This window comes from Oligoflexus sp., assembly GCF_035638955.1.
In the GTDB taxonomy this organism is placed as follows: domain Bacteria; phylum Bdellovibrionota_B; class Oligoflexia; order Oligoflexales; family Oligoflexaceae; genus Oligoflexus.
Window position 1 is genome coordinate 1 of record NZ_DASQYZ010000520.1, and the last position, 50,721, is coordinate 50,721.

Annotated in this window: 73 protein-coding genes; 49 read left to right on the forward strand and 24 right to left on the reverse strand. The window is 50.9% G+C overall.

The genetic code is table 11. The annotated features are described in order from the left end of the window. The 18 genes from VE954_RS43085 to VE954_RS43170 form a co-directional block, all read left to right on the forward strand. Positions 1 to 1,389, forward strand: a 1,389-nt coding sequence (locus VE954_RS43085; protein ID WP_324964929.1) for a hypothetical protein, incomplete at its 5' end; no start/stop codon positions are given. Positions 1,390 to 1,408: 19 nt separating this feature from the next. Further along, positions 1,409 to 2,368, forward strand: a complete 960-nt coding sequence (locus VE954_RS43090) for a hypothetical protein (protein ID WP_324964931.1) — start codon at positions 1,409 to 1,411, stop codon at positions 2,366 to 2,368. 3 nt (positions 2,369 to 2,371) lie between these two features. Beyond that, positions 2,372 to 3,661 carry a hypothetical protein gene (locus tag VE954_RS43095; RefSeq protein ID WP_324964933.1) on the forward strand — a complete coding sequence of 430 codons (1,290 nt, stop codon included), beginning with the start codon at positions 2,372 to 2,374 and terminating at the stop codon, positions 3,659 to 3,661. A gap of 73 nt (positions 3,662 to 3,734) precedes the next feature. Next, positions 3,735 to 7,049 (forward strand): hypothetical protein, encoded by a 3,315-nt coding sequence (locus VE954_RS43100; protein ID WP_324964935.1) that lies wholly within the window; start codon positions 3,735 to 3,737, stop codon positions 7,047 to 7,049. Between the two features lie 11 nt (positions 7,050 to 7,060). Beyond that, entirely contained in the window at positions 7,061 to 7,543 is a 483-nt protein-coding gene (locus tag VE954_RS43105; RefSeq protein ID WP_324964937.1) for a tail fiber domain-containing protein, read from the forward strand. Beyond that, the gene (locus VE954_RS43110) at positions 7,527 to 8,033 is read left to right on the forward strand and encodes a lysozyme (RefSeq protein ID WP_324964939.1); all 507 of its coding nucleotides are present in this window, start codon (positions 7,527 to 7,529) and stop codon (positions 8,031 to 8,033) included. Before VE954_RS43105 ends, VE954_RS43110 begins: the two co-directional genes overlap by 17 nt. Then, the gene (locus VE954_RS43115) at positions 8,008 to 8,391 is read left to right on the forward strand and encodes a hypothetical protein (RefSeq protein ID WP_324964941.1); all 384 of its coding nucleotides are present in this window, start codon (positions 8,008 to 8,010) and stop codon (positions 8,389 to 8,391) included. Before VE954_RS43110 ends, VE954_RS43115 begins: the two co-directional genes overlap by 26 nt. After that, complete coding sequence (locus VE954_RS43120; protein ID WP_324964943.1) at positions 8,391 to 12,008, forward strand: hypothetical protein; 3,618 nt, start codon at positions 8,391 to 8,393, stop codon at positions 12,006 to 12,008. The genes VE954_RS43115 and VE954_RS43120 overlap by 1 nt, the downstream gene beginning before the upstream one ends. After that, positions 12,001 to 12,189 (forward strand): hypothetical protein, encoded by a 189-nt coding sequence (locus VE954_RS43125; RefSeq protein ID WP_324964945.1) that lies wholly within the window; start codon positions 12,001 to 12,003, stop codon positions 12,187 to 12,189. Before VE954_RS43120 ends, VE954_RS43125 begins: the two co-directional genes overlap by 8 nt. 202 nt (positions 12,190 to 12,391) lie before the next feature. After that, complete coding sequence (locus tag VE954_RS43130) at positions 12,392 to 12,529, forward strand: hypothetical protein (RefSeq protein WP_324964947.1); 138 nt, start codon at positions 12,392 to 12,394, stop codon at positions 12,527 to 12,529. A 638-nt stretch (positions 12,530 to 13,167) separates the two neighbouring features. Beyond that, positions 13,168 to 13,863 carry a hypothetical protein gene (locus VE954_RS43135; protein ID WP_324964948.1) on the forward strand — a complete coding sequence of 232 codons (696 nt, stop codon included), beginning with the start codon at positions 13,168 to 13,170 and terminating at the stop codon, positions 13,861 to 13,863. Positions 13,864 to 13,878: 15 nt separating this feature from the next. Next, positions 13,879 to 14,658: a hypothetical protein gene (locus tag VE954_RS43140; protein ID WP_324964949.1), complete on the forward strand. Its 780-nt coding sequence runs from the start codon at positions 13,879 to 13,881 to the stop codon at positions 14,656 to 14,658. Positions 14,659 to 14,661: 3 nt separating this feature from the next. Further along, positions 14,662 to 15,186, forward strand: a complete 525-nt coding sequence (locus VE954_RS43145) for a hypothetical protein (protein ID WP_324964950.1) — start codon at positions 14,662 to 14,664, stop codon at positions 15,184 to 15,186. A gap of 12 nt (positions 15,187 to 15,198) precedes the next feature. Continuing rightward, the gene (locus VE954_RS43150) at positions 15,199 to 15,588 is read left to right on the forward strand and encodes a hypothetical protein (protein ID WP_324964952.1); all 390 of its coding nucleotides are present in this window, start codon (positions 15,199 to 15,201) and stop codon (positions 15,586 to 15,588) included. Between the two features lie 12 nt (positions 15,589 to 15,600). Then, on the forward strand, positions 15,601 to 15,927 hold the full coding sequence (locus tag VE954_RS43155) for a hypothetical protein (RefSeq protein WP_324964954.1): 327 nt from the start codon (positions 15,601 to 15,603) through the stop codon (positions 15,925 to 15,927). 2 nt (positions 15,928 to 15,929) lie between these two features. Then, positions 15,930 to 17,240, forward strand: a complete 1,311-nt coding sequence (locus tag VE954_RS43160; protein ID WP_324964956.1) for a hypothetical protein — start codon at positions 15,930 to 15,932, stop codon at positions 17,238 to 17,240. Beyond that, positions 17,240 to 18,910: a hypothetical protein gene (locus VE954_RS43165; protein WP_324964959.1), complete on the forward strand. Its 1,671-nt coding sequence runs from the start codon at positions 17,240 to 17,242 to the stop codon at positions 18,908 to 18,910. Before VE954_RS43160 ends, VE954_RS43165 begins: the two co-directional genes overlap by 1 nt. A 132-nt stretch (positions 18,911 to 19,042) precedes the next feature. Further along, the gene (locus tag VE954_RS43170) at positions 19,043 to 19,546 is read left to right on the forward strand and encodes a DUF7694 domain-containing protein (protein ID WP_324964961.1); all 504 of its coding nucleotides are present in this window, start codon (positions 19,043 to 19,045) and stop codon (positions 19,544 to 19,546) included. A gap of 216 nt (positions 19,547 to 19,762) precedes the next feature. Here VE954_RS43170 and VE954_RS43175 read toward each other — a convergent pair whose 3' ends face one another. Further along, positions 19,763 to 20,572: a hypothetical protein gene (locus VE954_RS43175; RefSeq protein WP_324964963.1), complete on the reverse strand. Its 810-nt coding sequence runs from the start codon at positions 20,570 to 20,572 to the stop codon at positions 19,763 to 19,765. Between the two features lie 373 nt (positions 20,573 to 20,945). On the opposite strand from VE954_RS43175, the gene VE954_RS43180 reads away from it, so the two are divergent. Beyond that, a complete protein-coding gene (locus VE954_RS43180; RefSeq protein WP_324964964.1) occupies positions 20,946 to 21,176 on the forward strand; it encodes a hypothetical protein in 231 nt (76 codons plus the stop codon). A 406-nt stretch (positions 21,177 to 21,582) separates the two neighbouring features. Here the strand turns inward: VE954_RS43180 and VE954_RS43185 are convergent, their stop codons facing one another. The 9 genes from VE954_RS43185 to VE954_RS43225 all read right to left on the reverse strand — a co-directional run bounded on the left by VE954_RS43185 (position 21,583) and on the right by VE954_RS43225 (position 27,300). Next, a complete protein-coding gene (locus VE954_RS43185; RefSeq protein ID WP_324964966.1) occupies positions 21,583 to 22,446 on the reverse strand; it encodes a hypothetical protein in 864 nt (287 codons plus the stop codon). Positions 22,447 to 23,096: 650 nt separating this feature from the next. Beyond that, positions 23,097 to 23,246: a hypothetical protein gene (locus tag VE954_RS43190; protein WP_324964968.1), complete on the reverse strand. Its 150-nt coding sequence runs from the start codon at positions 23,244 to 23,246 to the stop codon at positions 23,097 to 23,099. Continuing rightward, positions 23,243 to 24,817 carry a DEAD/DEAH box helicase gene (locus tag VE954_RS43195; RefSeq protein ID WP_324964970.1) on the reverse strand — a complete coding sequence of 525 codons (1,575 nt, stop codon included), beginning with the start codon at positions 24,815 to 24,817 and terminating at the stop codon, positions 23,243 to 23,245. The genes VE954_RS43190 and VE954_RS43195 overlap by 4 nt, the downstream gene beginning before the upstream one ends. Next, a complete protein-coding gene (locus tag VE954_RS43200; protein ID WP_324964972.1) occupies positions 24,783 to 25,187 on the reverse strand; it encodes a RusA family crossover junction endodeoxyribonuclease in 405 nt (134 codons plus the stop codon). Before VE954_RS43200 ends, VE954_RS43195 begins: the two co-directional genes overlap by 35 nt. Then, positions 25,184 to 25,522 carry a DUF7681 family protein gene (locus VE954_RS43205; protein WP_324964974.1) on the reverse strand — a complete coding sequence of 113 codons (339 nt, stop codon included), beginning with the start codon at positions 25,520 to 25,522 and terminating at the stop codon, positions 25,184 to 25,186. The genes VE954_RS43200 and VE954_RS43205 overlap by 4 nt, the downstream gene beginning before the upstream one ends. Continuing rightward, positions 25,519 to 25,734: a hypothetical protein gene (locus VE954_RS43210; protein WP_324964976.1), complete on the reverse strand. Its 216-nt coding sequence runs from the start codon at positions 25,732 to 25,734 to the stop codon at positions 25,519 to 25,521. Before VE954_RS43210 ends, VE954_RS43205 begins: the two co-directional genes overlap by 4 nt. A 216-nt stretch (positions 25,735 to 25,950) precedes the next feature. Continuing rightward, the gene (locus VE954_RS43215; protein WP_324964978.1) at positions 25,951 to 26,343 is read right to left on the reverse strand and encodes a hypothetical protein; all 393 of its coding nucleotides are present in this window, start codon (positions 26,341 to 26,343) and stop codon (positions 25,951 to 25,953) included. Continuing rightward, the gene (locus VE954_RS43220; protein WP_324964980.1) at positions 26,330 to 26,698 is read right to left on the reverse strand and encodes a hypothetical protein; all 369 of its coding nucleotides are present in this window, start codon (positions 26,696 to 26,698) and stop codon (positions 26,330 to 26,332) included. Before VE954_RS43220 ends, VE954_RS43215 begins: the two co-directional genes overlap by 14 nt. Next, on the reverse strand, positions 26,695 to 27,300 hold the full coding sequence (locus VE954_RS43225) for an ERF family protein (RefSeq protein WP_324964982.1): 606 nt from the start codon (positions 27,298 to 27,300) through the stop codon (positions 26,695 to 26,697). Before VE954_RS43225 ends, VE954_RS43220 begins: the two co-directional genes overlap by 4 nt. Positions 27,301 to 27,336: 36 nt before the next feature. Here VE954_RS43225 and VE954_RS43230 point away from each other — a divergent pair, with 36 nt between their 5' ends. From VE954_RS43230 to VE954_RS43255, 6 genes are all read left to right on the forward strand, one after another. Beyond that, positions 27,337 to 28,257 (forward strand): PD-(D/E)XK nuclease-like domain-containing protein, encoded by a 921-nt coding sequence (locus tag VE954_RS43230; RefSeq protein ID WP_324964984.1) that lies wholly within the window; start codon positions 27,337 to 27,339, stop codon positions 28,255 to 28,257. A gap of 160 nt (positions 28,258 to 28,417) precedes the next feature. Beyond that, positions 28,418 to 28,612 carry a helix-turn-helix domain-containing protein gene (locus VE954_RS43235; protein WP_324964986.1) on the forward strand — a complete coding sequence of 65 codons (195 nt, stop codon included), beginning with the start codon at positions 28,418 to 28,420 and terminating at the stop codon, positions 28,610 to 28,612. A 129-nt stretch (positions 28,613 to 28,741) separates the two neighbouring features. Next, a complete protein-coding gene (locus VE954_RS43240; protein WP_324964988.1) occupies positions 28,742 to 29,119 on the forward strand; it encodes a hypothetical protein in 378 nt (125 codons plus the stop codon). Then, positions 29,106 to 29,351 (forward strand): hypothetical protein, encoded by a 246-nt coding sequence (locus tag VE954_RS43245; RefSeq protein WP_324964990.1) that lies wholly within the window; start codon positions 29,106 to 29,108, stop codon positions 29,349 to 29,351. The genes VE954_RS43240 and VE954_RS43245 overlap by 14 nt, the downstream gene beginning before the upstream one ends. Further along, positions 29,338 to 29,667: a helix-turn-helix domain-containing protein gene (locus VE954_RS43250; RefSeq protein ID WP_324964992.1), complete on the forward strand. Its 330-nt coding sequence runs from the start codon at positions 29,338 to 29,340 to the stop codon at positions 29,665 to 29,667. Before VE954_RS43245 ends, VE954_RS43250 begins: the two co-directional genes overlap by 14 nt. Before the next feature lie 22 nt (positions 29,668 to 29,689). Continuing rightward, positions 29,690 to 29,938, forward strand: a complete 249-nt coding sequence (locus VE954_RS43255) for a hypothetical protein (RefSeq protein WP_324964994.1) — start codon at positions 29,690 to 29,692, stop codon at positions 29,936 to 29,938. 67 nt (positions 29,939 to 30,005) lie between these two features. Here VE954_RS43255 and VE954_RS43260 read toward each other — a convergent pair whose 3' ends face one another. The 11 genes from VE954_RS43260 to VE954_RS43310 form a co-directional block, all read right to left on the reverse strand. Further along, positions 30,006 to 30,281, reverse strand: a complete 276-nt coding sequence (locus VE954_RS43260) for a hypothetical protein (protein WP_324964996.1) — start codon at positions 30,279 to 30,281, stop codon at positions 30,006 to 30,008. Then, a complete protein-coding gene (locus VE954_RS43265; RefSeq protein WP_324964998.1) occupies positions 30,266 to 31,042 on the reverse strand; it encodes a hypothetical protein in 777 nt (258 codons plus the stop codon). Before VE954_RS43265 ends, VE954_RS43260 begins: the two co-directional genes overlap by 16 nt. Before the next feature lie 83 nt (positions 31,043 to 31,125). Continuing rightward, positions 31,126 to 31,863, reverse strand: coding sequence for a recombinase family protein (locus VE954_RS43270; protein WP_324965070.1), 738 nt, complete (start codon positions 31,861 to 31,863; stop codon positions 31,126 to 31,128). Next, positions 31,820 to 32,245: a hypothetical protein gene (locus VE954_RS43275; RefSeq protein WP_324965000.1), complete on the reverse strand. Its 426-nt coding sequence runs from the start codon at positions 32,243 to 32,245 to the stop codon at positions 31,820 to 31,822. Before VE954_RS43275 ends, VE954_RS43270 begins: the two co-directional genes overlap by 44 nt. 16 nt (positions 32,246 to 32,261) lie before the next feature. Next, positions 32,262 to 32,573: a hypothetical protein gene (locus VE954_RS43280; protein ID WP_324965002.1), complete on the reverse strand. Its 312-nt coding sequence runs from the start codon at positions 32,571 to 32,573 to the stop codon at positions 32,262 to 32,264. A gap of 205 nt (positions 32,574 to 32,778) precedes the next feature. Beyond that, entirely contained in the window at positions 32,779 to 33,000 is a 222-nt protein-coding gene (locus tag VE954_RS43285; protein ID WP_324965004.1) for a hypothetical protein, read from the reverse strand. A 335-nt stretch (positions 33,001 to 33,335) separates the two neighbouring features. Then, positions 33,336 to 33,578: a hypothetical protein gene (locus VE954_RS43290; RefSeq protein WP_324965006.1), complete on the reverse strand. Its 243-nt coding sequence runs from the start codon at positions 33,576 to 33,578 to the stop codon at positions 33,336 to 33,338. A gap of 97 nt (positions 33,579 to 33,675) precedes the next feature. Then, entirely contained in the window at positions 33,676 to 33,963 is a 288-nt protein-coding gene (locus tag VE954_RS43295) for a hypothetical protein (protein ID WP_324965008.1), read from the reverse strand. 4 nt (positions 33,964 to 33,967) lie between these two features. Then, entirely contained in the window at positions 33,968 to 34,339 is a 372-nt protein-coding gene (locus tag VE954_RS43300) for a hypothetical protein (RefSeq protein WP_324965009.1), read from the reverse strand. Position 34,340: 1 nt separating this feature from the next. After that, complete coding sequence (locus tag VE954_RS43305) at positions 34,341 to 34,619, reverse strand: hypothetical protein (RefSeq protein WP_324965011.1); 279 nt, start codon at positions 34,617 to 34,619, stop codon at positions 34,341 to 34,343. A 9-nt stretch (positions 34,620 to 34,628) separates the two neighbouring features. After that, positions 34,629 to 35,243, reverse strand: coding sequence for a hypothetical protein (locus VE954_RS43310; RefSeq protein ID WP_324965013.1), 615 nt, complete (start codon positions 35,241 to 35,243; stop codon positions 34,629 to 34,631). A 900-nt stretch (positions 35,244 to 36,143) separates the two neighbouring features. Between VE954_RS43310 and VE954_RS43315 the strand changes: the two genes are divergently transcribed. The 17 genes from VE954_RS43315 to VE954_RS43395 all read left to right on the forward strand — a co-directional run bounded on the left by VE954_RS43315 (position 36,144) and on the right by VE954_RS43395 (position 43,078). After that, positions 36,144 to 36,389 (forward strand): hypothetical protein, encoded by a 246-nt coding sequence (locus VE954_RS43315; protein ID WP_324965015.1) that lies wholly within the window; start codon positions 36,144 to 36,146, stop codon positions 36,387 to 36,389. Positions 36,390 to 36,640: 251 nt separating this feature from the next. Beyond that, positions 36,641 to 36,886 carry a hypothetical protein gene (locus VE954_RS43320; RefSeq protein WP_324965017.1) on the forward strand — a complete coding sequence of 82 codons (246 nt, stop codon included), beginning with the start codon at positions 36,641 to 36,643 and terminating at the stop codon, positions 36,884 to 36,886. A 151-nt stretch (positions 36,887 to 37,037) separates the two neighbouring features. Next, positions 37,038 to 37,319: a hypothetical protein gene (locus tag VE954_RS43325; RefSeq protein ID WP_324965019.1), complete on the forward strand. Its 282-nt coding sequence runs from the start codon at positions 37,038 to 37,040 to the stop codon at positions 37,317 to 37,319. Continuing rightward, positions 37,316 to 37,639: a hypothetical protein gene (locus tag VE954_RS43330; RefSeq protein ID WP_324965021.1), complete on the forward strand. Its 324-nt coding sequence runs from the start codon at positions 37,316 to 37,318 to the stop codon at positions 37,637 to 37,639. Before VE954_RS43325 ends, VE954_RS43330 begins: the two co-directional genes overlap by 4 nt. Next, positions 37,636 to 37,890: a hypothetical protein gene (locus VE954_RS43335; RefSeq protein WP_324965023.1), complete on the forward strand. Its 255-nt coding sequence runs from the start codon at positions 37,636 to 37,638 to the stop codon at positions 37,888 to 37,890. Before VE954_RS43330 ends, VE954_RS43335 begins: the two co-directional genes overlap by 4 nt. Then, a complete protein-coding gene (locus tag VE954_RS43340) occupies positions 37,887 to 38,171 on the forward strand; it encodes a hypothetical protein (RefSeq protein ID WP_324965025.1) in 285 nt (94 codons plus the stop codon). The genes VE954_RS43335 and VE954_RS43340 overlap by 4 nt, the downstream gene beginning before the upstream one ends. Before the next feature lie 199 nt (positions 38,172 to 38,370). Beyond that, positions 38,371 to 38,688 carry a hypothetical protein gene (locus tag VE954_RS43345; RefSeq protein WP_324965027.1) on the forward strand — a complete coding sequence of 106 codons (318 nt, stop codon included), beginning with the start codon at positions 38,371 to 38,373 and terminating at the stop codon, positions 38,686 to 38,688. A gap of 5 nt (positions 38,689 to 38,693) precedes the next feature. Then, positions 38,694 to 38,912, forward strand: a complete 219-nt coding sequence (locus tag VE954_RS43350; RefSeq protein ID WP_324965029.1) for a hypothetical protein — start codon at positions 38,694 to 38,696, stop codon at positions 38,910 to 38,912. Continuing rightward, positions 38,909 to 39,157, forward strand: coding sequence for a hypothetical protein (locus VE954_RS43355; RefSeq protein ID WP_324965031.1), 249 nt, complete (start codon positions 38,909 to 38,911; stop codon positions 39,155 to 39,157). The genes VE954_RS43350 and VE954_RS43355 overlap by 4 nt, the downstream gene beginning before the upstream one ends. Beyond that, positions 39,154 to 39,462 carry a hypothetical protein gene (locus VE954_RS43360; protein WP_324965033.1) on the forward strand — a complete coding sequence of 103 codons (309 nt, stop codon included), beginning with the start codon at positions 39,154 to 39,156 and terminating at the stop codon, positions 39,460 to 39,462. Before VE954_RS43355 ends, VE954_RS43360 begins: the two co-directional genes overlap by 4 nt. Before the next feature lie 52 nt (positions 39,463 to 39,514). Next, on the forward strand, positions 39,515 to 39,820 hold the full coding sequence (locus VE954_RS43365; RefSeq protein WP_324965036.1) for a hypothetical protein: 306 nt from the start codon (positions 39,515 to 39,517) through the stop codon (positions 39,818 to 39,820). 380 nt (positions 39,821 to 40,200) lie between these two features. Beyond that, positions 40,201 to 40,446, forward strand: a complete 246-nt coding sequence (locus tag VE954_RS43370; protein WP_324965038.1) for a hypothetical protein — start codon at positions 40,201 to 40,203, stop codon at positions 40,444 to 40,446. A 279-nt stretch (positions 40,447 to 40,725) separates the two neighbouring features. Then, positions 40,726 to 40,902: a hypothetical protein gene (locus VE954_RS43375; RefSeq protein WP_324965040.1), complete on the forward strand. Its 177-nt coding sequence runs from the start codon at positions 40,726 to 40,728 to the stop codon at positions 40,900 to 40,902. 21 nt (positions 40,903 to 40,923) lie between these two features. Further along, positions 40,924 to 41,439, forward strand: a complete 516-nt coding sequence (locus tag VE954_RS43380) for a hypothetical protein (RefSeq protein ID WP_324965042.1) — start codon at positions 40,924 to 40,926, stop codon at positions 41,437 to 41,439. Positions 41,440 to 41,676: 237 nt separating this feature from the next. After that, positions 41,677 to 41,883 (forward strand): hypothetical protein, encoded by a 207-nt coding sequence (locus VE954_RS43385; RefSeq protein WP_324965044.1) that lies wholly within the window; start codon positions 41,677 to 41,679, stop codon positions 41,881 to 41,883. Positions 41,884 to 42,569: 686 nt separating this feature from the next. Further along, positions 42,570 to 42,851 carry a hypothetical protein gene (locus tag VE954_RS43390; RefSeq protein ID WP_324965046.1) on the forward strand — a complete coding sequence of 94 codons (282 nt, stop codon included), beginning with the start codon at positions 42,570 to 42,572 and terminating at the stop codon, positions 42,849 to 42,851. Beyond that, on the forward strand, positions 42,848 to 43,078 hold the full coding sequence (locus VE954_RS43395; protein WP_324965048.1) for a hypothetical protein: 231 nt from the start codon (positions 42,848 to 42,850) through the stop codon (positions 43,076 to 43,078). Before VE954_RS43390 ends, VE954_RS43395 begins: the two co-directional genes overlap by 4 nt. A gap of 484 nt (positions 43,079 to 43,562) precedes the next feature. Here the strand turns inward: VE954_RS43395 and VE954_RS43400 are convergent, their stop codons facing one another. The 3 genes from VE954_RS43400 to VE954_RS43410 are packed head-to-tail and all read right to left on the reverse strand — an operon-like array spanning position 43,563 to position 44,441. Then, on the reverse strand, positions 43,563 to 43,808 hold the full coding sequence (locus tag VE954_RS43400; RefSeq protein WP_324965050.1) for a hypothetical protein: 246 nt from the start codon (positions 43,806 to 43,808) through the stop codon (positions 43,563 to 43,565). Further along, on the reverse strand, positions 43,780 to 44,193 hold the full coding sequence (locus tag VE954_RS43405) for a thermonuclease family protein (protein ID WP_324965052.1): 414 nt from the start codon (positions 44,191 to 44,193) through the stop codon (positions 43,780 to 43,782). Before VE954_RS43405 ends, VE954_RS43400 begins: the two co-directional genes overlap by 29 nt. Then, entirely contained in the window at positions 44,190 to 44,441 is a 252-nt protein-coding gene (locus tag VE954_RS43410; RefSeq protein WP_324965054.1) for a hypothetical protein, read from the reverse strand. The genes VE954_RS43405 and VE954_RS43410 overlap by 4 nt, the downstream gene beginning before the upstream one ends. A 191-nt stretch (positions 44,442 to 44,632) precedes the next feature. On the opposite strand from VE954_RS43410, the gene VE954_RS43415 reads away from it, so the two are divergent. The 7 genes from VE954_RS43415 to VE954_RS43445 form a co-directional block, all read left to right on the forward strand. Further along, positions 44,633 to 44,983, forward strand: a complete 351-nt coding sequence (locus VE954_RS43415; RefSeq protein WP_324965056.1) for a hypothetical protein — start codon at positions 44,633 to 44,635, stop codon at positions 44,981 to 44,983. Positions 44,984 to 45,046: 63 nt separating this feature from the next. Then, on the forward strand, positions 45,047 to 45,340 hold the full coding sequence (locus VE954_RS43420) for a hypothetical protein (RefSeq protein WP_324965058.1): 294 nt from the start codon (positions 45,047 to 45,049) through the stop codon (positions 45,338 to 45,340). A gap of 274 nt (positions 45,341 to 45,614) precedes the next feature. Next, positions 45,615 to 46,376 carry a site-specific DNA-methyltransferase gene (locus tag VE954_RS43425; protein ID WP_324965060.1) on the forward strand — a complete coding sequence of 254 codons (762 nt, stop codon included), beginning with the start codon at positions 45,615 to 45,617 and terminating at the stop codon, positions 46,374 to 46,376. Continuing rightward, positions 46,373 to 46,963: a hypothetical protein gene (locus tag VE954_RS43430; protein ID WP_324965062.1), complete on the forward strand. Its 591-nt coding sequence runs from the start codon at positions 46,373 to 46,375 to the stop codon at positions 46,961 to 46,963. Before VE954_RS43425 ends, VE954_RS43430 begins: the two co-directional genes overlap by 4 nt. Next, complete coding sequence (locus VE954_RS43435) at positions 46,947 to 49,571, forward strand: LAGLIDADG family homing endonuclease (protein WP_324965064.1); 2,625 nt, start codon at positions 46,947 to 46,949, stop codon at positions 49,569 to 49,571. The genes VE954_RS43430 and VE954_RS43435 overlap by 17 nt, the downstream gene beginning before the upstream one ends. After that, positions 49,568 to 49,822: a hypothetical protein gene (locus tag VE954_RS43440; protein ID WP_324965066.1), complete on the forward strand. Its 255-nt coding sequence runs from the start codon at positions 49,568 to 49,570 to the stop codon at positions 49,820 to 49,822. The genes VE954_RS43435 and VE954_RS43440 overlap by 4 nt, the downstream gene beginning before the upstream one ends. After that, positions 49,822 to 50,721: portal protein (locus VE954_RS43445; protein WP_324965068.1), on the forward strand; the 900-nt coding region annotated here is incomplete at its 3' end. The genes VE954_RS43440 and VE954_RS43445, both read left to right, overlap by 1 nt.

Consider the following 50,721-nt stretch of genomic DNA (forward strand, 5'->3'; position numbering starts at 1 on the left):
AGCTATAAGAACGAGTCAGCGACTGAGATTGAGGTTCGCGAATTCTATTTTAAGAGCTGCGAAACTTATGCAGAGGGCTACTTCTTCTTTACGGTCGGCGATCACAAGCATGGAATCCTTGAGCAAGGTGAACTGCCGGATGGCTTTCCCATCTTCAGCGCAGTCTACGATGAGTCCCCCGAGAATCCTCGCGGTTACTCTCCCATTAAGAATCTGCGCAGCTTCCAATCGGAAATCAATCGGTGTGCCGCGGCAGCGATCACTGAGAGCATAATCCTAGGACACAGCACGATCCTTTATCCAGCTGGCGAGAAGCCTCAGACGACTGGGATCGGCAACGGCATCAAAGGGATCAGCTACCATTCAGTGAACCCGCCCACGGTCATTCCAGGCAGGACCGGCGATCAATTCGTCACCTATATGGAAAAGATCATCGATGAGATGTACCGGGTCGCGATGGTCCCGCAGCACGATGAAGACAAGGCGCAGTCTGGGGCGAACGATGCTCAGGCCATGCTCGGCCGTGCGATGAAAGACAAGATGCGGTTCTCTCTCTACGCAGAGAAGATCGAATCCATGATCTGTAAAATCATCGGCTATTCCCTGAAGCTCGCAAGGCGTTATTTGCCCGATGACGAGATTATTCCTATCGTTGGCAAGACCGAAGCCGTGAACCTCGCGGAATTTAGAAACACTCAGCCTTCGCAGTTTCAAATCAAGATCCTGCCTAGGAGTGATGACTTCACATCCGTCTACGGCAAATCCCTTCAGATCATCCAGGCGCTTCAGTACGTAGGGAATCAGCTTCCCCCAGACGCCATTGCAGCGATGATCGATGAATTGCCATTCCTCAATAAGTCGAATCTCATGCGCGATATGAGGATCATGAAAGACCAGGCTGATGCTGCCATCATGCAGCTCGACCGGGGCGTTATTCCCTTCCAGTTCCCCAACTCTGATCACGCTTACATGATGCAGCGCCTTGGCCTGCGCATGAATGAAAATGACTTCCAGATGCTTTCCCAGGAAACGCAGCTTGCCTACCAGGATCGCTACGATTGGCACTCGGACATGGAAGCTCAGCGTCAGCAGGAAGCTCAGGCTGCGACTGCCGGCTATCTGCCTACGGGCGGCGGTTTGGTCAGCGTTGACTACTACGTTTCCGGGGAAAATGGATCGCAGAAGAGAGCCCGCCTTCCTTATGAGTCTGTCGACTGGCTTGTCAAAAAGCTCGCTCAGCAAGGATCAGACGTTTCCAAAATTACGAACATGCCCCAGGCCGACCAGGCTGCTATCGGAAGAAGCAACATGGAAAGCGGAATGGGTCAGTATCAACTGCAGCCGTCAGCGCCTACGCCAGGGCCTGGGGGCATGCCTATGACAGGCTGAGGCCTGAAAGGTTTTGTCCATGGATATCGAGAATCCTAGTGTCGAGTCAATCGAGAATACCCAGGAACCCGAGATTCAGCAGGACACGCCTCAAGGGGAAGCAGCCGCAGAAATCGAAGCGTATTCGCCAGATTTCAAATTCAAGGTTGGCGAATCAGAGCATGAGTTCGATGAGCGAGTTCGCGGTGTTTTGAAATCAAAGGAAGATGAAGAATACTTCCGCGACTTATACACCAAGGCTTACGGCCTCGACGTTGTAAAGAAGCGTCATGAGGAAAAGTGGAACGCAAAAGAGCAGGAATGGCAAACGAAGGAAAGCGAATATTCGGGCTTGCGTTCTCAGTTCGACAGAGTACAGAATACGATACAGAAGTTGAACACTCTGAAAGGTCAAGACTTCGGTGTGTTTCAAAAAGCCTGGGACATTCCAAACCAAGCGATTTTGCAACGCGCCTCAGAGATATTGCAAGTCCACGGAGATCCTGAAGCTCAAGCCCGAGCCGATAAGGTCTATGCAGACCGACTCCAAATGTTGCAATACGAAGATCGAGTCAATCAAGAAAGTCAGACACAACAAGCGATGACCAGGCAGCTTCACGAAATGAAGCTTCATCAAGCGCTTATGTCACCTGACATCATACAGTTCGCAGCCGAATACGATAAGCGCATGGGCCAGGGAGCTTTCCTAGAGGAAGTGAACATGGTCGGCACCATCGATCACGCTGCAGGCAAAGGGTACACAGATCCGAAAGATGCTGTAACTCGCGCCCAACAAAAACTTGCGAAATTGATTGGCCCACTGGGATCTTCGCCCGCCAGCGTTAGTCCGCCAGCAGCAAGCCAACAGCAGCAAAAGCCAGTTCAACGTCCCGCTCTACCGAACCTGGGGTCAGGACGCACAGGAACTGCCGTCTCCAAGAAACCAAAAACAATGGCTGATCTCAAAAAACTTGCTGAGCAACTCTCTGAAAGGGATTGATAGATGGCGGTTACAAAAACCGGATACGGTTATAATGATATGCTTAACGAATATCTCACCTATGATTTGCTCATAGATGAGTTCAAGTCTTCGGACAGCTGGATTCTGAAGAATGCGACCTGGGATAAATCCTGGCGCAATGAGACGATTCCCATCCCAGTGCAGGTAGGTATCGCGAACTCTGTTCGTATGGGTGCCTTGACTGCTGAATCCGATGTGGCTGCAGCACAATACGTTCGCGGAAATTTAACGACTCAAAAAGAAGCGTGGGGAACTCTGAAGTTCTTCGAACGCGATCTTTTCGAACACGGCAAGGTCAGCGAGCGCAACTTTCTGAAGCTCTTGCCCGATCAGCTGACTCAATTGATTGACTACTTCAAGCAGACCATCTCCAATCAGGTTCTTGGCGGAAACGTTCTCGATCTTCCCGCTACTGCCTGGGATTCGGCGACTGATGTTGTTGTTGTGCAGCATCCTGAGCGTTTCTATTTGAACCAGAAGATCACGCTTGCTGATGCTGACACGACCATCTCTGGTTATGTTAAGGCGATCAACAAGAACACTGGAGCCATCTCTGTCGTCACCACTCGCGGCGGCGTAACTGCACTGGACTTGGCCAACCTTACTGAAGCTTCGACCAAGATCTACACCGATGGTGCCAACACCGAGTATTTCACTTCCCTGAAATCCATGCTGCTCCCAGCGGCCCTCGGCGGCTCTGATACCTGGGCAGGCCTGACAAAGACTGATTATCCTTACACTCAGCCTGTTTTGTACGATGCCACGGCTTCGACTACCAGCGATTGGGGCTCGGTAACTGCTGTCAACGCATCGACCGTTCTCAAGATGATTTTCCATGCTCGGATGAAAGGCTATCAGCGTAACGCCAAGCCCAAGGTTGCACTGTGCTCGCTCTTTCACCTTCACGCGGTCATGGCCTATCTTGAAGGCGCGACGACTCCGTATAAGCAGTTTGGTCCAGCGATGGTCTATGCTGATTATACAGAAATCGAAATCGGTGGAATCGGTGGCAACATCAAGCTTGTCGGTATCCGCGAATTCGAAGACACTTGGATGGCTTTGATCGATCCACAGTATCTCGACCTAAAAACTGGACCAATGCCGTTTAAAATTCTTGAGTCTCCTGATGGCCTGAAGTACTACACCATTCGTCATGAAACAAATGGTTATTGTTACTTAACTGACCTGGTCCTGCGCGGTGATTTCATTTACCGTAATCCTGCATCGGCCACAGTTATTCACAGCATCCCAACCTATGCATTCAACGGCTAACCTTTAAACCCACGCGAATTCAATCGAGAAAACCGGGGGGCTTCGGCCCCCTTTCTTTCATTGAGGCAGAGCTATGAAGATCAGTGGACCGTTGAATCTCGCGGGCCTGGAATATGTCGCAGACCTCACAGCCCTCAATGCATTAGCAGATTTATTCGAAGGCCGAATCGTCAACATGAACGGTACGGTCTATATCTATAGCGGTGGCTGGATAGCACTGGCCGCTGGTACTGCCTCAGTTCCACCTGTCACCGGACCAACTGCCAATCAGATCCTAAGGTCCAATGGAACGATCGCCGGATGGGACGAGCAATATCCCGACGACTCAGCTGCGGCTGGGAAGTTCCTCAGAAGCGTTTCCCCTGGCGTTCAATCCTGGGATGATCCTGACTCTGCACTCCCTTCGCAAGCAACGCATGCCGGCAAATATCTCTATACCGATGGAACCGCAAGCTCCTGGTCTGCAATTCTGCGCGCGGGTGTTGCGGCCGGTACCGCGAACCATGTTCTTATCAATGACGGCTCTGGTAACTGGTCATCTGAAGCAGCGCTTTCCGCTTCTCGGGGCGGCCTCGGTACCAATGCTTCGACCTTCAGCGGCTACGTGAAGGGCGATGGTGCGGGCAATTTCTCTGCCGGGGCAATTGCTGCAGTTGACCTTCCTACTGGAATCGATGCTGCAAAAATCGCTGGTGGTGGAGTCGATAACACGAAGTTCGGCTATCTCTCGACATTGACGAGCGATGTCCAGACTCAGCTGACTGCAAGACTTCTCAAGTCTGGCGGGACGATGACCGGGGCACTCACCCTGGCTGCGGATCCTGCCACAGCACTCGAACCTGCGACCAAACAGTACGCTGATAACCTTATCTCCGGGCTGAAAGTCAAAAACTCTGTCGTCGTCGCAGCCGATTCCAACTTGGTTCTATCTGGCGAGCAAACCGTAGACGGCGTTCCTTTGGTGACGGGCGACCGCGTGCTCTGCATGGGGCAGTCCACAAGTGCCAACCGGGGAATCTACCGGGTCGAACTCGGCGCGTGGGGAAGAACCACCGATGCAGATTCCTGGGCTGAACTCGTGTCGGCATTCTGCTTTGTCGAATCGGGATCTTACTCTGACTGCGGCTTCGTCTGCACGGTGAACGCTGGTGGAACTTTAGGAGTGACCGCCGTAACTTTCTCTCAGTTTTCGGGTGCGGGAACCTACACTGCAGGCAACGGACTTGCGATCACAGGCACAACGTTCCGGGTTTTGCCGGACGGTCCGACTCTCTCCGTCTCTGGCACAGGGGTCAAAGTCTCCGATGGCGGAATCGGAACCACACAGCTGGCTGCATCTGCCGTCACTGGTGCCAAGCTCGGCGCGATGACTTCAGCTGAACTCAGGACTGCCATTTCTGATGAAACAGGCTCTGGGTCTGCGGTCTTCGGCACTACACCAACCATCGTCACACCTGTAATCGATGATTACTTTGATGTGAATGAAGAGTCGGAACCCACATCTCCCGCAGCTGGAAAGCAGCGCGTTTTCGCAGGCACCGATGGCAAGATCTATAAGAAAAACTCAAGCGGCGTCAAAACTGAAGTCGGTTCAGGCTCAGGCCAGGGCGAGAAAACCTACATCACAAACCCCAGCGCTCAGTCTGCGATCACAGGCTGGACTGCAGTCGGGGATTTGACCCTTGTTCGCACCAGCACGGCTGCCGAGCTGCCTCGCGAGTACACGACTGCCACAGGTATCAAGATCACTGCTACGGCTGCGACCACGCAGTCTGTTGCTGACTACGTCTATTTTGATTTCACGCTTGATGACGTGGACCTGAACAAAAAGCTCAAAATCCAGTGGTCTCAGAAGCTCGTCGGAGCATACACGGCTGGCCTTCTGGCTGTTGTGATCACGACACAGGCCGATCGTACGACTGCAGTCGCTACCCCTCAGACCACAGCTATCCCGGCCTCTGATGGGGATTTCCTCACATCCTTCGATAGCGGATCCACGGCCACGCTTTCTCTCGTGATTCGTGCAACGGCGGACATGGCTGACAGCATCGGCCTTGTGCTCTCAGATGTTGTCGTAGGGCCTGGACAGATAGTGCAAGGTGCTGCAGTTGGGGAATGGCGGAGTTTCGTACCTACCATTTCAGGAGCCGCAACGTCTTCGCTTACGGGAACATATAAACGTCTAACGGATAGTGCCAGGATTCGCATAAAAGCTGATCTTTCAAGCATAAGCAGCACGATCACATTCGGCATTGCAGCTATCGGAACACCAAATCTTTCAGGTTTTCCCGGTGGTCTCGGCGGCTATTTTTATGATTGTGGTCATATCTACGATAGCTCTGCCGCTAAAATTTACATCGTTCATGCGTATGTCAGCGGCGGGACGATCGGTCTTTTCTGGGAAAACGGAGCCGGTGTTTCGAATACGGCTGGGCCGATTATGACCTTGGCTAGTCCTGACACGATAAATATCGATTTGGAAATCCCCATCTCGGAATGGGCTGGATCAGGAATGAACATCGGCGCTGGGGCGCAGGTGGAGTATGCGTATAACTCCAGCACTACAAACACCGACGACACGACCAGTTTTGCCTATGGTTCGACCGGCGGTTCGCTCTTGGGAAGTAACCCAGCTGCCGGTGGGTGTGTTAAGCGCGTCCGGTTCCAGAACCCGATTCAATCTGACGATTTGATTGTAGTCGAAGTTTCGCCGCTTAACGATGGGAAGTGGTTTTCGCTGCCAGCCATTGATAGCTCGCAGTTCCCTCTGGAAAATCTACACCAGGAAGGTTCAAACTTCTTCGGCCTAGGCGTTTATCAGACAGCCGGTTTAGCGAGCAATGAAATAGCTTTGAAGTTTGGTCAGTATCCAGACAGTCACACGACCGACTCGGCGGGTTATAACTGGTCGTCTTACACAGCGTGGAAATACCGGGTACGTAAAGCCAAAGCTTCCAGCCCCGTAGGCTTCGGACTTGCCATCGGTGGATCCAGCGGTCTGATCAACTACTACCAGGAAGACGATACAACCCTTGCGGCGTGTACGTTCCAGGGTAACCTTGGCGGCGCTGCGTCCGCTGGTGTTGCAATCAAGATAACCAGAGTTGGCAGAATCGTAACGATAGACATTCCTGTGTTCACTGGCGTTACACCCACAGGCGGTTCAAGTGCTTTGATTTCCAATACGAATTTGCCAGTATGGGCACGTCCCCCAATCCAGAAAACTATTTCGTCGATGTCACATAACAATGGACTTTGGGTTCAAAGTGGAATGTGCGTAATTATCACATCTGGCCAAATCCAATTCTATCGCGATGTAAACGGAACCGCCTACACAAATAGCGCGGCTGCTGGCTTCTATTACACATCAATTTCGTACTCAGTTTAAAGGGGCCAGCCATGGGTGACGCACGACGAATTAAAAAAGTCCGAAACCTTAATAATGCTCTGACGAAACTCGTAGGACTTACGCCGGTTCAATACAAAAACGCTGACAATGACCCAGACTTTCAGACTGGATTTATCGCACAGGACTTCGCCAAAGTTTTCCCCGACTACGTATCGCGCTCAGGTAAAGACAATGGAAGCGACACACTGCCGCCTGAAGACTTTTCAAAGCCTGCCCTCAATCGTGGCTGGCGGGTCCTTGCCCTTGATGTTCTGGTTCCCTGGATTGTCGGAGCCATAAAGGAACTATCCGACGACCTCGACCAGCTGAAAAAGAAAACAGCGAAGCGGGTCCAGGAAGTTGACGCAAAAGTCGCAGCTTTTGAGGCAAGGATCGCAGCCCTGGAAGCTGCCGTGCCCGTCAATCAGCAAAAGATCGCCGCTGTTGAAGACCGCGTGACAGTATTGGAAAAGAAGAATGAAACTCTCCCTTGAAGGACGTCGATTCATCCAGGCCCTTGAGATGTGCAGGCTTGAGGCTTACCCTGATGGCAAACATAAAGATGGATCCGACAAGTGGTCCATTGGCTGGGGCCATAACGGTAATGATGTCAAGCCTGGTATGAAGATCACGCAGGCCAAGGCTGATGCGCTTTTCCTTGAAGATGTCGCATGGGCTGAAGCGGCCGTTATCAAAAACGTCACGATATCGCTTCAGCCGAATGAATTTGATGCGCTGGTATGCTTTGTCTATAATATCGGCGAACCCAGGTTTAAAACCTCAACACTCCTTGCCCGCTTGAATGCTGGTGATCGTGCAGCGGCGGCCCATAACTTTCTTCGGTGGAATCGGTATCTCGGAAAAATAAACGCAGGCCTTGTCAAGCGGCGAGCGGCCGAGCGGCATAGGTTCCTTGGCTTCAGCGTAGCGGCATCACTTAAAGCAGGAGATCAGGCGCATGCGGTACACACCAAACGGCTTTAAGATTCCGACGGACGAGGACCAGGATTTCTGGGATCAAAATGAATTCAATGTCGAGCGTCTTGATGCCCATACGCATGATGGTGTGGACTCTGAACCCCTTGCCCCTGGCGCGACTGAGCCTTATAAGGTGGACATCGCAGTTCTTGATTGGGTGGGCGCATCGGCTCCCTATTACTATGATGTCGTCTTTCCGATCGGCTGGGATAAGACCTGGGCAAATGGCGAGCCATGCCCTGTGCAGATCGTGGTTCGTGACACAAACGAAACCCAGGTTTTCCTTGATACGGCAAGAGTCGCAGCTACCGGCATCCGGGTGTATTCCAGCGTGAAGGCCGTCTATGTCGTGGGGCTCTACTGATGCCAATCGAGTGGAAAAATGAAACTGTCAATGATCATTCAGGGGGGATTACAGATCTTGTAACCGACTCCAGCTCCCAGTTCCAGGAGTTATGCGAGAATCTTGGGCATAACGTCAAGCTCCAGCTTTTGTCTTCCAGAGAAGGGTATCGGCGCTTCACTGAGGCCTTTGCTCCATCTCCCATCGTGCAGCTTTTTAAGCTTGAAGACTGGATCATCGCTGCCCTGGAAAATGGTCATGTCTACTATCGCTTGGAGTCTGATACCGTCTCAGCCTGGACCCAGGTCGATACTCCCAAGGCCAGGACTGCCACCATCCTCAGAGTCTATGACTCCTTTGGCAAGGGCGTAACTCTTCGCTCAACGACTGGCGCTTTTGATCAGCTTGTTGTAAAGGCAGGGAACAATGCGGGAACAACACCCGATGCTACTTTCACCGATCGCACTTTGTCGCTTACCGTCCAGACATCTGATCTCAATGCTGACAAGACATATATCACTGGTTCAGGGAATCTTGAATGGTCCTGGTTTCAATCCGCAACATTCACAGCCCACTTTACCGTGTCGCTCCTCTCAGGAACCCTTGCCACCGATGACATCCACTTTGATGGGATGCTCACTGTGGAGGAAGAAGCTTCAAGCCTCGGAATATATCCTGCCAGTATTAGATCTGATGGCGATGGCTCGGCCCTTACATTTGCGGGAGAGGATGGTCATCTTCAGGCATCCGACTGGCAAGCGCACCTTTATTTCGCCCTGGAGCCCTATAGCAAAGTCTTTACTGCGAATGCTTCTGACCCTTACGGAGCAGATCCCGATACATATCCTCCAACCAATGGGCGGCTTCCTCTCAGAAAGATTGCACCGCTTCAACCACTCACGGGTTCTGGCTCCAGTGCCGTATCCCTTAAAGCCATGAACGCTCAGCTGCCAAAGGTTCACATCGGCGTCAACACGCATGAAAGTGTCCCTGGATCAGCGTATTCGAACACCATCAAAGACTATCGCTATCAGGTCTATAGGCTCCGCTGGAACTATAAGTCTGGCGCCTACGCCGCTGATGAAAGCGCATGGATTGAGATCTGGTCGGAGCGAACCTGGGGCCAGGTCGGTAGCCTCGGGCAGATGACAGACAAGCAATATCTCATCTATGAAAAGCTCTCTGGCACTAAAAACCTTGTCGATGACTCGGTACCCTTTGCCCTTGTCGACTATGATCTATTCGCGGCCGGCGCTCCTGTGGCTCCTTATAACTCGGTCGTGAGTGGAGCCATGGTCTGGGGAGATCTCGTGCTGGCGTTCCATGAATGGGATGCCGCGGGAGTTCCCTTTGACGATACGCTCACATTTACGGAAGCTGTGGAAGGCGTTCAGGCTGCTTTCCAGGAATATCAGACGAGAAAAGCCAACATCGGATCGGCTGACCGATATGCCGGCTATCGTAACTTCGGCTTCTATATTCGCGTGAGCCCAACGGCAAAAATGAGCGAGCAGGTTGATGTCGGAACCGGCTACATGGACGAGCATTATTATGCCGATACGCTTCCTGAGGATGTGCCCGGTAACCACACTTATGGCGTGGGTGCATACCTGAGAACGAGTTACCAGGCGGCCTTTGAAGGTGCTCCGAGGGAGTTCCTTTTCGATGGCCCTGCGGCCTTTCAATCTGTGCGGACCTTATCCCCGATTGGCAGTGAGCCCATTGTCGCATACCGGGAAGCCGCTCGCACCAACGCTCATACCTTCTCTGCAGCCCCGGCCGTCTATGCCGGCATCTCGGCTTCCATCAGCCGCGCGACTGATCTTCATTACCAGAGCCAGATGGAAATGGTTTTCGCAAGAACCCTTGACGGCGGCGACACATATTTTATCGATGAGCTTTCGAAATACTGGTGGAGAACGGCAGACGTAACGGCGACCTTGCCGGCAGCGCTGATCGATGATGACTGGGCTGTGAAGACGTTTTACGTGGCTCCTTACCAGTCCCGGTCGACTGACGATGAGCTTCAGCTTGAAGCCCAGGCCTATTTCAATGGTGGCGTTTTATCCTTCGATTCACTTCCCCAAGGACCCTATTATTTTCATGTCATCAATCAAAAAGGCTATGCAGCAAACATTGTCGGAAATATTCAAAGGGTATACGAGAGCGTTCCAGGCGTTCCGCATGCCCTCGCTCTCACGGTCTTTGAAGACTTTGATGATGAGGTTACTGGTATCTCGTCCTTCGCAGACAAGCCCATCGTCACGACCGATAAGACCATCTTACGAATTGAAGGCTCAAAGACGGCCGATGGCTCGGGCAGGACATTCCTTCGAACTGTGAGTGACGAATATGGCTGCATTTCAAATCAGTCGATTGTCCAGACCAATGTCGGGATCTTTCTCTGGAGCAATTCCGGGATCATCTACACTGATGGGCTGAAGGCGCTGCGGGTCAGTGAGCACCTGATAGAACGCTATGAGACATGGCTTACCAGTGTCCGGGGAGGACTGCCAACCATAGGCCCTGAGCAGCTTCGGGGCTCCTATGATGCGCTGAATCGTAAGGTCTACTGGTCTCTGAAAGATGAAAACGGCAAGCCCTTTTTCGTGGTGCTTTCGCTGCAAAAAGGTATTTCCCCCATGATGCCCATCGTCACCGAGAGCGGAATCCGCTTCAATTCAGTCGATGAAAATGATGGGGAAGTAACGCCCGTCGATTACTTTCAGACCCACGCCACGCTTTACTCAAAGGACATGAAGGCCTGGTATCGCGGCCAGGGCACGTTTCTGATGGTAAGGGATTCCGCTCGCACCTATGACGAGTCTCATATCGATGACCTTAAGCATCCGATTCTTCCCTACTTCAAAAGCACGGCGTTTGCCTTCCAGCTGCCATGGGCTACCAAGCAGACGAGTAAAATTCATTTCAACCTGCGGGATTTGACGAGAAATGGCGTAAGCCTTACCCCGCTTGGTTGGAACGACTTATCCACAGGCCCGCATAAGCTTGGAAACTGCCTAAACTTTCAGCACATGGACTTTGCTCTCGACTATTCCACGCCATCGCTTCTCGACCTCGAGCACTTCTTTAGGCACACCGATGCCAAGTGGAAGACGACTTCAGTCGTGACCTATAAGCGGCGTTTCGGCAAAGGAAAGCAGCGGAATCTCTATAAGCAGGTTGGCTTTCAGGCCCTTAAGCTCCGCTATGACGTGATCGATAAAAACGATCCTGGCATCACTTTGATCGAACTCACGCACAAAGCAGTGGACGGCACAGACTTCGCGCAGGAAACGGTCTTCATCGATATCACGCAGAGTTCTGGAACGGCGATCCAGGATCTCGAACTTGACGCCAGCGGCCAGTTCTATGTTTCATGGAACGACACGATGGAACCCGCGCCCATCTCAGACGTGGAGCTTCTTTCCAATTCCCTCAGAATCATTGTGCTGCCAAGCGGTTCAGCGCCGATCAACGCCTCAGACTATACTGAGAAATGGCCTGCGCTCTCTTTTTACCGCGTGTTTACGGATCAGAAGATCGACATGCTCGGCTACAAGCTGGACTACCGACTGATCGGCGATAGAACGACTGGAAACGCTAAATCCACTGACAATGGGGGAGTTGATGCCTAGGATGGATACGAGCAATCGTCCTGATCACCTGGACCTGGCAGACGATGACATCAGAGCCATGAGCGATGAGGAAGCCAGAAACGCCCTCTATCGGATGGCCGAGAAGATCAAAGTCGTGCTTGATTATTATGAATCGCATATCGAAACGCTCTATGCTGCAGTCACAGCATTGGAAGACTAATTGCTATGATTTCCCGGCTCCTGTAGACTTTCCGAGTGAAACAACGCGCAAAGATAGTGTCCCCTATCTTGTATTTCAACCAAAGTGCTGGACCCGGCTTTTTTAAAAGGCCGGGTTTTTTCGTACTCCAACCCTATGAAAATCATGTTTTTCTTGACATAATCAAAAGGACGGACGCACCACACTTTGGGAGATAAATATAATGTCCAAGCGCTACACGCTGCTTATCATCATGCTGTTTGGGGCTATTGCTGCCGAATCCGCAAAAGTTTCGACTTGTGTCACCATCATTGATACGGTACTTAAAACTCTGCCTCATCTTCAGAAGACAGCAGAATAAATCCTTTCCTTTTATCCCCATTTTCCTTGTGTATTTATTTTGGTCCGGGAGTCTCTCCCCCGGGCCTTTTTTCTTTCCTTGTGATGCGTCTGTCTCTATAATCACCGGACAAGGTCTGCGAGATACTTTCTTTTTGGGGCGGTTGTCCAGTGAATCTACCGATCATCGTACAACTCCTACTGGACCAGATGGCCTACTGGCTGTTTGGTCTTTCATTCATCTGGTGGCTCGCTGATGCTTACCACAAAACATCCTCCAAAACTTAGCCTGCTCCAGGTTTACTGCCCACATTGCTCCGAGAAAAACCCATACTATACCGAACCCGGGGATGTTATCCTGGACCACACACTAACGTGCCGCGGCTGCGCAAAGCTTTTCCATTTCGCTCTGAAGTGGAATGCAGAAATCGCCACATTTAAAGAGTGAACCTAAGCACAATCGAGAGCATTTGAGCAGGAACTCCGTCTGCTCGTTCTGGCGTTTTTGCCAAAAGCACTCTAAGATGAGGTGTGCTATGAGACAATTTCTGATCTTCATCGCCATTCTCATCCTGATTATGGCCCTTCTCGCACGAACAAAATCAATCGAGCCAATCGAGTCTTTCGAGCAGGAAAAAATCCTCTGGAGGATAAGATCCTATGGCCGAAGCGCCCTGGACACTCAGCCGTCTCATTGATGAGGTGAAGGATGACCTTGAACTTCATCAGGAAGATTTCGTTACCACGCGCGATCTGATCAAATTCGTTCGCCATGCGATAGAAGATGCCCAGGATATCGTGATTGGCTGCTATTCAGACTTTCTAAAGACCTTCGCAGATTTTGACGTCACGGCTGGTCAGACGGTTCTTGATCTTCCCGAAGACATCTACGACAGCAGAATGCGCGGCTTTTATTATAGTGATGCCGGCTGGGATGATCCGGCTTCGAACCCCTATAAGATCCGTAAAATGCGCGATGTTCAGGCTTACGATGGGGAAGCTTACCGCTACGACCTCATCAACTCCTCGACCGACGGGCAGCAGCTCTATATTTATCCGGCCATCACCGAAGCTTCAGACAATAAGTTTCGGCTCTGGTATATCCGCAAATTCAACATTCCAACAGCCATGAGTGATGTTCTCGATAAGGGCCTTCGCGTCCAGTATCTCCTGAGCCATGTGAAGTGCGCGGTGATGCTCAAGGAAGGCGATCCCATGTATGATAGCGAACTCGCCAAGCTGACCGCGCAGCAGGAATCGATGAAGATGAGCCTTTCGAGTCTCACAGATGACGATGAAAACACAATTCTGGAGCCAGACGATTACGCATTATCGATGGCCGGATATGACGAATAGACGGAGAAATTACTGATGGCAAAACCACAAATCGGCCAGGCAGGGACAGCATCAATTGATCCAGATATGATCAACCGGGAGCCATCCGCCGAGGAAAGAGCTGCGGCTGCGGCACGAGCGCAGAGGGATAAGCAGATCCTCAAAGACAGGGGAATGCTCCCTGGTGCCCAGGGCAACATGCCAGGCACTCTGCAGATAGATCCTGTGGTCGCAGGTTGGCAGCCTGATCCAGCTAAATTGAATCAGATGTTGAGTGACGCAGTGGGTGGCTACGCTTCCGCAAAGCTTGGCTATACCCCTTATCAGACTCAAGCTGGCCCGCAGATGCAGAAGATGAACTTTAACCCATATCAGCAGGCCGCGCGGAATCAGGCTCACTCCCAGGCTGCAGGTGGACTCGCACAGACCACAGGCATGTCCACGGCTGATCGGATGCGCTCATTCTCGGACTTTAATCGAGCGAAAATTACTGGCCAGCTTGGGGCGAGCTCCAAGGTAGGTCAGGCTCAGGCTCAGAATATGACAGACGTAGGCCGCTTCAATGCCGGCAGGGCCATGGATGTGAACCAGGCAAACGCTGGCGCTTTCAACCAGGCCTCACAGTTCCGCGCTGATGCTGGCCTTCGCAGAGATCAGAATCTTTATAACGGAGCCATGGCCGATAGGAATCTTGGGCGTCAGCTTGAGATCAGTCAGCTGCTTGCACAGTCCCAAGGCAAAGACCGCGATGGCGGCTGGCTTGCCAACACATTCGGCAAGATGTGGGATGGCGTTGATAAAATGTTTGGGGGATGAATCATGTCGCTTGTTGGTAATCCAAAGCCAGGCTCACTGAATCCATGGGCACCCTTTATTGACCATTACGAAAAAGGCAAGTACGGATTTGACATACAGTCTGTGAGTCAACCCAGAGGCATGATGGCCCAGAACTTCGATCCCATGCGGCAGCGTGCTCTCGGCGCTGTCAATGCGGGCGTCCAGTCTGGTACTCAAACAGCCATGCAATCGCTCATGCAGAGCGGCGGCTTGTCTGCGGCCGACAGGCAGGCTTTGCAATCTCAAGGTCAGCGGCAGCGTGTGAACCTTGCGCAAGGAGCCATGGCACCAATCGATCAGATGGCTGCTCAAAACATGTATGACACACAAAAATTCAACGTGGGCGCTCAGCAAAACGCTCTCGATATGAATCAGGACTTCCAAAACAGGCGAGGGATGGAGATGGCCTCGCAGAATGAAGCCCGGGCTGTGAACCTCTATCAGCAGCGCATGAAGGAAGCTTTCCTTGAGCGTCAGCTGGCAAAAGCAAAAGAACTTTATCCTTAAGGAGAGCGAAATATGTGGTGGATTCCTTTAGCAACGGCAGCAGTATCTGCCTACATGGGCAATCAGCAGCAAAAGGCCCAGACCGATGCACGTAAGGAGCAGGCCCGCTTCAACGCTTGGGCTCCGCTCTTTGGCCAGGCTCCAAAGCCTCTCGGTGCCGAGCAGGATCAGGTGACCCCTGCGATCCTTCAAGGTGCAATGTCTGGCTATCAGATGATGGCTCAGCATCAAATGAATCAGAAGCTCGGAAACTATTACGATAAGATGTCTGCCAAGGACACTGCGAATCCCAACGCATCCACGCAGGCCCCATTGCTTTCGTCCCTCTATCAGCAGCCCATGACCTACGACAGCCGCAGAGTGGACCCAGAAACCTATTTCAACATGTATGGCATGAGCTAAGGAGAAAACGAAATGATGGAATATCTTGCTCAAATGCTTGCGGACACAACGCAGGAACGCACATTGACCCAGGTCCAGGCCAATGGAAACAGTAAGCAAACTGTGACCGTCAAAACGAAACCAGCAAAGAAGGAACAAGGCCCAGAAGCGCCTTTGGATGCGGCTTCTGCAAACCTGCCGCAGGGCGTTCTCGATATGATGGGCATGGGCCAGGCAGCACCTCAGCAGCCATCTCTTCCCCCAGAGCTGCTTCAGATGCTGCTTTCTCAACCGCCATCGCCAGCGCCGACTGTGGATCCAATGGCAAATCAGATTCCAATGAACATGTACGGAGTCTAACTATGGGCGGCTTTCTTGATCCGTTTCTTGCTCAACTCTTTGGCCAGCAGGCTCAGGCGGCTCAGGCAGCGAAGGCCGCACCAGTCTCCCAGGTTCCCTTGGTTATGAATCCGAATTACAAGGCACCAGCGCCGGCTGTGATTATGCCGAATCCGAAGACTGTTCCACCTGTGAGTCTTCCCGGAAATCCAGCTGCATCCATCCCCAAGGGAGAGGATGGCCCAGTCACGCTTGAAGACATTCACGCAGCCGCTGTGAAGCTTGGGATCCTTGGCCAGGAAAGTGCTGAAGCCCCGAAGTTTGACATCAGTGATCTGATGGGAAAACGCGATGAAATGGCTGAAGTCATGAAGGCGATGCCTTATGATGTCAGGCCCCTCGCAAACCTTATGGACACAATTTACGGCACCAAATCTTCCCAGATGACTCCTGATATCCAGGCTGAGTTTCTGAATAAGATCAAAGCCGCTCAGGGCATCATGGGCGAAGGCGCTGCATTGCAGCAGGTCAAGGGCCAGGCACGTCTTGAGGAATTCAAACAAAAGCTTGGCCAAGCGCTTAACCCGGCAGACCAGGCTCTCGTTCTTGAGCGTCTTGGGAAAGCTCTTGGCAGAGCGCGAGGCGGCACCAGTGAAGGCATGGACTGGAAGCAAAAAGTCTATAACGACAAGGAATTTGACGAGAACGAAGAACGCGAATATCGCGCCGACAAGGACGATACGGACAAGCTCGAAAAGCTCCAAACTCAGTTCGAAAACCGTGATTCTGTCAAGAATTATAAGAAGTCGAAGGTCTCTGCGGACAAGCTGCGTGGCCTTGTTTATAAGCCCACAAGGACAGGTGTACCTGACTACGCTTCAATCATCCTTTTCATTAAAAACCTGGACCCAGAGTCAACGGTTATGTTTAACGAAGCCGCTTCTCTCGGAAAAGCTGAAGGTCTCTTTTCGAAGCTCAAGCAGATCCCGGATAACCTTGTCAACGGTACGACTCTTACCCCAGGCCAGATCAGGGATATGCTCAAGGCCATGGACATCATGGAAGATCAGTCCCGCAGGACATATCGTCAAGAGCGGTCATCCTACATTAAAAAGGGCCAGACCAACCGTCTTAGAAACCCGGAAGACGTTGTCCTTCCAACCGATGCGTCTGCGGCTGACAGAGAGCGCTATTACCTCTATTTGCATCCTGACGGTAAAAACAAGATTCGGATTCCAAGGTCTGATCGTACCAAGTTCGAAGACGAGAACCAGAAGATGCTGGACAGTGGAACCATGAGACGGCTCGGGATTGAAGAAAAGGATGAAGACTGATGCCAAATAAATGGGAAACCATTCCGCTTGAAAAAGAAGAAAAAGGCAAATGGGAAACCATTCCCTTGACTCCCGAGGAGCAGGCCCAGTATCAGCCAAGCGACCTCTCAGCCCTTGACGCCTATGTCGCTGGGGGTACGCAGGGCCTTTCTTCGCGCTTCGCAGATGAACTCGCGGCCAAGCTTGAATCGCTGATGGGCGATCAGTCCTATGATGAAGTCTATGCGAGAAAGCAAAAGGAGCTTGAGTATCTGAGGGCCATGTATCCTGCAGAAATGATGGCCTCAGAAGCTGCCGGGTCCATCGGTGGCTGGATGATTCCTGCAGGCCTTCTCGGCAAGCTCGGGCTCAAGAGCAAAATGGCTTATGACGGTATCCAAGGTGCTGTGACTGGACTTGGCGGCAGTGAGCAGCAATTGAAGGATGGCCTTGTGCAGCCGGCGATTGACACAGTTCAAGGTGCAGCCGAAGGCGTGATCGGTGGCCTTGCCGGTCGGCAAATCATCGCCCCTCTGGCCAAAGGAGCAGCCAAGCTCGCAGCACCGATTGTCAGGCCAGCGGTGGAATCTGCGAAGGCTGTCGCACAAAAAGGACTTGATGCAGCGCTGAAGTATTCGGCTCCGCTGCTCTTTAATGTTCCCTTGGAAGTCGCCGAGCGTGCCATGAAAAACCCCACGATCTATAAGGGATCCGTGGGCACGGCCGCCGATGTTGCTTCACAAAAGATCGCCCCGCTTGCCAACCGTGTGTCGGCTAAAATCGATGCAGACATGGCCGAAGCTACCGCGGCCCTGACCGATGATTTCGCAATGACTCCGGGGGAATTCACAGACAAGGCTCTTGAAAAGTTCAAGGCTGCCAAGCTCGTGACGACTGACCCAAAGACCGGAAAACTCTCCTGGCGTGATGCAGGAGCCAAGGCCGCATGGAAGGCTGAAAGCAAAGCTGCCCAGGATCTTGCCGGTGAGAAGGGCCACCTTACCCAGAAAGAGCTTCACGAGTTTTATGGGATGCTCAAAAAGAACACAAAGTACGGCGACAACGCCGATACCGCTGCCTCGGAAGCCTGGAAGGACATCCGAAAGGAAGTCAATAAAGAGCTTTTGAAAAACGACGATTACAAAAAGCCCATGCTCCGCGTCTGGTCTCAGACTGACGACATAGAGGATTTCCGCAAGGCTCTGAACCTTGTTCAAAGCGGCGATGATGCAGCCGGCCGTTACGCTGCTGATGCTGATAAAACCGCGAGAAAAGCTGCGGCGGTCTCCAAAAAGAAAGAAGAGGTTCCAGCCGATAAGGTCATCGATGCCTTTGCTGAAAAGTATGGGAACGCTGACGAGAGAAACCTTGTGGCGATCCTTAAGCGTGTGGCTGATGAAGCTGACCTCAAGGCTCAATGGCCTTCCAAAAGCAAGCTCCCAGGCTTAGGTACCATCAGTGGTGGAGCCGCAGCGCTGACGACTTTAAACCCATACCTTGCTGCCGCCGGCCTTGCTCGTGATATTGGTGGCCCACCTCTCTGGAAGGCAATGGCTACCAGGGCATCATCGGCTGCACCTTCATGGAATCTGAATCTGCCAGGGATGCCTTCACTGGCACCGGCTGCGGTTAACTTCGCGACCAATCCCATCCTTGGTGGCGATAACCCGTACGCGACCAAAGCACCTTAAAAGCAGCCTTTGACAACGCCAGGCTGTGTACTGTAAAACATACACATGCCGAACTTTTCATCATTACTCATACCTGCCGTGGCTTCAGTATCCTGAGGTTCACGGTTTTTTTTGAGCACAGGGGGAATGTCAATGGATATCATCCAGGCAATGTCGCGTCTCAATAAAGTCAACAAGGCAAGGGTATGGAAAACGATTAAGACTTCCCTCGATCGATATCCCGAGCATCTTGTGAGAGTCCACTCCGATAGCGCCCAGCGGGAAATCTGGTGTTCCAGAAGCTACCTCGTGCAGATCTTCCATTTGAACTCACAATGGGAATGCATTGCGATTATCCGAAATGCGTTTGACGGGCATTTTACCCGCTACCTTGATGGGATCACCTGGGATAAAATCCAGGAACTCAAAGCCCAGTGCGGCCGAGGTGAGTTTGAAGCAATGGAGCTTTTCCCGGCTGACGCTGATGTCCAGGACGTTTCGCATCGCTACATCTGGGTCAAAAGACGCGGATCACTCATAGAGGACATGCCCTTTGTGAAGCTCTCGGACCTTGATTTAATAACGATCAGACAGGCGGCTGCCCTTGCTCCCGCCGAGGAAACACCATGTTTACAACTGCAGCAGAAAAACGCTTGAAAGAACTCCAATCGCAGATGCACCTGAACCCAGGCGAACAGATCGAAGTTCGGTATCTTATTGAGCAGAAATATGCTTATGGAGTGCCGGCTGTGTCATCTGGCGGCTTGCAGTATCCACCCGGAGTAAGGGGAAATCCGATAGATGAGATAAAGGATAAGGCGTATCACGAACTAAAGCGGAAGATGGAAGGCCAGGGGCTGAAAGGCCCCTGAATTAGTGCGTTGCATCGTAGTTTGGGTTCTTCTTTTTCATGCCTGGAACGAGCTTGATATCTGGCTTGCCAGTGGGCGCATCTTCTTCAAGGCTGGCTTCAGGTATCGCATCACGAGCTTTATCAAAGCCGCGCTCATAGGTTCTAATGGTCCGGTCTGTGCTCCGGTCCCTTGATCCATCATTGAAAATTTCACGGTAGGTTTTACTCACGCCGCGAAGCTCCGCGACTTCCATGCTCAGCTCCATTACTCGATGCTTCAGGCTTCTGTTTTCAGCTTCAGATACGTCCAGCGATATTTTCAGGTTTTGCATATCGTCATCCTCAGTGGTGTTTTCAAAAACCCTGACTCTAAGGGTCATGTGAGCGAAAAGCTCCCGCTGCTTTTGATTCCATTTTGGGGTTTCTATCTCAGCAGCCATTCCTGTCGGGACTTTGTGATTGCAGCGGTTGGCAAGCTCTCTACGCACTATGTACGTCCTATTGTTTTCCTTGCGAATACTGCCGTCAAGCTCCAGAGAAACCAACGCTCTTTGGATAGTACGCACGCGAAAACCTGTCAACTGACGAATCTCACGCGATAAGGGAATTTTGAACTTTGCGGTATTTTGCTTATCCATAAACCAGAAAATATAGAACAGGCAGAACTGCTCCACGATATAAACCGGGGGCTTTTTCTTGGTCTTCAGCACTCCATCGCTGCTCACAGTTTCATCATCAACTACACCGAGCAGTTTCATGCACTGTTGGCGACAGTCGACTTTTGTAAAACGCACTATTGTGTTGGGTACGTAAGGTGATTTTGTTGCCATCTATGGCCTCTCAATCGATTTTTCGGGGTTTGCACAGATGTATCAGGTCAGGCTGAACTAAGTAAATCAGGGATTTTTTAAAATTAAAAAGGTGCCTAAATATGCCCATAAAATAGTATGAATTCGTGGGTGTTTTTACTCGACGGGTTCAAAAATTGCGTCTCCACCAGACGCTTTTGAAACCAAAAACGTCTCCACCAGACGCTTTTGGAAAAATAAAGGCAATGATTCCGAACCCTTCGGCATTTCCCTCTTGAATCTTGTATTCAATCGGGATCTCGGAGCCCAAAACCCTGGGGAAAAAAACTGGGATCTTGAAATCCCCAACCCCGAAATGCGAGAACCGGGAACAAAGCACAGGAGATTCCCAAACATGGTTTTTCAAACAAGGGCGAAGCCCGATGTCCGAGCGGATGTTTCAACAATGCTGATGGTGATTCAAACGAGAGAGGCGGAAATCCGGGAACTGAAAGACCGCCTTCACTCTGTTCTTCAGCATCGCGACGAGCTGATGCTTAGGATCGAAAGGCAGGAACTGGAGCTTCTTCACTTCCGCCAAGGTGTTTCAAAAATAAAGCCGGTTGTAAAACCCTTCCGGTCCTAGGGCTGTTCACCGAGAGGGCTTCAACTTCACGCGGAGTGCCGTAGGCTCCGCGCTCCACTCCCTTCGGTCGCTACACTTGGTCTTTGGGCGCATGGCGCAAGAAAACCTACGAACGTTGTCCCGGTTTCCTGCTTTTTCGGTTCTCACCGCGAAGCGGCAAAGGCGCACACACCAGCTATCTCGATGCCCACACGGTTTCTCGCGCCGTAGGCCACACCCACCCTGTCATTCTGGTTTTCCCTATCAAGAGCGGCTTCGGTTCCCGGATTTTTGCAGGCTCCCTTCAAGGGGGAGACTGCCACGGTCCCATGCATCATCGCAGATTTTTAAACCTGTCTAGGCCGAAGGCCTGCCTTCACTCGTGAGGTTTAGCGACATCACGCAAGTGAGGGAGCATACAGCTAAGTCATTCTTGCGGGAAATTTTCCAGCATGCGAAGCCACTCAGCTTGGGTGTCTGCTCCAAACTCCCGATGTTTGCAGGGCGTAATCCACTCAATGCACCTGTAGACCCTTTCCCTACTGAGAACCTTGGCCGTTCTTTCATCGAAACCCTTAAGCAGCAAGCGCTTCTCCTCAGCTTCAACCAAAGCGTTGACCGTTGCCTTGATGTGATCCGATGGCGTCTTGGGGTTAAATCGAAACCGAAAGCGGGACTGCAAAGTCGTGATGTTCAGCAATTTTTGAGGAGGGGTTTTAAAACCTTTTCTTATGTCCTGCACGTATGCAGGTAAGGGTTTGTGGATATCATTGGGTTTTTTGGGGGTACCCTGCATACGTGCAGTGTTGCTGATATCACTGCTTTTTTTCCTCCTGCTACCCTGCATACGTGCAGTGCTGGGGGTACCCTGCATACGTGCAGTGTTGCAACCCCTTCTCGGAGCTTTCAAGATTGGCGACATATCCCAATCATCTGGGTCGGTTGTGTGATAAATGTTGGAGGGTTTTGCGCCTTCAGTAAGCACAATTTTTTCGATTTCTACGATCTTTGCCTTCTCGATGAGCGGCAGATATTTTTTCAGAGTGTGAGCACTGAATTGGCTTTCGAGATACTCGCGTGTGATCAGAAAATCCTCGTCACTGCCGAGCAGAATGTAGATCAGTCGGAACAATGTGTCGTTTATCTTGCCCATTCGGTATGCCCGGTCCAAAGGATCAGGGATCGCTGTGAATGAGCGCTTTCTTTTGACAATGGCGGTAAGGTGATTCAGTCTGCGGCGATGTTTGGGACGTTTTTTGAACGGATAAACGTTGCTTTTTCCATCATTCATGATAGAAATTTCCTTGTGAGATTTAAGTTTTTTTGAGGGCCTAGAGCCCATGAAAGTCAAGGTTTTGACAGAACCTTGGCTTTTCTTTTTTTGGGCTAGCCCGCCTCTATGCTTTTATGTGCACTTCGTAATCAGCCGCTCATCTTATTCCCCCCGTATCCTTTACTGCGCTTGGCTTTGAGCCTGGGAGTGATCTAAATACCCCATCTTTTGGTGCAGGTATCCAGAATCACAGGCTTATTCACGATTGAAAAGTCATCCAAAAAACAGGTTATTACCTATCACATTATGACGCAACGTATGTGCACCAATGCTTACAGAGGTAAGGAACTGTATGGATTTTACATGGGGGATTTATGATCAGTCCCAATCCCCTTTTAATCGCAGTCCAGTTCATGTGTTGGGGCTTTGTAACACGCTGGACTACTTGCGCTCAATGGCCATCAAAGGGCAGGGGAAGCGGGGAGTTTACCGTCTGACGATGGCGCACATAATCGAGAACGCCAAAATGAAGCAGAGCCAGAGCCCTCCCACGAGCAGTGTGGGGCTCCAGATCCAAAACCACGGCACAGTATCGACTGGCTCCACAGCGCAGACCTTGAGGGCAAATAGCAGCGTCTGAAGCAGGAATAAAGCACCAAAGCCCATCGTTAACTCCACAGCCAGTTGATGACGTTTACGGTGATGATGAAGAAAAGCCCCGAGACTGCGAAGCGCATCTTGATTTCGTCTTTCAGGGGATTGCGGCAAAAACGCTCGTGATCGCGGAAATAGAGCGGCCATCGATTCTCAGGTTTCACTTTTCCCCCTTGGGCTGTCCTGCCCTCACCCATTTTTGATACACCGCCCAATTGGGACCTTGTCTGGTCATATGTCGTCTGTACATGTTCGTTGTGTCTGCTATGTGCTTGCCGGCGAACGGGCCGTGCTGGAGGATGTACTCCCCACGCGAAAAGTACTTTTTGAACGCCGAGATGATGGCTTCAGCTTCGCCGGACGTGAGATTAAGGCCATTGCCTTTGAACTTGTGTTTGTGGCTCAGAATGGCAATTTGAGCTTCAGAGGCTGCAGTCTGTGCTGCGTCCGGGTTTGATGCCGCTGCCTGATGAATAAGGGGAGCCAGACTGGCTATGCTCTTATGGTACTTCTCGGGAAACTTCTTTTCTGCGATCATCTGCGCCACGTTGGGCATCTGTCCATCAAGCATCAAATGGCATGCTTTTATGGCCTCCTGCGTCCAGTGGATCCGATCCGATGGAGCTCCATCCTCGATCAAATCAGCCAGGTCGCATTCAAGCTTCGCAACAGAGTCGAGTGGATTGCGGGCATCGAGAGCCTCACGTTGAATGCGGGTCCACTTTCCTGATTCGATACTCGGTGAGCTTCCGAAAACGTAGACATTGCACTCGGTCTTGCCGCGATAAAGCCGAAGCCCGCGGCCGATGCGCTGCAAATACGTTACAACGCTGCTCGTACCCCATGGCATGAAGATGGCGCCGATGTTCGGGATGTCGATTCCAGTCTCCAATTTACGGCAATTGACAAGCATCTCGATCTTGCCTTGTCTGCAGTCTTCGAACAATTGCCTGCAGTATTGCTCTGAGTCATCACCTGAGACGTAGGCCACGCGAATCTTGGCCTCTTCCGCGACGAGCCGCATCTCCTGCGCTTCCTGTTTTGATCTGAGGTAGACGACTGAAACAAAGCCCCGCGACATCTCCTTTTCCTGCCAGATCTTGATGACCCCGGCGAACCGTTCAGCCGGTTCCATGTGCTCCATGCAGAGCTGGAAAAGCTTCGGGGGAACGAGAAAACCCTGCGTTATAAGCTCTTTTGAGCTGATCGCATAGGCCACCGTTTCGAATTGGCTGAAGGAATATTGGTTCTTTCGGTAGGGTGTGGCACTGAAACCGATATAGAGCGCTTTCGGGAATAAATCCTCTGTGAGCGTCTCATAGCTGTCGGTTCCGAATTGATGCGCTTCATCGATCACCACAGCCTTCACTATTTTTCGCATTGGGTTTTCAGTCCAATACTTTCGTGCGCCCGATGATGTCATCGATTGAATTGTTGCGAAAACAACCTTGGTCCCCATCTTGGGTTTATTCCGAGCAGTAAAGCGCATGGCCTGCTTTCCATAGCGCCCATGCTCGGAATAGGAAAGGTGCAGCTGATCGATAACATCTGTGAGGTGACAGGTTACGACCACGCATTGATTGAAGGTGAGGCCATCGACAATTCTATCGATCACCATGGCTTCAACCAAAGATTTACCAGAGCCAGTGGGGAGGACAGCTCCCACTTTACGGTAAGTCTTCAGCGCTTCGGTGACCGCATCAACTGCCTGGATCTGGTAGGGCCTCGGTATCATAAAATTCAACTTCCCTGATCAGAATTGTTGCGGAAGGATGCGAAGCGCCATGCATTCGGGCAAAGGTCGCCCCACACACCATCTTGTCATTGACCAAAAACCTGGCTGCTTGAAGTCCATCCAGCACGGCTTTGGCCAGATTATCTATGTCAGCGAGCTTTTTGGTCTTGAAGCAAAAGAAGGCTTCGATCCAAAGATCCTGTGTCCAGGGCACATCGGGATTCTCGGACTTCAGCCATTTGCGGAATTCCTGCTGGTTCTTGAGCGGCTGATAAGCGTGACCCTTGGCAAACCTTGGACGCGATAAAGGATAAAGATGGCCCGGATAGGTTCCGAACCAAAGCACCTTGCCAGGCGAGGGGAGCTTCATCGTTTCTCTATTACCTCAACAGCCATGATCGCACCGATGCGGCGAGGCAGGCCAACGGCTTCCCATCCCTTGGGAAGGTGAATGCTGATGGGTTCGGCTTCTGGAAGCGGAAGCGTTCCGTCGTCGCCCTTCTTCTGACGCTCAAGCTGATCATGGCGGATGCCTTTACCAACCCACATGAAGCATTCTTCCAGAGCTGTCATCGCAAGAGATCGCTCACGGCTTGGCTCCAGGTGATGATCAATGCACGCTTCCAGCATCTTCGCATAACTCTTGATCTGACGGGACGCATGCTCGCTCAGGCCATCCCACGCAATAAAATCAAATCTGCTCATTTACCCATGCTCCTTTGAAAATCCTGCAGCATCGCTTGGGCGTCTGCCTCAGCTTCAGCCAGTGATGTGCGTGACGGGCCACGCTTTTTTGCTCGGTCACCATCGCGATCAATGATGAGTATCCCGCGCCAGCCTGTGGCCGTGTACTTGGCTGTTGCCTTCACTCGAACCTGGATTCTCGCGCTGCTCACAACTTCCACTTCTTCTTCCATGTGCTTCACTCCGCTGCGATCTTGAAGGCGTAAATAGGCTTCTTACAGAGGGAACATGAGACCGTTAAAACACCATCCTTGTAGCGGCACCATGTCGGTGTCCTTGGATGGCAAACGCTATGAACCCAGAAGTCTGGATTGATGTGAATGATGTTGCAGTCTGCGCTTCCGCATCGCTGGGGTTTATCTATGTCGGCCCTGGTCAGGACTGGCAGTTCAGTCATTGGAGCCCCCACAACTTGAACCTGAATCGCTGGAACTGGACCCACTGTCACAGCTCGAACTGTCCGACGACCAGCTTGCGCTTGCGCCGCCGCCCGAGAATTTGCCGCCACCGCCTTCATACTTCGGGGGAGCATAAACGCTCACCTCACCCAACCACGATGGGATCGTATCAGGCAGATCCGGGTATAGATCCTTCATGCATGTCAGCTTGATGTCATCGGCTTCATCGACGAAAATCACGCTGCACGTCTGGCCGCGAATTTCGGGCTTCAATGGGGGAGCCTTCGAAGTGTAGCGAACGCCCATGACATCGCGAGGCAACTCCGGCTTCGGCTTTCTCTTGAACTTCTGCTTCAGCCATGCGATCAGATTAAAAAGCATCATTGGTGCCCACCAGCTTGAACTTGCCGAACATTTGGTATTTGCTGTTCGCGGGTTTCCAGGGAGTCGTCTTGAAGATCTTCGATTGAAGATCAAAGCTGCGAACGTCCTTCGAATCCCTGGCTCCAGTCAGAATCTCAAGCAAAGCCGTGGTGTCTTTCCTGGGTGCGCTTCCGTCTTTTTTCATGCGGTAAAAGTAAAGATTGATCATCTCGCCGATGTGCTCGCCGTCCACAATCCGGCATTCAAGGCGAAAGCAGTTGTCGTGCTCGTCCTTTTTAAACACGGCCTCAACGCAAAGGGTAACTTCAGTGTCAACGGGCAGTTCGGTAACGAAAGTTTGTGGACGTTTTGTCATTTGCGGACGGTCTCCAGGCATCTCATTATTGATTCTTCAGTCATCTCGAAATTGCCACGCAGCATCTCGGCCGAGATCTTGCGAAGGACTTCCTTGTCGGTGACGCCCATGGGTTCCAGGGTTCTTGCGAGCCAGGCCTTGTTTGCGGAAGACTCGTCATACTTCGGCATCAAAAGCTCAGCGTCATAATCGCCATCGAGCGCTATGCCCAGGATCGAAGCGTATGCGTAGCGGCGGTTATAGCTTATGAGCGAAGACATCTCTTTGGGATCATCAGCTTTCGGGAGCCCGGTTTGCTTGTCGACCTTGGGAGGTGGAAGCACTGAGGAGAGCGTACTCAGGACGTATTCACCGCTATCGTGGAGCAGCATTGTCTCAACCGTGACCTTACGATCCTGAGTTGATGGGAACTGCAGCACAGTCAGCCCATGCCTGGCCAGCACGGGTTTGGTATTGAAGATGATGTTGCTCAGTGATGCGTATTCAAAGAACACTCCCTGAAAGCTCACCTTCTTATCGAGGGAAATAGTGGGCATCTCCGACTGAGCTTTTGATAGAGCTTTCGCAAGCTCAACAAGGCTCCCAGACACTGGGGTAAGCATTAAAATTTCTCTTGTGTTGTGGTTATGGTGACAACTATGCTGACACCTCAATCAAAAATCAAGAGCTTAAAATTCATGATTATCAGCACCTTCGACGACTTGCGGGCAGAGCTTGCAGCGACTGATGGACTTATGTTTCTGGCTCCTGTGGCAGAAGATGTTTACCGCGCTCATGGTGCCTTAAGTCAATCAGAGATTAAAGTTGTAGCGGAAAAATCACCTGCACATCTTCGGCACCAAAGGCGCACGCTGCGTGCTCCCTCGGAAGCCATGAAGCTCGGAACTGCAGCCCACAAGATGATCCTGGAGCCTGACGATTTCGACTCGTGCTACGCTTTTGCTCCTGAATGTCACAAGCGAAGCAAAGACGAGAAAGCCGTGTGGGAAGCGGCAAAGGCCGAAGCCAAGGCAAGCAAAAAGAAACTCATCACGAAGGAAGACCATGCTGCGGCTACTGCTATGCGCGATTCCATCTTTTCAAACGAGCGAGTGGGAAGCCTTCTCCGAGGAGGAGTCGCAGAACGCGCGTGTTTCGGAAATTTGCTGGGACTTCATGGAAAGGCACTCCTTGATTATTACCATCCGAACGACCACGCGATCGTCGATCTCAAATCTACTAAATCTGCCAGTCTTAAACAGTTTGAACGTGACGTGCGAACTTACCGCTATCATTGGCAAGCCGCCTGGTACACCGACCTCGTGAAGTCGATCACCGGCAAAGCCCCCACGTTTCAGATCGTGGCCGTTGAAAATGTTGAGCCCTACTGCGCGGCGATATTTGAAATCAAGTTTGATCTTCTCGCCATTGCGCGATGGGAGATCCAGCAGACCGTGGATCTGATCAAAAGGTGCATGGACACTGGCGTCTGGCCTGGATACCCCACTGAAGTCAATCAGCTTGGTGCCTATAAATCCGAGTGGGAAGCCTATAAACGTTCGATGCAGGAGTCAGCATGAGGGAGTTTCTGGAGGATCATTGGATTGCTATCGTGTTCGTCTTATTGAACGGGGTCGGCTTTGTGTGGGCCATAAACGAAGGCGAAAGAGTTCGGACTCAGAAGCAAAAATTCTGTTACGCGAAGATGCAAACATTTGAAGACTTTGAAAGGTGCACGAAATGAGCAAGAAACTGGCAGAAGTGGAAAAAGAACTGATCCAAAGAGTCCTCGATGAAAACAACGGTAATCGCGTGGCGGCCGCCAAGGTGCTCGGCATCAGCAAGTTCTCTCTCGCTCGCCGCTGCAAAAAGTACGGCATCCCGAATGGAAAGCCTGGCCGTCCAATAGTCCCAGACCTGGCGGCGGCAGGATGAAACTCCTTCTGCTCCTGGCTTTCGCTCTAATTGGCTGCCGACAGCCGATGCCTGTATCACCTCAACCACCTGTAGAACAGGTATTACCTGTGCAACAGTATTACCCGTACAAACAGTGGGAAGACGACGATGACGATGATCTTGATTTTGGGTGGACCAAAAAGCGGAAAAAGCACGACAGCGAAAGCGCTTGGAAAAAAACACGGTATCACTCCGAGACATTTCGACGACCTCCTCCCAAACCGCGAGTGGTCAGAAGTTTCCGATCTGGCAGCCGCCGAACTCGATGAACCGGCTCCCTGGATTAAGGAAGGCGTGGCAGGTGCGCGTGCCCTTCGCAAATGGCTGAAGCTCAATCCAGGCAAGGTGCCGCCGTTCGAAATCAAGATCCTCAAGGAAACCCATGGCGAGCTGGGGATGGGGCAGAAGATCATGCACAAGGGAACTCATACGATCATTCGTGAGTGCATGCTTGAAGTGGAGAAGCGAAAGAATGCGAATAAGTGAAGCGATGGAAAAGCTCAAGGCGATCCTTGAGGAATGCGGCGATATCAATCTTGTTGTTGTTGAGCATCACGAAGACCATTGGGCAATAGTGGATCAGATCGATATTGACCCTATAGTGCTAGGCCCCCCGAAAGAACTGGTCGCAGGTATCGTGAATCTCGAAATCCAATTCATCGGAAATCCTGAACCCTACTTAAAGCTTGTCAAAGGAGAGCCTGATGGAAACGTTTAAAACTCTGGCCGATGTTGAAAGAGAGCACATTCTCCATACCCTTCAGACTCTCAAGGGCAACAGGACCCAGACCGCAAGGGCTCTTAAGATCGCCCTCCGTACGCTTCAGCGTAAGCTTCTGGCCTACGGCCTTACCCCAGGCGTATGCCTCGATGAATATCAGATGGGAAAGCAGGTCTACTGCAAGGAGACAGGCCGGACATATCCATCCCTCACTGCAGCTGCAAACGACACTGGCCTTAATCTGGCTCAGGTATCCATCGCTGCACGCTATGAGACTTCCATCAAGGGTTTGACGTTCAAACGAGTCGTGTGACTCAAATATTTTGAGGTTTCGAGTGAAAGAATTTTTTATGGGTCTTATCGTCAAGTGGATTCTCTCTGAAGTCGCTCAAGGGGGAGCCGAAAAGCTCGCTCAAAAGCTCAAAGAGATTGCCATTCCCTGGATCGACACCCAGCGTGATGAGCTGATTGCACGTCTCAAGCGGGAAGCTGCCTTGACGAGCACACCCATCGATGACGCTGTTGTTCGGGCGGTGGAGCTTTTTTTGGGTCAGTTGATCCCTGATGTGCTGAAGAAAAAGTAAAAAAGAACCGGGCGCTGGAATACCAGCCCCGGCTGTCCCGAATCAATTTGAGAAGTCAGCCTATTGGTTACTTTCTGGGATATTTTCCCAGAGCTTTTGCTATCAATATTGCCATCTCGACACCAAACCAGGAGCATAGAACTGCACCCACTACGGCGACATGAGGGCGCTCTCTCGCGTAGTCATCAAAGATCAGAAAATATCCGAGAAATATGACGAAAAATCCCGCCATATCCTGGTATTTCTCTGGGATCTTATCGCGCATTTCCACGATATCTTCCCTGAGCCAGGCGATTTCACGCTTGACCTTTCCTTTGAAGCTCAGCTTTATTCGCTCTGACATGCGAGTATCTCCGTTCCGCAGACATCCCTATACCTGCAGCTTTCTGCCCCGAACAGGCCGGATGTTACACAGACCTTCGTCTCAACGCACGATGTTTTATAGATGCACGATGGCGGACGCATATCGGTCGTGGTATCCCCGCCGTATTCGCTGGCATATAGCATGTAGTTGAATCTGTCGTCTATGTCGAGCTGCAGGAGTTCGATCTCATTTTTGAGAGACGCTTTCTTTTCTTCCAGCACTTTCACGTAGCCGTTGGCTGCCACGCCCGTCAGCGTTGCAAGAGCGAAAGCCAGACGGCCATGGGGCAGACCTTGGGTTTGACTAAGAAGCTTTGCCGCATATGCTGCAGCCGCGCCAAGCGATCCGATCCCTGCGTTTTTTGTCAACCAGATCATATCGTCATAAAATAGATATTCAGATTTCATATCGGCCAGCATCTTTTCGTCATCAAGTACATCACGCTTTGCATCGTTTCCAGGGTTAGATGTCTCATTCATGGAATCGACCGTTTGCTGCATGACGAGCGCATTGGCTGCGTATGCTTCCACGAGGTTATCAACCGTGATCTTGATAGTCGGATCCACTGGCACATCGGCATCCAGGAATACCAGCGATTTTGTGCCGTCAGGCTTCAATTCATAGGTAAAATGGGGGGAATCTGTCGGTAAAAAAAGGTGGGACGTGAAGTCAGGCCTCTCAGCATAGGCGGGACGCAATGCGGCTGTGAGTAGTGCTGCAGCAACAGCGAGCTTTATCATTTCCATCTCCTTTGTGTGTTTCCACTCGGAGATGTACAGCCCGCGCATCATGAGATCAAGCCTTTTCAGGTGCGTGATTATGCTCAGCCAACCTTCTCAGGTTTTGCCTTATCCGCTTTGAGGAGTCTGCATACCGTGGCAGGTGAGATGAGTTCATCATGCTCACGCGAGGCTATCTTGGAAATCTCGCGGATCGTGTGGCCCTTGGCTTTGAGTTCCCTGAGCCTTGGCAAAGCTATCTCCCAGAGTGGATTGCGAGCCTTTGCGCCATGCTTCCAGGTCCCACGTTCCCGGGCTATCTCGAACCCCCACTTGAGGCCCTTTTCTTTTCGATCCTTGATCTTTTGAATCATTCGGCGCGATATCGCTTGAGCTTCAAGGCTCGCAGAGAAAGCTTTCATGGTGGCCATCATTTGCTCCATGGGCTCAAGCGTATTCAGGGCTCCGTCATCCGTCACATGCAGCGTGACATTGCGCTCCTTGGCAGCTTCCACGATGTAGCCGAGGGCAAATGGGCCAAGCCTTGTGAGCCGATCGATCGTCACACCATAGATGATGGAATGCTCAGGCAGGTTCGTGATGAGATCAAGCAGAAGTTTAAAGGGATCACTGCCCGATTTCTTCTCGCAGACGATCTGATCAGGCTCCCCTGGCCATAGCCTTCGAAGCTCTGCAAGCTGAGATGCATACTCCACTTCCTCAGCCATCTTCTCTGCGCCTGGCTTTCTACGCTTGTCCGCAGATAGCCTGACGTAGAAGACTTTCAGCCCCTTCGCTTCAGAGCCTGCCTTCCTTGCCTTTGTTGTCTTCTTTGGTAGCATAAGCACGGCGTTTCTCCTTTGGTCTGATTGAGCGAATGAGGGGAAGCAGCTTTGCTCGATCTATCTTTCTTGATGTCCTCAGATCAATCCCGCCCCTTGGCGTCTCATGGATCCCCTGGCGTTTGCATGCTGCGATGAAATCCTTATAGTCGTCACATCCCTCAGCGATTGCCTTCCATCTCGGATCGTGCTCGATATAGTGCGCTACTGCATAGGTTTCGAAGTTCCCCATCATCTTTTCAAGATCAGCCTTGAGCGCTGCCAGTGCGAATCTGCAGATGTCTTCAGCCGACTGATTCCACATCTCACAGATCAGCTGGGATTCTGGATCAAGCGTAAAGGTCACGCGCCAGCCTGAGTTTCTTGATTGCGTGAGTGTCATGACTCTCCACCATTTGTTATTTCGCGGCCGTATCCGATGCCTGCTTGCAGGCGAACACCATGCCTACCATGTTGGTCTTGGAATACGAAGACCCGGCACCAAAGCCGGCAGCATAGCCATCGCCTTTTTCCACTGAATTTTCGTTGTTCTCTTTCACATCGTAGCCATTAGGGCAAGCCTTGCTGGCCATTTTATAGCAGCCTACTTTCGTACTGTCGCACGATACGACAAAGCCCTTGGTGCCATCGGGCAAAACGATTGGAGCCAGTGTCCTGCAGGCACCAGTCAGAGCCACGAGTAGGGTAAGTCCGAGCATAGGTTTTGACATCACGCAGATTCTCCAGTGTTTCAGTTACTGTCCTTTGTTTCCGTCATATGTATCGGCAGATCGGTTAATAAACTGAAACAAAATTTACAAAGGAAAGGCGAGTAAATCTGCGTGCCCCAAGTATTGAAAATGGAAGGACTTTACCCGCCCCGGACTCACCTAAGCCCGAGGAATATCTACATCTTTTATAGCGAAAGCGCCAGGTTTATTGGCAGTTGAGGTTCCCAAAGGCATCCGATCGGCAGCTTTGAATGACCATCCCCCTAGCATCACGGCACACGTATTCGCTCATCTCCTGGCGGCAGGTTTTGATCACGAGCCCACGCCCATCCCGGCAGACAAAATCCCCCATTTCCATGCGGCACTGCATCTGTGCTGAGGCTTCAGAAGAGACGAGAAGTAGAATGATTGAAAGGGCTCTGATCATTGGATTCTCCCTTGTTTCTTGTTCATCCCCTTATCGGCAGAAACGGCCTGTTTTTTAACCCCCCCCTTCCCAGATTTCAGTTTGAATCTGAGCCCAATATTCAGTCGAGTTTTTTGGGGTTCCAGGGAAAAAAGGATTTGCAAATCAGAGGTGTGGTGTGCCTGGAAAGTGTCGCACAGGGTCTGCACTGGTCAAGGTTTTGACAGTGTAAGGATTACGGGATGTTACGGCGACGGGCCGACTGATCTTTGGACACATCGTTCCTTTCTGTTGCTCCAGTCTTAGCCGTCAAGGCCTTGACTGGAGTGGGTTATAACGCGATCGCCTAAGCTAAGTCAAGCTGGACTAGGGTCTGGTTCCGTTGGTTCCTTTGGCCTTTCGATTGAGTAAAGCAGGACTAAGCGGCCGCCATCGACGGGTACCATGGAGTGGAACTTACCCTTGTCCTGAGCCATCGCATCCAGCGATTGATTGATTGATGCCTCTAGCTTGCGGCTATCGGCCTGGCCTGGAATAACACGCGCGGCCATGGCTTTGTGCTCACGGTCAGGCTTATCTGGTTTGTTTGGATTAGGCATTGGCTGGTGCTCCATTGGTAATTGGTTGGAGCCGAGCATAACAGAAAAGGCCCCGCTCCTTAAGGAGCGAAGCCCGAGCACTGAACAAGTAACCAAATCAAACGCTACCTAGGTCAATTACCGTGTTATCGACACCGAACCTTATCGTATGGGTACGAAACTCGATTCCGTCATAAACCTCGATTTTCGTCGGTGTCTGCGTAACCTTTACTCGACCCGACTTGACCTTTACTTCAGCCATTTTCTCCCGAGCAAGTCGCTCAAGCTCCACTGGATCCACTGCTTGACCAATTGGAACTTCGGCAAGCAAAAACTGCTCGAACTTCGGTTTACGGTTACGGCCGAATATTCCGGTTACTTGTAAATGAAACTGAATATATTCCATCGGTTTATGCTCCAATCCGCTGCAGCGAGGATAAGGCCGTGTCCAGCGAAGCCCTGTAAATGACCTTGACTCCGGCTTCTTTTAATTTGGCTTCGGCCTTGCGCAGCCGCTTAGGGCTTGCCGATAATTGACCGACTCCAGCGACTAGGATAACGGTAATCCTGCGCTCAATAATAATGGCAAGGTAATCGTCATGGGCAAGCAAGTCAGTGTCAGTTACGGCTACGCTATGGTTAGGGAGCGCTCCCTTGACAAGGGAATATTTTGTGTCGATCCAAGAAGCGCCTATTAAATTGAGCGCCTTATCGAAGCATGGAGCGTAATTGATCGAAAGCTTGCCATCGACATATGAGTAAACCGGCTTCGTTAGTTCCATGTTATTGTTCCTCCGAAGTTAGTTCGAACAAGGGCTTGCCATCGGCCCTGCAGACGTTCAAGCAGAAGCCATCGCCATGAGCCAAGTCATCCACATAAAAATCCTTGACCTTGCCCTTGAGCCAATTGTTCTTAATAAACCAGCGAAGCAGGGCCTCATCAGACATCGAGGCAAGCTTGGAGCGCGTCCTAATTGTGTCGCTCCCTGTAAAGTCATTGAACTCATAACCTTCGTCCTCATTACCCCAAGCGTCAATAAACCGAAGTCGATAAGTTCTCATGTCGGCTCCTTAGTTCTTGGGTAATTGAGAAGTTTTACGGCGCTTGCCTTTACGATCGTAACGGCTGCTGAAAGCGTAACCGTCCTGCATAAGCTCCGTTTGAGTTACCCAAGTATCGTCGGAGTCAATAAAAGCGTGCTGGTTATGCTTATCGATCCAGACTTCGCAGCCGCTTAGGAGCAGCCTGCGCTCCGAGTCAAGCTGCTTATCGTTATGATTGGCTTCGTACCAGCGAAGGATCCTGCTCGATTCCATGTCGACTTCTTCGATGGCTCCAGCGCCCACAATAAAATCCAGCGCAAGCAGCGCTAGCCCACGGTCAAGCATAAGATTAAAATCAGTCAAGTTATCGTTATCCCGCCACTGCTCAAGGTACGAAGCGACTTCGCTTTCGTCTGCAATTAGGCGCTCCGGTACGGCTCGGGCTTCGGATACTAATGAGCGAAAGTCATGGTTTGTTACCCAATTGGATGGGTAACTGAAGTAAAAGATAATGCTTTTAAAACCGTCCCTGACTGCTCTCTCAACTGCGTTATCGATATCGCGCTCGGAGTCGACGATCTGATGAACTCCAGCAAAGGCAAGCGTACCGAAGGATTTTGCGTTACGGATAAGTACTTTCATATCAGTGCTCCAGTTTGTGAGCGGCTCAAGCGCCGTTATCAAAGTTCTTATCGGTCATTTTGTTTCATACTTAAGTCTGGCTGTATTCGTGAATGGTATGAATGACTTAGGTATGCCTATTGAATTGACGCACCCATAACATGTTGATTTGGCTGAGTGGCGCTGTATTGTTTCAGCTATTAAGGGGTATTGAGGCCTAAGTTGTTGTAATGGCTCATGTATTAGTGTTGGTTATGGATTGGTTGGATTTGGATAAGTTTGGATTATGGATTGGGTAAGTCAGGATGGGTGCATCTGATTTGGATGGAGCGGAATGGCTGAGTGAGAGAGAGAGTGTGGACTAACCCTGCCTTGAGAGGAAGGATTGTGTAATGAAAATGGCAAAAAGGTCAATGATATCAACATGCACAGGGTATGCATCGAGAGCTCTGTTTCAACCATAGCGCTATAGCGAAGGAAACAGGCCCAATAGAATCAACTGGTTAGAGCGGTAAGATTTGATCTGAAATGGCTAACCTAGCGAAATGATTGGAGAGCGGCTGCTCTAGTCCCCCAGCCATAGCGAAATGCCCCCAACCCATTGATATTATTAGGGGGAGGGTGGACCCCCCCGGGTTCGAACGTTGTACTATCCACACCATTTCCCAATTTTTTTCCAACACCCCAACCGTGCTTTACCGTGCTTTTGACGCATCCCCCATCTATATGATCCCCACCCAACCAAAAACCAGACCATCCCTCATATGCATCTCACTGTCGTTCGATTCCTGAGAGATAGCTGAAAACAATCGGCCAGAGAGACGTCATTAGCCTGGCCTTCACCAAAACCTTGCTCAATTCACCAGGCATGCTAAAACCAAGCGGAAACGCAATACATCGGAGCCCAACACAGGAGCAGTCATGCCCATAGTCAAACTGGAGTTGAGCGAAGAAAAGCTAGCCACCTTTGAAGCCTTCTGCACAAAGCTGGGCCTTTCCCGTAAGGACATGATTAACGAAGCGCTGACGCTCTTGTTCATTTTTGCTGAGGAGATAGACGAAGGCGGATCGCTTCCAACCGTCAGCCGTGAGCACGATGGCGAGGCTCGTGCGATCGTCACTCCGGGACTTGCGGCTTATGAAAAGAGAGTAAAGGGAGAGGCATGAACCCAGCACATAATAAGCCCATGAACGACTTCACCGCATATTCCGTTGGCATCTGCTACGCATCCATCTGCACCTCGCTTCCCATCCATGAGGCAGAGGACCGAATGAATATCGCCTATCCAACCGGCATCGCATCCATGTGGGCACTCGCAGATGACAAGGCTTTCCGCACAGGGGCTCCAAACCCTAGCCCATGTCCTGATCATCCTCATACGCATAAACACTATTTACTCAGCTGCTAAGGGGAAGCCATGAAACACTATTTCGTATCCTACGCATCGAGCCGAGGCTTTGGCCGAACCGGCATCACTGTTCCCGAAGGTGCGACTCTCTACATCAAAGGCATCGAAGTGGAGCTGGCCAGGGAAGCTGGCGAGCCATGGATTTGCGTCCTTTACTTCACTGAGACGACGAGGGAGATCTGCGAAGGCCTTGTCGATCGAGGCGAATTCAAAGCAATCTGGACTGCCGAACCTCCAGTCGAGGCGCAGCTATGAGCCTGCCTTTCATGATTACCTACGACACTCTACTTGTCCCGATCGTCTGGCTTGAGCATCCCCCTTCTGCTGAAGACATCGCGGAGATCAGGGAGTACGGTAATGAGCATGGATGGACATCGATCGCGATCAGATGGCTTGAGGTGGTGTCATGAGCCAGACCATCGAGGAAGGCGTCAAAGAACAGCTTCAGATTTCCATGCAGAAGGTGGAGCTGCGAGTGGGCGAGATGCCGGCAGAGTTCAGGGCAATGGTCATGGGCTGCATGGAATCCGATGATCTTCTGATGATGTCGGTGCTCGGTCTTACCCTTGAAGTCTGCCTTGTCGCGAATTCCTATGAAGCGCTTTCTGACTTCAAAAGATGGCTCCTCCAAGAAAGAGTCAAGTGGGATCGCTACAGAAGCCAAATAGAACCAGAGGAGCAGCCATGAACAGAGACGAAGGGCTTCAGGAAATCGACGAGGCTCAGTGGGAAAAAGACGACTATAAAACCCTGAATCTCTATGTCCACACCAGGGATGATAGGAAGGTTCACGCATGGATGCTGCTTCGGCCGCCTTATTGCGATCGTGGGCACATTCAGCTTTGCATCGATGGGCCTTTGAACCTTGATGGGCATGACTCTTTCCCTCGCTACTTCTTCTCTTTCGAGGAAGCCGACACTCACTGCCGGACGTTTCTAAAATGGCGGCTTTGGCAGCATCGAACCCATAACCCGGCTATTGATGACCTTCAAAGGGAGACGCCATGAACATTCACGAAACCGTCAGAAAACAAGCCCTGGCCTGCAGCGAAACGCAGACTTTCATTCACATGATGGCCGAGAAATATGGCGGCAAGGACACCATGAAGGCCGTCTCCATTCTCCTTGGGATGTGGATCAAGAACACGCCGGCTCCCGAGGCGACAAGGCTCATGGTCCAGACTTGGATGGACTTGGCCCCTACCCAGAAGGATGTCGACGAGTTCAGGGCAAAGGAAGAAAGGGGGGAGCAGCCATGAAAGATGAAAACATTCGCTTCGTATCAATGGAACTCGATGGTGAATTGCTCGCCAAATCCTTGGGTGGCCTGCTTGATCTGGCCGTTGCCATTGAAGAGAAGGCCGACATTAAAGACACTATCTACCGCGGCCCTCATCCCCATTTCGTCATAATCGCTCTATCGATGACCCTTAAATCGCTTGTCGATCACGGTATGTACAGCGAGAAAGATATGAACGCGATCATCGATGAAGTCCGCATCAACCTGAGCGCCAAGGGGCCTACCAGGGTTCCGTCATGAGGCTGACTTGTTTCCACTGCAGGAAAACCGTGTCCACCGAGGTTCCAGACGACACAGTGGTACGTGCAATTTGCGTTTGCCCTGGATGCGTGATGAAGGATCCCCCAGCCTGGGCCACGCACTACGCGAAGGTCACGACACAGACCGATGGGAAATGTGGCTATTGGTATCAGCTCGATCAGTGTGAGGAGATCCCGAAATGAACTCGCTCGAACGGCTGAAAGAACTGGCTCAGGAGTTTGATCGCGATGAAGGCGGCATAGGCTTTCTGGAAATTTGCGACGTGATGGATGGATTGAAGAAACTCCTGGACGTGGTCGAGGCGACAGACGAATTGTGTCGCAATTTTTCTATGGTGACTACGAATTATGATAATCCCGATGGCAGTCCTCCTGTCCTACTGAAGTACACCACGTCGCGCCCTGAAGATGTAAAGAGAGTCATGCTGCTGCTCAATGAATTGGGTTATCGGCATCAAGTTTCGAATATGAGAACGCTCCAGGCTTTGGATGAGTAACCGAAATGAACTCGCTTGACGTCCTTAAAGAACTGCTCCAGGAGTTTGATAACGAGGTTCTTCAATTCCAGGAGATCGATGCCGTTAAGGATGCGCTGAGAAAAGTGCTGGACGTGGTCGAAGCGGCTATTCGTCTCAGGCACGCCTATCATGGGAATGCTTCCACTACGCTGTTTGAGGAATTCGATGCTTTTAGCGATGCATTGGACGAGGTGACGAAATGAACATTGAAGAACTGCGTGGACGTATCGAGCGAATCATCGAAGAGGACGGCGAACGGTGGGAAACAGCGCCGGTTTATCTGCGAGCTGGCTTTGTTCATCGACTCCTGGACGTGGTCGATGCTTCCGAAGAACGGGCTTATTGTGAGAGCCCGAACTACAGAGAAAACTGGACGCCAGTCGATTGTGGGACTTGTTCTGGCTGTATTCTGCGCAAAAGGCTCGCTGAACTTGAGGAAACGAAATGAACACGCTCGACAGGCTGAAAGAACTGGAATCGAAGGCAACGCCGGGGCCATGGGATCATGATATTAATGGGCATCTGTTCCAATTTAAAAAACCCGGACACGAAGGCGATATTGTTTGGGTGGACACGTTTAACGATGCAAGCCTGATAGTGGAAATGAGAGAAACACTCCCCAAAATCCTGGCCTTGGTCGATGCGTTCAAAGTGTTGGATTTGAGATGCGAAGTCGAGGATGTGATGGTAGATGAGCCGCCTTGCGGGGATTGCGAAATCTGCAGGGTGAATGCTCTCATGGATCAGTTGTAGCGTGCAGGAAAGTCGCCCAATAAACAATTGTTTTTCGATAGCGAGTTGATCCATGCCTTTCTGTGAAGTGTGCAAAGAGCACTATTTTGAGATCAATGGCTTTGGCGAAAAGCGCCAGCATAAGTGCGATCCAATCTTTGAGTGCTCTGAAAACGGCGATGTAAGCTGGGCCGAGGTCCGTGCCGTGAATTATCAGCATGCAGCGGAAAAGATTGCCGAGCAGTGGGACGATTACGACGCTGAAGGGCCTTCGGATCGAACGATTAGTGTAAGAAAACAGGGTGAGACTGAAGTTAAAAAGTTCCACGTTACGGCTGAGATTTCGACCGTCTATTCGGCTGAAGAGGATGAGTCGTAGCGTGCAGAAAAGTCGATCAATAAACAATTTGTTTTATGATAGCGAGGTGATCCGATTGAGTAACCGCAGTTTTCTTAAATGGGTGAATAATAGCCAGCTTTTGATGGCAAGCTATCACAACCCAGCCTCATACACTTGGCGCTGGGCAATATACTGGCACAAGAACAGCACGAGTAGCGACGTTTGGCCTAAGAGGCTATGGCCAACTTTCCGGCGTTGGTCGGGAACGTCTGGGTCGGGATTTATGATCATTGGCTTGCCCTTATGGTTGGGCGAACTTCACTTTTGTTGGCAGCAACATTGCTGGCGAAAGGTCGAGTCATAGCGCGCTAGCCGAGTGATCAAAATAGAAAGTGTTTAACGATCGGATGAGGTTAAAAATGATTGATTTGCCTGCTATTCAAGAATGCAAACTCACGCTTTCCAACACCGAGCTTTGCGAGATTCTGAAAGCCTTTTATAAATTCGTAAAGGCGGACAAAACCGCTGATAATTCGGCCATGGCTGACTTCAACGAAGTCCTTGGAAAATTCAACCTTCACTATGGCTTGGGCGTTATCCCAGAGACCGGGGAGGTCGTTTCTAATATCACTGAAGTGCGCCCTAGCGCGGCGCTTTTGAGTTGATCAATGAGGTTGATTGAGGTGAACAGTGAGCGAATCTGATACAAGGGGCGTTCTTCAGGAACTAATCGCGGAAGTTGAGAAAAAGAACAGCTGGGGAAAGAACGAATTGATCAACCTCATTGCCAGGCTTTGCGCTCGGGCGCTCGACCGAAAGGCCGCGCCGTGCCCGCACGAGAAGACATGGAAAGCGGCAGACGGCACGGTATTTTGTGATCAGTGCAGCCAGCCGGTTGGACTGTGGAAATCATGATGCTATAATCCCCCAAAAAGGAGCGAAAAATGATAGTAACCACAAAGCTTGACCTGCCTGACCTCATTCACATCGTCGCAGCCCTTCGCTTTTATGCGGGCAAGGTAGGGGAGTACGGCGGCGCAGTGGACTCTGAGAAGTTTCGTGCCATTGCTGACCGTGTTGTTGAGGAGGTTCGGCTGAATGCGGGTCAGACGATTGGCTAAAGGACTCTAATGAGGTGAGAAATGGAAATAGCAAAACAGCCGCGAGATGATGCACCGTTTGAGATTCGAAAGGCCTACCATGAGCTGCCAAACATACGAAAGTGGGGGCCTGGGCCTTGGGCTGATGAGCCGAACAAAGAGCTTTGGAAGTCACACGGTTTCGACTGCCTCATCAATCGCAATCACATGGGAGCGTGGTGCGGGTATGTCGGGGTTCCGAAAGGCCATCCCTACTATGGAAAGAGCTATCGGGAGTTGGAGGATGCGGATATTTATCCTGATTGCCACGGCGGCATCACGTATTCCGAATTTTGCCAGGGCGAGATATGCCATCCAACTGATGAGCACGCGGAACCAGTTTACTGGTTTGGCTTTGACTGCGCTCATGCATGGGACCTCGTTCCTTCAATGGAAGCCTTCAGAAAGTATGATCCGACTTGGCCAAAGTTTCCTGGGAGATCCGAGGATAAATATCGGGATATCAGCTTCGTAAAGGCCGAGGTGGAAAGGCTCGCAAAGCAATTGGCTGAGATATAGCGCACCATGGAGGTGAAACGTGGAGCTGCTCGCAAACACGCAATTGATAAATGCGCTATTGATCTTCCTATCGAATTTCACATGGTTTGTGATCTGGCTTCATCAGCGCCGTACGATAAAGTATTATCGCGAAAAGTGGATGAACGAGAGAGACCGGCATGCTGGAACCATTGAGACGGCTATGAAAGCGAGTATGCACCATGAGAGTCTCAAGCAGTTCCAGGAGAAGGTGATGAGATGAGCGGAAATATCGGCGGACAAATAATAAACGAAATGCTTGAGGAATTGCTCGGTAAGAAAGCCCGTTTTGGCGAGCGGCTTATAGAAGAAGGGGTAGTGTTCTCAGCGACGATTTCGAACCTCAGAAAGTACGATGGTTGGGATCTTCGCATCAGCATAGGCCCGCCTGGTGCTTTTGATGACAAAGGAGCTGAGGATGACTGACGATTGGATGTGTTTCCGCACCTTTCCTTTCTCTGGACGATACCTCCCTGTTCCTCTATAATTGCCGGTGATCCAGCAGAATTCGAGACGGGTTATGGGTCTTTCACGATACGAAAGAGCGAACACTGAAAGTCCTTGGTGTTCATAGAAACGAAGGCAGCGTGGCACCGAAGATCAAGTGAGAGAGGTGTCCTGAGAGTTGATGATGATCCGGCCTCTACGGTATGCGTGCTTTGGCCTAGCGGGAAGCGCATATAACTGAGGTGACTCATCAGCTTTCAAAATAGTGATAGAGGTGATCGCCTTGCTGGATGGGTTCTCTATCAAAGATTAGCGTAAGTGCCTTGTGTGAACGTCTTAAGTGGACCATAGTCCGACCCTTCGCTGCCAAAGCCTTCAGGGAAACCCTGCATCATAAATAGCTCATTTAAGATCATGAGCAATAGACGTAACGCTTGGTATCAAACGCTTTGAAAGAAAATTGAGAAAATTTCCATAGGGAGCATTCTCAATAAGAGTGGGAGCATCTAAACCCTAGATGCAGCCTGAAGTTCCCGAAAATCGTCAACTGTTGTGGCGGGCGCAGGAAATTAGAGGCGCAGAACCAGGCGTTGAATACCTTAACATGTCGCAGTGTAGATGGGATTCTGGATAGCGCCTGGTTTTTACTTTCTACGGAGCAAATCATGACATCACTGGCCGAAGCGATCGAAGCATATGGCAGGCAAAAGGCCTTGGAAGAGTTCAAGCAAGACCTCATTTACGGCAAAGCCTTTACGAGAATCGCATGGGACGAAGGAAAGCCTATGGTCTGCCCTATCGAAAAGGGCAATGCCGTTATCAAGCTCCCTGAACCCATCAGCTTCAGATATGGAGAACCTCGCACCTTCTGCACTCACGATTTCGTGAACGTTTCATTTGCTCACATTCGCATGGTCTGCAAGCATTGCAACGTGGAACAGCTATGAATGTTCTCATAAGCGCTCTGGAGGAAACGGCTGGCTATCTTCAGGATGCCGGTCGTCACGATCTGGTGCTTTCTGTGGCTGAGGCGATTCAAAAAATACGGCAGGCTGAGGAAATGGCTCTGTCTATTGTTGCGGCCGACAGTGTTGCCTTTGACGTATGGAAAGCCATGAAAGCCTATCGTAGGGCGGGCACAATGCCTGAAGCTCAGCGATCTACGCCGGCTTGAGACTGCTGGCGATCCCGCTCAATCTTCTGCAGTTCTTCGCTAGTGATCCGCCTAGCCTTCGCCGCTCTCCTGAGATTCACAAGAGCGAAGAAATTAGGATTGTCGCGCCTTTTGCATAGGGCGTACTCCATGGAGACGATTATCAGACGCCGGATTTCTTCGCTTGTCAGAGCGTAATACTTCAATGGCTCATTTCCCCCAAAACCACGACATTATCAGCCTGCAGCCAAGCGTCAAGTGCTCTTGAACCTGTGGATAACTTTACGCATTGCCTGTGCTCAGGTGACCAGGTAGTGTGTACCCCAATAGTGGGTAGTAGAAGTTTCTCGCGCACAAACTGCCTGTTTGCGTGAGTGGCCGGAAGCCTCGGAGTGTGGACTTCGGGGTTTTTGCTTTTGGGGAAACGGACCCCGCAAGTGCAGGGACCTTTAAATGTTACCTAAGTTGTCAGATGATAAAGGGCTTCCATCCAATGAAGCACTTGTCAGGCCTTGACGTTATCGGCAGGTGTCTCTGGAACTTGACTCCATTCTTTGGGAAAGAGAGACAGCGTAAGCTTGCCATCAGGTGTCTTTGACTTGTGAGCAAACCCAACGGTGTCAGGGGGTACAGCCCTTTGCATAATTTGAGCACTTATGCGTTCGAACTCCATCATGGCCAACGCACTCAGGGGCTTTGCCATCAAGAGAAGTCGCGTCAATTCACTTTTTTCGATCAGTAGATAGTCCACAAACCCACTCCTGCTTAGCTTTTCCATAGTACGGAACGGCCTTTTTAAGCCCAATCATAGTCTCTGAGACGTTCACACCTGGTGATACGGTGGCTTCGCATAAAATTCTGAAATATTTCTCTCTGGTACAGTCAATAAGATCAACCTTTGTATCGGAAAGTAGCCGGGAAAGTAATTTTTTGGCAGCTTCTGCGTCCTGCCTGGCGCAAGCCCTTTTGTCGCGAATCTCAGCCGTATCAATTCCGGCAAGCCTGACTGAGATCTCCCGCCCGAAAACATCGGCCTGCTCGGGCAAGTTCACAACAAAAGTATCTCCATCAATCACGCGAATTATTTGAACGCCCGGAAAATTGGAGAGTAAGGCAGTGAGCAGAAGACCGATCATTTTATAATTCTCCGCTTGAGTATTAGTAGGGCTGTTTCAGCGACTTCGTCAGTCTCAAATATTAGCAGCCCGTCTTCCTCAGTCGTAATCTCATAATCAAGGTCATCACTGATTTCATCGATCTTTTCCTCAAGCTCTTTCATGACATCGATTTTCTCTGCACCTTTCACGCTCAGATCCAGACCTGGGAGTGTCGCTCGCCAGTTCTTGCCATCCCTCCAAATCCTTCCTTTTAAACAAAGGCTCACTTTTACCCTCTTTCTTTGTGTTCATCCCATTTTCCCCTTTACTCGTGAACCCTACAGCGAAAAGCCGGGGTACACATGAAAAGCTTGTCTCTCGGGACATTAGGAGAAAAACGCGCGAAAATGAATAGAAAACCTGGCCATAAGGGAAAAGGTGGGTTAATGTTGCGAAAAATGCATTAATGAGGTGAATCATGGCAGAAACAAAGGTCGCACGAGCCGCTGAGATAGTCCTCAAGAACCCCGAAATAACCAATCTTGCATTGGCAAAAAAGGTGAAGGCCGCTAATCCTATGGCTTCAGGCTGGCAGCTTCGGCAGAGAGTGGAAAAGTATATTGATCGCAAGGGACTCAGACCCACTGAGAAAACTCCGAAGATGATGAAAAAGAAAGATGCCCCCATGGAAGCGCCGTCCAGTAAGGTTTCCCCGGACAAGTATATCAAGTCTCTTGGCGGCAAGATCGAAGTTCAGGGAAAGTTCATCAGCATCAAAATACCCACGAAATCGCTCAGCAATATTCTCCTCTCCAAGCTTCTGCATTGAAACCATAGACATTCCTCCTCTATCTGTTCTATCCTTTGTCAAACACAAAGGATGGATCATCACATGCAGGACGCCCGACTCGATCAGTGGGTGGACGCGAAACTGTTGCGCAGGGCGACCAAGAGACGCTTCGGGGCACCAGGCTACACGCGCTACACAAACAAAGCCCTGATCATGCTCAGTGATGTCGAAATCCCTTTTGTGCTTAGACGCCGCGAAGATCTCAAGTATGAACTTCAGATCTATGGCCACACAGATATCGCCGATGGTTGGGATGATCTGGGGCTGACCGTGTGCCGTCTTCTATTCAGATCAATCGAGGGAACAGACTGGCCACACGCACCCGAGGCCCTTTGATTGAAAAAGATTCCCCGCTCTATCTGCATCCGTCTTGGATGCCATGATATCAGCCTTTTCAAAAGGCTTTGCCCTGCACATTACGCTGCAGAGTACCCCGATCAGCCGGTAAGCGATTACCGTTTCACCTGGTCTATTGTCGAGTCATTCGAGGGAGTAGTTAGGGCTACGACTGAGGCTGAAGCTCGCCGAATGGTCGAACGGGGTATTGTTGCTGGACTTCGTCTCAATCCCCATGGAATGCCGGAAGATATAGAGCTTCTGGAAACTCTGGATGTCTCTAACCCTCCATTGCGGTGACTGTCTCAAAGTCCTTCCGACACTTGAATCTGAAAGCGTGGACATGGTTCTCACCAGTCCGCCCTATGATGATTTGCGCAAATACAACGGCTACACGTTCAATTTTGAGGGAATTGCGTCGGACCTCGAGAGGGTTCTTAAACCTGGTGGCGTGATTGTTTGGATCGTTGCAGATGCCACTGTTAAGGGATCTGAGAGCGGATCCAGCTTCCGTCAAGCCCTCCATTTCATGAGCCTCGGCCTCAACCTTCACGACACCATGATCTGGAATAAGGGCGGATTTTCTGACGTTGGATCCCTGCAAACCCGTTATGCTCCTGTGTTTGAATACATGTTTGTTTTTTCCAAAGGCAAACCAAAGTCTTTTAATCCTATCAAAGACAGGCCGAATAAATGGGCCGGGACTAAGAACCATGGAAACATCAGGCTGCCTGATGGGACTATGAGAGCAAAATCGAACGCAAGGGTTTTGCCTGATTTTGGGCATCGATTCAATGTTTGGGATATATCTCCGCATCGCCAGCGTGGGGCTGATAAACATCCAGCTCCGTTTCCAATAAAATTGGCACATGATCATATCCTCTCCTGGTCAAACCCCGGCGACACCATCCTGGATCCTATGATGGGCTCTGGCACGACGGGCCAGGCTGCAAAGGACCTCGAGCGAAACTTCATCGGTATCGAGATATCTGAGGAATATTTCAAGCTTTCGCGCCAGCGCCTGGGGGTGGCATGAGCGACGAAGATAACCTGATCCGCTGGGAACTCCCTCTCCACAAGATCATTCCGAAAAGATTATACGAAGCCCAACAAAGCGAATGTGCTTCATGGACTGATGCCAAGCTTTTCGCAGAAGCGATGCCTGACAGCCTCGATTGGCGTCTCAGGATCCGCTACAATTCCCTTCTCCAGCAGTTCATGGATCCCATGAAGCCCATGTCTGACAGGGCCATTAAGCAAGACGACATCTTCAAAGACATCTGCACCTATGATGTCTTCAAGCGCCGAACGGACAACGTTCCGAAAGCCGTCTTCATCACTCGCCGTATTGGATCCTATTTAGAGGATCAAGATGCTTTGCTAACGGCATTTTCGACGAGACTCTGGGAAGTTGCATCAGCTCCGATCACAGATGACAAGGGCCGCATCGATATTGATGCCGCGAAAATTCTCCACAAAACCATTCAGATTCTCCTCGATCGCAAGTTCGGGATGGCCGTTCAAAGGCAGGTCAATGTAGGGATAAACGCTTCCCAGATGGATCCTATCGCCATCGAAGCTCAGATCAAGCAGCTTGAGGATATGCATGGCTCCTCCAAGTAAAAAGCAGCAGCTGCTTGCCGCTCAGCAGTACATGAAAGAAAACCTTCCCTGGTTTTTGAACAAAGACTTCAGCGAGTGTAACGCTCATAAGCTCTACCCTTGGCAGCGTGAATTCATGCTGCATCGCGGCGTAAATGGAAATCCGCCGACACCTGCTCTATTGACCGCTGCTAATCAGGTCGGGAAGGACCTGCAATGTGACGCACTTATTCAGACTCCTAGCGGGGTAAGGGTTTACGGCGATCTTAAGGTGGGTGATTACGTCTTTGGGCGTGATGGGAAGCCCACCAGGATTCTCGATACGAAGCGCTTTGAGAATCAGAAGTGCTACCGGATCACATTCGACGATAGAACCTCGATCATTGCTGGTGAGGGTCATCTTTGGGTCTGCAAGGGCTATGACGAGCGATTCCGAAAGAGATATTCCAAAGGTGAAAAGACCTGGGCAAACCCTTGCTACAATGAATGGCTGGTAAAAACCACCCGAGAAATCATCGAGGAGGGAGCATATGCTCCAGAGACAAAGGCCGGCAACCGCTTTGTCATCCCGATCGCTGAGCCCGTCCAGTATGAAGAACAGGACCTATTTGATCCTTATCTTGTGGGGCTTCTCCTGGGTGACGGCTGCATAACGACGAGAAACATAAAGCTTTCGACGGGTGATCAGGAGCCTGCCGATTACATTTCATCCCTTTACGACGTCCGCCAGGAAAAAAACAAGCGAATTGACTATGCGATAAAGGGGAACGTGCCCAATGAAGTCGAAAAGATTGGTCTCATAGGCACACGCTCTGCGACCAAATTCATCCCTGAACCATACCTCGTGGGTTCCATCGAACAGCGCAAAGCTTTGCTGGCCGGTCTCTTGGATAGCGATGGCAGTATCTATGGCAAGGGAACCATCGAATACTCATCGATCAGCGAAAAGCTTGCAAATGATGTTGCAGAACTAGTCCGATCGCTTGGCGGAAAGGCCGAGATCAGGGATCCAAGGATTACCCGGTACACCCATCAAGGCGAAAAGAAAGACGGTAAGCCTTCGTACAGGGTTTTCATCAAGACACTTTTCAACCCTTTCCGCATCAAACGCAAGGCTGATCGCTGGTATGTGACCCGCTATAAGCATGAGCGCGTAATCTACTCCATCGAGCCTATTGAATCAGTCCCTACGATGTGCATTACCGTTGATAACCAGGATTCGACCTATCTCATCGGCCGCGAGTACATTGTCACGCATAATAGCTCGGGTCAGATTGTTAAAATGTGCAACATGGCCATGAGGCAAGACCTATGGCCCTACTGGTTTCCAAAGCGAAAGCCCACGACATTTTTTTACTGCTACCCTGATGCAAAGCTCGCCACGACGGAATTTAAAGAAAAAATCGAGAAGGTCTATCTCAGCAAAAATGAGATGAAAGACGACTCAAGATACGGATGGAAACCGACTTATAATGACAAGGGCTTTATCGATAGCATCGTCTTCAATTCTGGGGTTACGTGTTATTTCCGCTTCTATTCGCAAAGCCCAACGGCACTCCAGGCATCGTCACTCGATGCGGTGTTCCTCGATGAGGAGCCGCCAGGTGAGCACTGGGACGAACTCGGTGTTAGAACGCAGGCCATGGCAGCGCTTGGTTCCGGGTACATCCATTGCGTATTTACCGCAACGCTCGGCCAGGAATGGCTCTTTAACGCAATGGAAATGCAGGGCACTGCTTTAGAGACAATCGTAGGTGCATGGAAGAAACAGATCAGCGCTTATGATTGCGTGACCTACTGCGATGGATCGCCATCCGATATCTACACCGTTGATTATATCGACAACGTTCTTAAGCCTCGCTATAGGTCTGAACGCGAACGTCAGCGCCGGATCATGGGCAAGTTCGTCAAAGATTCCGGGCTAGTATATCAGGAATTTGAGAAGGATAAGCACACCGAAGCCTACGGCGAAACCGATATGCAGGGCTGGCGAAATTACGTCGGCATCGACTACGGATCGGGTGGCGACTGGGGGCATTCAAGCGCCATCGTGCATGTGAAAGTGGATCCCACGTATTCGAAAGCCAGAGTCGTAAACGTCTGGACTTCTCAAAAGCGCCGAATGACTCAAGCCGATCTGCTGCTTCGCTATAAAGAGATGGCTCCCATGTTCGGCGTCCATCAAGCGTTTGGCGACTGGGCTGCTGTGGATCTTTTCACGCTTGCAGCGAGAGAGGGGATCCGCCTTGAGAAAGCGCTCAAGGATCATGACGTGGGGATCCCGCTTCTCAATACTCTCTTTGGTCAAGGTCAGCTTAAGGTAGTTGTCGGTCCCGACTCACATGCAGTGCATCTCGTGAGTGAACTCAGTTCCATCTCAGAAGACACCAATAAAAAGCATAGGGTCGACGACTGCGCTGATGCCCTGCGATATGCCCTTGCCCTGTGCCCGATGCGGCTTACAGCCCTCAAGCTTCAGGAAAAGAAAAAGCGCGAAGACACATCAAAGATGGATCCAAGGATGGCCTTTTATAAAGGGCTCGATATGCGCGATGACCCCATGCGGCAGGACAATGAAGACTGGGACGATCTTCAAGATGCGATTGACGATTTCGAGGAGTTTATATGAGCCCTGATGATATTGCGTATTTAATTGAAGCATGCAAGAATGGTGGCGTAACCAGGCTTAAGTTCGAAAAGCTCGAACTCCAGTTTCAAGTTGGTGACCCTCCTCGCTTAGCCGCCGCCATGGCCAAGCCTCCCGCGAAATCAATCGAGTCCATCATAGAAGAAGATCCTGATCTTCAGGCTCTCTACCTGGAGAACCTTGCTGTCGAGGATCCCCTCGCATTTGAACAATTGCGGAAGGACAGAATGTAATGGCGCATACGGCTGGCGATCTTAGCGAAATGTTTCAGAAGGCTGAAGGGGCGCTGCAAGCGCACTTTGCAGAGATTCGTAGCAACATTATGCTCGACACCGGCTTTCATCACGCCAAAGACCGCCGCCATGGAATGTCGCGAATATTCAACAAAAGCGTGGACAAAACCAGGCGAATTCGCATCACAAAAAATCACATCCACGTAATTACAGCTTTCATCAGGAATAGTATTCAAAATCGCTCTCCTGATGGAGCATGCTTTCCACGGAATGAAAAAGAGATCGCAGACCAGAAGTCTGCCGAACTCAATGAATCGGTCTATCAGTTCCTCAAGACCGAGGAAGATCTGCCATCCGTCTATGCCCGCCTCATTCATGACTTTGTGGTCAGCGGCGAATGTCACATGAAAGCTTTCTGGGATCCCTACGGCGGCCCCTTCTCACACTATGAGAACACCGAGGAGAATGACGATCCCGAAGAGAAGCCAAATGATGGCGATGAGTCCATGGCCAAGGTCATCAGGATGGACCGCAGAAAGCCTGTGTTCAAAGGCAAGATAGTCTATGAGCGCATCCCCCCTTACAACTTTCTGACCGATCCTAACGCCGATTCTGAGCGCACCATGGAGTGGGTCTGCATCCGAAAGTTCATGAGCCGGGATAAGCTTCTCAAGCGCTACATGGGCGACAAGGACAAGATCGAAGCCATAAAGCACGCTGGCGGCGATAGAAAAGATTGGTTCGACGGCTTCACCGGAAGCTATAAGAACGAGTCAGCGACTGAGATTGAGGTTCGCGAATTCTATTTTAAGAGCTGCGAAACTTATGCAGAGGGCTACTTCTTCTTTACGGTCGGCGATCACAAGCATGGAATCCTTGAGCAAGGTGAACTGCCGGAT

Coding starts and splice junctions, on each gene's coding strand:
- VE954_RS43115 (WP_324964941.1), top strand. CDS start 8,008: ATGCGGTACACACCAAACGGCTTTAAGATTCCGACGGACGAGGACCAG.
- VE954_RS43130 (WP_324964947.1), top strand. CDS start 12,392: ATGTCCAAGCGCTACACGCTGCTTATCATCATGCTGTTTGGGGCTATT.
- VE954_RS43420 (WP_324965058.1), top strand. CDS start 45,047: ATGCAGGACGCCCGACTCGATCAGTGGGTGGACGCGAAACTGTTGCGC.
- VE954_RS43340 (WP_324965025.1), top strand. CDS start 37,887: ATGAAAGATGAAAACATTCGCTTCGTATCAATGGAACTCGATGGTGAA.
- VE954_RS43365 (WP_324965036.1), top strand. CDS start 39,515: ATGCCTTTCTGTGAAGTGTGCAAAGAGCACTATTTTGAGATCAATGGC.
- VE954_RS43215 (WP_324964978.1), bottom strand. CDS start 26,343: ATGATGCTTTTTAATCTGATCGCATGGCTGAAGCAGAAGTTCAAGAGA.
- VE954_RS43150 (WP_324964952.1), top strand. CDS start 15,199: ATGTGGTGGATTCCTTTAGCAACGGCAGCAGTATCTGCCTACATGGGC.
- VE954_RS43170 (WP_324964961.1), top strand. CDS start 19,043: ATGGATATCATCCAGGCAATGTCGCGTCTCAATAAAGTCAACAAGGCA.
- VE954_RS43310 (WP_324965013.1), bottom strand. CDS start 35,243: ATGAAAGTACTTATCCGTAACGCAAAATCCTTCGGTACGCTTGCCTTT.
- VE954_RS43265 (WP_324964998.1), bottom strand. CDS start 31,042: ATGATAAAGCTCGCTGTTGCTGCAGCACTACTCACAGCCGCATTGCGT.
- VE954_RS43315 (WP_324965015.1), top strand. CDS start 36,144: ATGCCCATAGTCAAACTGGAGTTGAGCGAAGAAAAGCTAGCCACCTTT.
- VE954_RS43145 (WP_324964950.1), top strand. CDS start 14,662: ATGTCGCTTGTTGGTAATCCAAAGCCAGGCTCACTGAATCCATGGGCA.
- VE954_RS43105 (WP_324964937.1), top strand. CDS start 7,061: ATGGGTGACGCACGACGAATTAAAAAAGTCCGAAACCTTAATAATGCT.
- VE954_RS43195 (WP_324964970.1), bottom strand. CDS start 24,817: ATGATACCGAGGCCCTACCAGATCCAGGCAGTTGATGCGGTCACCGAA.
- VE954_RS43345 (WP_324965027.1), top strand. CDS start 38,371: ATGAACTCGCTCGAACGGCTGAAAGAACTGGCTCAGGAGTTTGATCGC.
- VE954_RS43355 (WP_324965031.1), top strand. CDS start 38,909: ATGAACATTGAAGAACTGCGTGGACGTATCGAGCGAATCATCGAAGAG.
- VE954_RS43180 (WP_324964964.1), top strand. CDS start 20,946: ATGGTTTTTCAAACAAGGGCGAAGCCCGATGTCCGAGCGGATGTTTCA.
- VE954_RS43335 (WP_324965023.1), top strand. CDS start 37,636: ATGAACATTCACGAAACCGTCAGAAAACAAGCCCTGGCCTGCAGCGAA.
- VE954_RS43200 (WP_324964972.1), bottom strand. CDS start 25,187: ATGAAGCTCCCCTCGCCTGGCAAGGTGCTTTGGTTCGGAACCTATCCG.
- VE954_RS43175 (WP_324964963.1), bottom strand. CDS start 20,572: ATGGCAACAAAATCACCTTACGTACCCAACACAATAGTGCGTTTTACA.
- VE954_RS43370 (WP_324965038.1), top strand. CDS start 40,201: ATGATTGATTTGCCTGCTATTCAAGAATGCAAACTCACGCTTTCCAAC.
- VE954_RS43350 (WP_324965029.1), top strand. CDS start 38,694: ATGAACTCGCTTGACGTCCTTAAAGAACTGCTCCAGGAGTTTGATAAC.
- VE954_RS43290 (WP_324965006.1), bottom strand. CDS start 33,578: ATGCCTAATCCAAACAAACCAGATAAGCCTGACCGTGAGCACAAAGCC.
- VE954_RS43275 (WP_324965000.1), bottom strand. CDS start 32,245: ATGACACTCACGCAATCAAGAAACTCAGGCTGGCGCGTGACCTTTACG.
- VE954_RS43135 (WP_324964948.1), top strand. CDS start 13,168: ATGGCCGAAGCGCCCTGGACACTCAGCCGTCTCATTGATGAGGTGAAG.
- VE954_RS43210 (WP_324964976.1), bottom strand. CDS start 25,734: ATGGAAGAAGAAGTGGAAGTTGTGAGCAGCGCGAGAATCCAGGTTCGA.
- VE954_RS43185 (WP_324964966.1), bottom strand. CDS start 22,446: ATGAATGATGGAAAAAGCAACGTTTATCCGTTCAAAAAACGTCCCAAA.
- VE954_RS43225 (WP_324964982.1), bottom strand. CDS start 27,300: ATGCTTACCCCAGTGTCTGGGAGCCTTGTTGAGCTTGCGAAAGCTCTA.
- VE954_RS43110 (WP_324964939.1), top strand. CDS start 7,527: ATGAAACTCTCCCTTGAAGGACGTCGATTCATCCAGGCCCTTGAGATG.
- VE954_RS43155 (WP_324964954.1), top strand. CDS start 15,601: ATGATGGAATATCTTGCTCAAATGCTTGCGGACACAACGCAGGAACGC.
- VE954_RS43435 (WP_324965064.1), top strand. CDS start 46,947: ATGGCTCCTCCAAGTAAAAAGCAGCAGCTGCTTGCCGCTCAGCAGTAC.
- VE954_RS43330 (WP_324965021.1), top strand. CDS start 37,316: ATGAACAGAGACGAAGGGCTTCAGGAAATCGACGAGGCTCAGTGGGAA.
- VE954_RS43165 (WP_324964959.1), top strand. CDS start 17,240: ATGCCAAATAAATGGGAAACCATTCCGCTTGAAAAAGAAGAAAAAGGC.
- VE954_RS43405 (WP_324965052.1), bottom strand. CDS start 44,193: ATGATCGGTCTTCTGCTCACTGCCTTACTCTCCAATTTTCCGGGCGTT.
- VE954_RS43250 (WP_324964992.1), top strand. CDS start 29,338: ATGGAAACGTTTAAAACTCTGGCCGATGTTGAAAGAGAGCACATTCTC.
- VE954_RS43220 (WP_324964980.1), bottom strand. CDS start 26,698: ATGACAAAACGTCCACAAACTTTCGTTACCGAACTGCCCGTTGACACT.
- VE954_RS43305 (WP_324965011.1), bottom strand. CDS start 34,619: ATGAGAACTTATCGACTTCGGTTTATTGACGCTTGGGGTAATGAGGAC.
- VE954_RS43125 (WP_324964945.1), top strand. CDS start 12,001: ATGCCTAGGATGGATACGAGCAATCGTCCTGATCACCTGGACCTGGCA.
- VE954_RS43425 (WP_324965060.1), top strand. CDS start 45,615: ATGTCTCTAACCCTCCATTGCGGTGACTGTCTCAAAGTCCTTCCGACA.
- VE954_RS43430 (WP_324965062.1), top strand. CDS start 46,373: ATGAGCGACGAAGATAACCTGATCCGCTGGGAACTCCCTCTCCACAAG.
- VE954_RS43385 (WP_324965044.1), top strand. CDS start 41,677: ATGAGCGGAAATATCGGCGGACAAATAATAAACGAAATGCTTGAGGAA.
- VE954_RS43415 (WP_324965056.1), top strand. CDS start 44,633: ATGGCAGAAACAAAGGTCGCACGAGCCGCTGAGATAGTCCTCAAGAAC.
- VE954_RS43390 (WP_324965046.1), top strand. CDS start 42,570: ATGACATCACTGGCCGAAGCGATCGAAGCATATGGCAGGCAAAAGGCC.
- VE954_RS43230 (WP_324964984.1), top strand. CDS start 27,337: ATGCTGACACCTCAATCAAAAATCAAGAGCTTAAAATTCATGATTATC.
- VE954_RS43090 (WP_324964931.1), top strand. CDS start 1,409: ATGGATATCGAGAATCCTAGTGTCGAGTCAATCGAGAATACCCAGGAA.
- VE954_RS43395 (WP_324965048.1), top strand. CDS start 42,848: ATGAATGTTCTCATAAGCGCTCTGGAGGAAACGGCTGGCTATCTTCAG.
- VE954_RS43160 (WP_324964956.1), top strand. CDS start 15,930: ATGGGCGGCTTTCTTGATCCGTTTCTTGCTCAACTCTTTGGCCAGCAG.
- VE954_RS43375 (WP_324965040.1), top strand. CDS start 40,726: ATGATAGTAACCACAAAGCTTGACCTGCCTGACCTCATTCACATCGTC.
- VE954_RS43285 (WP_324965004.1), bottom strand. CDS start 33,000: ATGATCAGAGCCCTTTCAATCATTCTACTTCTCGTCTCTTCTGAAGCC.
- VE954_RS43245 (WP_324964990.1), top strand. CDS start 29,106: ATGCGAATAAGTGAAGCGATGGAAAAGCTCAAGGCGATCCTTGAGGAA.
- VE954_RS43270 (WP_324965070.1), bottom strand. CDS start 31,863: ATGCTACCAAAGAAGACAACAAAGGCAAGGAAGGCAGGCTCTGAAGCG.
- VE954_RS43320 (WP_324965017.1), top strand. CDS start 36,641: ATGAAACACTATTTCGTATCCTACGCATCGAGCCGAGGCTTTGGCCGA.
- VE954_RS43235 (WP_324964986.1), top strand. CDS start 28,418: ATGAGCAAGAAACTGGCAGAAGTGGAAAAAGAACTGATCCAAAGAGTC.
- VE954_RS43240 (WP_324964988.1), top strand. CDS start 28,742: ATGACGATGATCTTGATTTTGGGTGGACCAAAAAGCGGAAAAAGCACG.
- VE954_RS43095 (WP_324964933.1), top strand. CDS start 2,372: ATGGCGGTTACAAAAACCGGATACGGTTATAATGATATGCTTAACGAA.
- VE954_RS43260 (WP_324964996.1), bottom strand. CDS start 30,281: ATGTCAGAGCGAATAAAGCTGAGCTTCAAAGGAAAGGTCAAGCGTGAA.
- VE954_RS43300 (WP_324965009.1), bottom strand. CDS start 34,339: ATGGAACTAACGAAGCCGGTTTACTCATATGTCGATGGCAAGCTTTCG.
- VE954_RS43140 (WP_324964949.1), top strand. CDS start 13,879: ATGGCAAAACCACAAATCGGCCAGGCAGGGACAGCATCAATTGATCCA.
- VE954_RS43100 (WP_324964935.1), top strand. CDS start 3,735: ATGAAGATCAGTGGACCGTTGAATCTCGCGGGCCTGGAATATGTCGCA.
- VE954_RS43380 (WP_324965042.1), top strand. CDS start 40,924: ATGGAAATAGCAAAACAGCCGCGAGATGATGCACCGTTTGAGATTCGA.
- VE954_RS43280 (WP_324965002.1), bottom strand. CDS start 32,573: ATGTCAAAACCTATGCTCGGACTTACCCTACTCGTGGCTCTGACTGGT.
- VE954_RS43295 (WP_324965008.1), bottom strand. CDS start 33,963: ATGGAATATATTCAGTTTCATTTACAAGTAACCGGAATATTCGGCCGT.
- VE954_RS43205 (WP_324964974.1), bottom strand. CDS start 25,522: ATGAGCAGATTTGATTTTATTGCGTGGGATGGCCTGAGCGAGCATGCG.
- VE954_RS43120 (WP_324964943.1), top strand. CDS start 8,391: ATGCCAATCGAGTGGAAAAATGAAACTGTCAATGATCATTCAGGGGGG.
- VE954_RS43440 (WP_324965066.1), top strand. CDS start 49,568: ATGAGCCCTGATGATATTGCGTATTTAATTGAAGCATGCAAGAATGGT.
- VE954_RS43325 (WP_324965019.1), top strand. CDS start 37,038: ATGAGCCAGACCATCGAGGAAGGCGTCAAAGAACAGCTTCAGATTTCC.
- VE954_RS43360 (WP_324965033.1), top strand. CDS start 39,154: ATGAACACGCTCGACAGGCTGAAAGAACTGGAATCGAAGGCAACGCCG.